Source organism: Intestinirhabdus alba, from assembly GCF_009711095.1.
GTDB classification, from domain to species: domain Bacteria; phylum Pseudomonadota; class Gammaproteobacteria; order Enterobacterales; family Enterobacteriaceae; genus Intestinirhabdus; species Intestinirhabdus alba.
Genome location: NZ_WMJZ01000012.1, coordinates 56,476 through 114,146, shown reverse-complemented (window position 1 = coordinate 114,146; position 57,671 = coordinate 56,476). Strand labels below are relative to the sequence as shown.

Genomic DNA, 57,671 nt, shown 5'->3' with positions numbered 1-57,671 from the left:
CTGGGTGGCGTTGGCCGGGAGATCCCACGGCGGCATGGTGACGTTGTTATAAAGGTTGCCGATAATCAGCGGCCGGTCCGGATCGCCGTTGATAAAATCGACGATCACCTCATGTCCGATACGCGGAATATAGATCCCGCCGAAGTTGTTCCCCGCCCAGGCCTGGCTAACGCGCAGCCAGCAGGAGTCCGATTCGCGGTTTTTACCATAGCGATCCCACAGGAAGCGGACCTTTACCCGACCATACTCATCGGTCCACACCTCTTCGCCCGGCGGTCCGACGACGATAGCGGGCTGCGGGCCGCTGGTCTTCGGCTTCTCTACGGTGACCGGATGGCGGTAAATCTTAGTGGTGGGCTGCACGGTAAAGTCGCAGCGGTAGCGAAACTCATCCTGGGAGGTAATTTGATCGACCTCTTCCACCAGCAGATGGCTGCGCAGCACCATATATTCGCGGTTGGCCTTATCTACCGGATAATTCACCAGCTCAAAGACGCAGCCGCAGGCGATACCGCGCAGCTCCCCGTAGCCTTCGCAGCGGGAGCCGTGCGCCCCGCGCTCCTCCATACGCACCCGCGCCAGATGCTCACCAATATTCGTCTGCTCGTAGTCGCCGGGCCAGGCGAAGATTTCCATCTGGTTAAAGCTGGTCTTACGCGGCTTGCTGTCCAGCGCCATAATGTCGGCGCGCGATTTGGTAAAATCGTAGTCGTTCGTCACCCACTTTCCGGAGACAATGGTCTCCTGCAGATGAAACTGGCTAACGTACTCCTCGTCCATCTTCGGCCGGTCGGAGGCATACTGAATCACGTGGTACGCCTCGCTGGGAAAGCGCTTATGCGCCCCGACGTTATCCACCAGAATCAGCCGGTGGCTTTTACCGGTATGTTCAAAGAACCAGTAAATTCCCCACTCTTCCATCAGGCGTTCGATAAAATCGAAGTCCGTTTCGCCATACTGCACCTGGAAATCCAGCTGTGGGTAGCTGGCGGACAGGCGCTTCTCAAACGGGAAGTTATAGTCGCCTAACACCTCATCGATAATATCCACCACGGTCTTCTGCTGGAATATTTTGTAATCCGCGGTCAGTTCGGCCAGATGCAGCCACGGGCGGATAACAATTTCATACAGCGCCTGGTTGCCGTCGCGCCCCACATAGCGGGCGCGCTGCACGATGCCGGAAATTTCACGGGTGCCCTTGCCGATGCCGATCGTCTCCGCCAGACCGTTGCCGTCAAGCTCGATCGTGACGGTCATCTCTTTGCCGATAAGCGCCTTAAGATCGACGTTGGACGCCGACTGCCAGGGGATCAGCGAGTTAGCCGGCGTTTTGGCGGTAATCGTCCAGGTGTAGAGTGAAGAGAGCGCCTCTTCACCATCCAGCTTTGAGATTACCAGCGCAGGTTCGCCAAGCAGCGTTGGCATCGCCGGGCTGCTTAATTCAATAGTACGTGACATATCACCACCTGGTACGTTACAAATTTTTTAACATGGCGCGTCGGGCGATGTAGCCTCAGCGCGCCGTAACGGGATCCTTTGCGAATCCAGTATTCTTTTGTGTCGGCTCTGCCGCCAGATCCAGATCCCCGGCTCCTGCTGCAGGCAGTCGGGCCAGTTTTTCCACGGCATTGCCTCAACACCATCATGATTTCTGATATAAAAATCTGCCTGTGAACCCTCCCTGAGCAGTGCCTGAGAACGATTTTTAAAACGCCAGGCCGGCGTCAGAGCAAAGGATTCCCAGAACGGGGAATAGGCTCTGCTTAACGCCTTAAGCCATTGCCGCAGCGGCTTGCCGTCCAGTTCCGCCGCGTCGCTTTTCTGCACTTTGTTCAGAATTCGCGCCGCCCAGAAGGTCACGGGAAAGTCGCCGCGCATATTTTTTTTCAGCCACGGATAAGAGACCGCGCCGCAAATCGCCACCAGCGAGGCTTCACCCTCTTCGCTGCGCAGCACCGCCAGCGCCCCGACGCAGGTATACCGCCCCCGGAGCGCGGCTGGCGAGATGGCGAAGCACCACGGGTACTGCTCCGGCAGCGCCTCGTCCGGTAGCGGAGAGCCGATAACCGGCAGCACGTGGCGGGTAATTAACGCGCGCACTTCGCGCTGCCTTTTACCTGACCTGCGAAACAGGCCTGCACGCGCTTTATCGGCAAGTAAATACAGGCGTATAGACATACATTCCTCTGGCGTCTGGTTGCCGCTCTTTAATCATCGCCAGGGCAGCGGAAACGACGTAAAAGCTCCGCTACAGGCCGGTCCTTATAGTTCAACCCGGATATTTCAATATTCGCCCGCCGCGCATCGAGCAGATAGACCAGCTGCGCCTCGCCGGACGACGTGGCGATAATATCGCTGGCGCTGTCCAGCCAGCGGAAGAGCGCCCACGGCCCGGTGAACATCATTGTCGACGCGCCGGCTGCCACCCGCGGCGAGGCGGTTAATGTCACCCTGGAGCTGATTCGCGACATCGGCCAGGTCACCGACACGGGTGCCACCGGCCAGTGGGCATAGCTCACCCGGGTGCTGTCAAAATTGAGGTTCAGCTGGGTAATCGACGAATCCAGATGCGGAAACGTGATGTCAAAAGTCAGCGCCACCTTTCTGCCGCCCTCGCCGCGGAAAAAGGCTTCGCGGATCTCCGCCGCCTGCTCAAACATCGCCAGCGAGCCGTTGTCGTCTTCCACCGCCCCCTTATAGCGCCAGGGGCGCGACGAGGTGTCGACTTTGTCGGCCAGATGCTTTTTGAAGTAGTCGTCCGCCAGGCCGTCGACGGCAAAAAAGCGTTCAAAGTCAGACATCTTCGCCTCGCGCCGGCTTTTGACGAAGGGATAGCGCCCCGCCAGCGTGGCGCGACAGACCCGTCCGATATGCTCCTCGATGCCTTCGTTGCTTTTGGCGATGGCCGATCGGCTCGCCCGGCGGTAGGCCCCTTCCAGCAGCGGCCCGACAAGGTTCGGCAGCGGATCGGGCCACGCCAGCGATTCGGCACCGATCTTCTGGGCGGTGCTGGAGAGCGCCATCGGCGTGCCGTTTTTCAGGCCGTCGTCATAAATCACAAACAGCGTGTATTGCTCGTTCAACGCGCCCAGCAGCTTGCTCAGCTCGGTGCCTCCTACCGCCGGATGCTCCACCACCGACTCCCGGCTGCCGGTCACGAACTCGCGCAGCGGGGCAAAATGGTTGTCCAGCCGTTCGCGCAGCAGCCTGCGCTCCATTTCGGCGTAGGCGAGGCTTACCTTCGCCGCCGCGTTGAGGATCTGCCCCTTATCGCGCATATTGTCGAGCAGCAGCGACTGTCCATCTTTGCCGATCAGGGTGGTTTCGGCCGCCGCGCGGACCAGCAGGTTGGCCAGCGGCGAATCGGTGGCGCTCAGGGTACGCAGCATATAGATATCCTCCGCCACCCCGGCGCTGCCGTAGTCCAGCTGCAGCACGTTGGTCTTAATGCGGATATGGCTCAGGAAGGTCCGCCAGTGCCGGGCGTACTCGTCCAGATAGAGGCCGAGGATCTGCTGCTGCACCGGGTTGACCAGCACCACGTCGCCTTTACCGCTGACCTGCGGACGCAGCGCTTCCGCGGCGCGCCCCTGCCCCACTTTTCCCAGCACCCAGGCGTCCTCACGCTCCAGCAGCATCAGCCCCGGTGCCATTTTTTTTTTAAACACCTCGTAGTAGCCGGCGCGGGTGAACAGGCCGGGAATGGCGGTCTCTTCCGCCTCCTCCGCGAGGGTGAACAGCTCGCTGCTGCGGGTTTTCGCCATCACGTTGAGGGTCAGATCGGCCGGCACATCGTGCGCCACCGAATCTTTGATCCGCTGATACAGACGGCTGGCCAGATCCTCCCGCTCCAGCATAGCGCGGGCATATTTCACCAGATCCTCATCCATCTTCTGTCCGTAGCGCCGCCACTGCGGCGAAGCGAACAGGTTGGTCAGATGGGCGACGAAGATCCGCTCCTCTTCGTAGGGCTGAAGCTTGCCGCTTTCTGCCCACAGCCGGGTGGTGCTGTCGATGGCGTACTGGCGATCCAGCTCGCCCTGACCGAACACCTGCAGATAGTGCTTCAGCTGGCGGTAAATTTGCTCCGTCCTGCCGCCGTCGATGGCCGTCTGCAGCGCCTGGGCGGCCTGTTGTTCAATCTGCGGCAGCAGCAGCCGCTGCAGGAAGAACTGATACAGCGAATCAGAGGCGGCCAGCACATCGTCACCGGTATACAGGCCATAGCGCCACTCCAGCTGCGGATTGAAGATATCCAGGTTCCCATATTCCGGCAGGTATTGCGAAAGGGTCAGCAGGCGCGGCAGCAGATTCTGGTTGGCGGTTTTAACCAGCCGGTTCACCTCGCTCCCCAGCGAAACCACCTTGTGGTCCACCGCGTCCAGATAGCCGCTGTTGTTACGATAGCTGTGCCAGAAACCGTTGAGCAGCACGCAGGTCAGCAGGATGCAGAACGTATGGCCCAGCAGGCGCTGCAGGCGATATTTCGATACGTTGGCCAGGTTATAGCGCGCCAGGTCGCGATCTTTGACGATGACCTCGCTGAACAGCTGCTTAAGAAAATATTGCCGCCCGTAGGAGACGTCGTTAATCAGGAAGTCGCGCTCGGCGGGCTGTTCAATGAGCGACGCCGTCACCGTCGGCGACTCCTGCTCAACGTAGTTAAACCACTTGCGGATAATGGTCTGGTTGTTCAACAGGCTGAAGTCCACCGGCTGATGGCTGCTGGAGAAGTAGATCCCGCGCAGCTGGGTATAGCTCTGCGATTCGTCGTAGCGGGAGGCGAAGAAGATGTTATGCACCACCTCCGCCACCAGCCCGGACAGCAGGTGAAAGTCCTGGGGCAGGGCGTACATCTTTTTGCGATCCCGGTTGTCGTACTCCTCCTGCTGGCGCACGATCATGTCCCGCTCAATGCGATCCTCCAGCAGAGCGAACTCTTCGCGGATCCGATCGTGCAGCTCCAGCGGCGAGGCGCTTCCGCCCTCTCCGTAGGGGAAAGTAACGCCCCAGACCTGCTCCCGCTCCTGTTCGGTGAGGATCCTGAAATATTCGGCAAAGCCCGGCAGCTGATCGAGACGGGTGACCAGCACGTAGACCGGAAAACGCACTCCCAGCGTCTGGCGCAGATCCTCCACCCGCTGGCGCAGGCTGGCGGCCAGCTCGAACAGCTCGGCCTTGCTGCGCCCCATCACGTCGGCGGCGGAAAAGGCGACCACCGCGCCGTTGATAGCCTTCGTCGGGCGATATTTTTTCAGCGCCTTCAGCAGGGCGCGCCACTCGCCGGGATGGGCCTCCGGCTCGCTGATATATTTACCGGCGGTGTCGACGTAGATCGCATCGTTGGCAAACCAGCACTCACAGTTTTTGGTCTGCTGCGCCGGTTTCCCGACCCGATCGAGCTGCTCCGGCACCGGAAAATGCTGTCCGGAGGCGAGGATCGCCGAGGTTTTACCGGCGTCCGCGGTGCCGAGGATTATGTACCAGGGCAGCAGATCCAGCGGCTTACGCGCCAGGATCGCCCGCTGAAAAAAGGAGAGCCGCTTACGCGATCGGTTAACGTAGTCCACCGCGTTGCGGATCGCCGCCGCCACTTCGGAGGCGTCGTCTTCGGCCGGACGATCCTTCCGGCGGGCGAATTTATCCAGCAGCTGCGGATTATCTTTCAGCGCCAGAATCAGCAGCCACAGGCCGTACAGCAGGGCAATGACCAGTATTGCGCCGATAACCGCCAGCCTGACGCCAACCGGCAACAGCGGATAGGTCTCGCCGATCAGCAGAAACGGCCCCAGCACCCAGATCGCCACGCACAGGGTGGCGGTAAGCATGATAAAGAGCGGCCAGCGCAGCCAGAGGCTGACCAGGCAGAACAGGGCCAGCACAATAAAAATAACCCGCGACTCCACGCTCAACAGCGGGCGCGATTCACCAAAGCCAAAGAACGGTCCCAGCAGCCAGATAGCGGCAATCAACAGCCCTATACAGCACACAATCAGCAGCGTTTTCAGAAATCGCGCCGCAAAGATTCTATTCAAATAAGACATTGTCGCTCTCGTTAATAGGTGACAAAAAACTCTACGCGGCGATTCTTCGCCCGTCCCTCAGGAGTGGCATCAGATGCCAGCGGCTGGGTGTTGCCCACCCCTTCGATCCTTACTTTGCTTTCCGGAATACCGGCAGCGATGAAATAGCGGGCCACCTCGGCGGCGCGCTTTTCCGACAGCACAATGTTATTCGGCAGCCCTTTGCGGGAGATCGGCGTGGCGTCGGTGTGGCCGACGATCAAAATATCGCCGTTCACGCGACGCACTTCGTGGGCCACGCGCTCGATGACCTTCACCATCTCCGGCTGCACGACGATCGATCCGGACTGGAACAGCGAATCACCTCTCAGCACCACTTTGCTCTCTTTCTGGGTTTCATCGACGCTGAGCAGCTGTTGCTGGATCTCTTTACGCAGCAGAATGGCCAGCCGCAGGCGAACTTTGATCTGCGGCGTAGAAATCTTGATGTTCTGCAGCGCATAAATGGCGCTGGTAACGCCTTCGCTGCGCGCCAGCAGCGAGTACTTGCACCAGATCCAGGCCGATACCACCAGCACCCCCGCGCAGATGGCGGTCAGGCGCACCGGAATAATCAGCCGCTCGCGCCGGGCGGGGCCGTGGGGCTGCAGCCCGTGCGGCGACAGCGCCGGCTGGGTGGTATTGCGCGTGCTCTGGATCAGCGTCAGCAGGCGCTGGCGGATTTTCGTCAGCTGGCGATCGCCATCTTCAATAATGCTGTAGCGCCCTTCGAACCCCAGACCAAGGATGCGCAGCAGCACCTCCAGCACGTCGGCAAACTCGTTGGGATTCATGGAAAGCCGGCCAATCAGCAGGAAGAATTTATTACCGCCGTCGTTATCGCCTTCAAAGTGGTTCAGCAGGTTGCTCTGGGACCAGCCCGCCTTCAGCCCCCACGGGGTGGCGTGGGCCGCCTCATCCAGGGCGGTGCACAGGCAGTAGCGCACGATGGCCATTTTTTTCCACGGGATATTCACTTCATCGCAGACGACGCTAAACAGGTTGATCTGCCCCTTGAGGGTATTTTTCAATAGCTCAACGTGGGCGATATCCTCAATCTGCTCCGGCATATCGCTCAGGGCCCGCAGCAGCGGCTGGGCCGCCTCCAGCAGCGGATTTTCGGCCGCGCTGACCTTCTGTATGCGCTGCTGCGCGCTCTCGGTCTTCAGCGCCCCCGGCTGGCGAAACGGCTTCGCCCCCATATCCGGCCCGGCGCTCTGCGGCCCGGCCCGGGGCGCTTCAGGCTCCACGATCCAGTCGCCCTGCTCGTCCAGAAGAAACTTGCCTAATGCCTGGGGTGAGGTCTCTTCATCAGGCGCGGCGGCCTGCGGATTAACGTCGTCTTTCATCAGGTCCTGATTCCCCAAAGTTCCATTTTCAGGCCCGGAAACTCACCGGCAACGTGCATTGCCAGTGCGCCGGTCATTGAGATTTTGTCCCAGAACGGGCCGTTTTTAAGCAGCTCGAAGTAGACATAGCCCGTGCTGTACGGGATCTGACGAGGCGGCACCGGCAGCCCCTGCAGCACCAGCCCCGGCAGGTGCGAACGCACCAGCTCGTGCAGCTGCTGGGGGGCGCTGATTTTCGACTGCGCCTGAAACTGCTGCAGCAGCACGTCCATCGGCAGCTGGGCGTGAACGGCCAGCACCAGGCTGGAGAAGGTGCGCAGCTCGTTGGGCAGCACCGTGGCCGACCAGACGCCGTTGCCCTTTTCGTGCAGCGCGATAAGCTGCCCGGCGCGCACCAGAATCTGGTTAAGCAGGTCGTGCACGTCGTCCACCAGCGGGCGGATCGAGGTATACAGGCTGGCGTGATCGTAGCCCGGCGCGCTCTTCGGTCGGCGGGTCGTGGTGCGGACAAAGGTCGACAGCTCGCCGGCCAGCTTCGCCAGCTCCTCGTACAGCACGATCGGCGGCAGCTCGGGGATATGCCGCAGATGATCGAGGATCGGCTCATATTTGTTGAAGATCTGCAGCAGCAGGTAGTCCACCACCTCGGCGCTGGCGCTGGCCTTGCCATCCGAAGTAGAGAGGCGATCCGCCAGCATTCCGGCGCGCATTTTGACCAGCCCGTTAAGGTGGGTCAGCCACTCGCTGAGCAGCGGATTCGCGGCGTAGCCGGTGACCGGTGGAATATAGTCCTCCGTGTGCAGCAGCACGCTGCCGTCCGGCTGGATCGCCTTCACCCGCGTCAGCGCCAGACCGATCCATGACTCGGTCATTTCCGTCTCCGAAACCAGCCGCAGCCGCAGCTTAGCCAGCTGAACCGGCTTCGGCCCCTGGCGAATGGCGTTGGTGTCGCACAGCTCCGACTCCTCGGCGCAAAAGCGCGCCAGCGAACTGGCGTCGTGTTTGTTGAAAATAGTTTCGTCGCTGTTATCCAGACGCAGCGGCACGGCCAGGTAGAGGGTCTTACCGAGATGCTCCGGCAAAATGGTCAGCGGCTCCGGCAGATCGGCGTGATCGGGCACGTCAAAGGGCGTGCCGTCCGGCAGAACGCCCCTGGCGGTGCGCAGCACCAGCTTGCCGTAAGAAAGCGCCTCCCGGTCAATTTCATACTGGGCGAACCCCCAGAAGAACGGGCTAAGGGTGGCGGCGCGCTTGTGTGCGTAGTATTCAAAATAGCGTTCTTGCTGCTGAAAAAGCTGCGGGCGAAGGAATAACCCCTCACTCCAGACGACCTTATTCGTTTTCACGGTTTAGTCCACTTTTTTAATTGTAATTGCTGTTTTTTGGAACCAGGCGTTTAACTCAGGAGCATCGTTGCTAAAAATACGCTGCCACCACGCTCTCTTTTTCTTCGGGAAAGTCCAGTTCATCATCCAGACGGAATCGTTAAGGTTACGGTAGGCACCAATAAAGCCGAGCGTGCCGATTTCACCGTCCGGCCGGATTAATACGCTGCGCTGTTCGCCAGGCTGCAATATGGCCTCATAGATTTTGGAGGCGGCGGCCTGCAGCGGTTTGCTGTTGTCATTAATGATTTCAAAAAAATCAGCGTTATTAAAAACGTCCGGCTCTTTGACGTTATAGATAAAAACATATAATGGCGCTGGCTCGCCCTGCTCGTTCGGATTAACGTCCGAATCGGCGAACAGATTGATTTTTATCTCTCCGGGCGCGGGTTTGTACTCGCCGGGGCTGCTGCAGGAAAACAAAAATCCGGCCAGCAGAAAAACGAGCAAACTTTTCAGCACCCGCGGATAATATTGACGTATTCCTCTTTTGCTAAACATAGTCCTACCTGATTATTGTTGTGATCTGAAGAGATATACCCACCATCGTTCAGGCTGCCCGCGCGGTGGTTCTGCTGCATGATGCCGGGCATAAACGTTTATCGCGTTCGAACGGGGAGCGCCGTCCTGTCCGGCGACGCTCCCCAGGCTTAAGCCGACACGATTAGCTGCGCAGGTTGGCCTTAACGTCGTAGCTGGTGGAGATAACGCCAGACTTCGCGCCTTCGGCGTTCTGCATGACGTAGTCCTGGGTCACTTTCGTGAAGGCGAAGGTGACTCTTTCGCGAGGACGGGTTTCATCTTCGCTGGAGCCGCCGGTTTCCACGCGGGTAATAATGACGTCGGTGAACTTCAGCACCAGATATTCCAGCGGATCGCCACCGGCCTTACGAACAACAAACTGAATATCCTTAATATGTTTACCGGACAGGCAGTAGCTCAGCAGGTTGGTGCTGGCTTTATCCACATAGTGCTCAAAGCAGAAATCTTCCACCGTGGCTTTACCCGAACCGCCGCCGGAGCCGCTGTGCATATTCGAGTGCTGAATGCTGGCCCAATGCCAGGAGAGCACCTCGATTTCGTTTTTATGGGTGGCATCCAGGGATTCACCTTCGATGCCGTCAATTTTAATAAACATATCCTGAGCCATACTTTTTCCTTCTCGTTGCTCTGATTAAAAAGCGTTACAGCGGGTGTAACGATAAAATTAAGGTCAATAACATTCTCTTATGAATATTGATTCACCTGTTACAACCCTGACCGGTTCAGGTCGCCTTGCGGCGCGGTTATATAACCGATAACGACGGCGCTAATTGCCGCTTTACGGTTATAGTCCGTGCCTGTGCGGCCTGAAACAGGCCGGGTCGCGCCCTAAAATAAGGCGCAGCCGTGCCCTAAAAGAATAATGATTAAACTATTCTTTTATTCTCTATTGCCGGATTCAGAAATAAAGGGTTAATTCATTATCTGATTAGGCAACATCCTTCAGCGACGGTAATTTCGCGACCATGCGCAGAGAAACCGTTAAGCCCTCCAGCTGGAAATGGGGACGCAGGAAGAACTTGGCCTGGTAATAGCCTGGATTGCCTTCCACATCCTCCACCACCACCTCGGCGGCGGCCAGCGGGCGGCGGGCCTTGGTTTCCTGAGACGAGTTCGCCGGATCGCCGTCAACATAGTTCATGACCCAGTTGTTCAGCCAGCGCTGCATATCTTCGCGCTCTTTGAAGGAGCCGATCTTGTCGCGCACGATGCACTTCAGATAGTGCGCAAAGCGCGAGCAGGCGAACAGATAGGGCAGACGCGCGGAGAGGTTGGCGTTCGCCGTCGCGTCCGGATCGTAATATTCGGTCGGCTTCTGCAGCGACTGCGCGCCAATAAACGCCGCATAGTCGGTATTCTTACGGTGTACCAGCGGGATAAAACCATTCTTCGCCAGCTCCGCTTCACGGCGGTCGGAAATAGCGATCTCGGTCGGACACTTCATGTCCACGCCGCCGTCGTCGGTGGGGAAGGTGTGGCAGGGAAGATTTTCCACCACTCCACCGCTCTCCACCCCGCGAATCATGGTGCACCAGCCGTAGTGCTTAAAGGAGCGGTTAATATTGACCGCCATCGCGTAGGCGGCGTTGGCCCAGACGTACTTGCTGTGATCCGACCCGTCGGTAGTCTCTTCAAAGTTGAAGTCGTCCACCGGATTGGTTTTAATGCCGTACGGCAGGCGGGCAAGGAAGCGCGGCATCGCCAGGCCAATGTAGCGGGAATCCTCCGACTGGCGCAGCGAGTTCCAGGCCGCATACTCCAGGTTCTGGGTGAAGATCTTGGTCAGATCGCGCGGGTTAGCCAGCTCCTGCCAGGACTCCATCTGCATCACCGAAGGCGCAGCGCCGGTAATAAACGGCATGTGGGCGGAGGCGGCGACCCGGCCGATGGAGGAGAGCAGGTCCACGTCCGGCGGCGTATGGTCGAAGTGGTAGTCCGCCACCAGGCAGCCGTATGGCTCGCCGCCGAGCTGGCCGTACTCCTCCTCGTAGATCTGCTTGAACAGCGGGCTCTGATCCCAGGCGATCCCCTTGTAGCGCCGCAGGTTGCGCCGCAGATCGTCCTTCGAGATGTCCATAAAGCGCAGCTTCAGCTTCTCATCGGTTTCGGTGTTATAGACCAGATAGTGCAGGCCGCGCCATGCGCTTTCCAGGCGCTGAAACTCCTCGTGATGCAGGATCAGGTTGATCTGCTCGGAGAGCTTCAGGTCGATCTCGGCAATGATGGCCGCGATGTTTTTATAGGCGTCATCGGCCATGGTGATCGAGGTGGTTAACGCCTGCTCGGCCAGGGTTTTCACCGCCAGCTCGACCGCCGTCTTCGCCTGCTCGGACTTGGGGCGGAACTCGCGGGTCAGCAGCGCGCTAAAGTCGCTCTGGGTGGTAGTTTGCGTTGCCGCGTGTTTTGTTGTTTCTGCTTGAGTTGCCATAGTTCTCTCTCTACATCACTTTTGGGGCGCGGTGTCGTTAGCCTGCTTCGGCTTCGGCGCGGAGGCCAGCGTATTCAGCAGCGCCTTATCGTTAAGCACCTTCATCACCAGGCTTTCCGCACCGGCCTTGCCGTCCATGTAGGTCTGCAGGTTGGCCAGCTGGGTACGCGCCTCCAGCAGCTGCGCCAGCGAATCGACCTTACGGGCCACCGCATCCGGCGCGAAGTCGTCCATGCTTTCAAAGGTCATGTCGACCATCAGCTGCCCCTCACCCGTTAAGGTGTTAGGCACCGCAAAGGCGACGCGCGGGCGCATCGCCTTCATGCGCTCGTCAAAGTTATCGATGTCGATGCTGAGGAATTTTCTGTCGGCAACCGGCGGCAGCGGCTCCAGCGGTTTTCCTGACAGGTCGGCGAGAACGCCCATGACGAACGGCAGCTCAATTTTCTTTTCGCTGCCATAAATCTCCACGTCGTACTCAATCTGTACGCGCGGCGCACGGTTGCGCGCAATAAACTTTTGCGCAGAATTATTGATACTCATAGCGATTAATACTCTTAATAAGCTTTATGGATAAAATGGTATTTGCTCTGTCTAACACTCAAATAATCAGCCAGCTTGCCCCCTTTTATTTATAAACAAGATCAACCCCTGCGACTGTGTGTACTCGCCCTGCGGTTACGGCTGAGTTTCCTTTTGCATAATAGCTTGCGGTAAATCGGTGGCTGACGGCGTCGCCAGCCGCCGGAATCACGTAATCCTGCCCGGACGTCGGCTCATCAATAATCGTCCGGTCATTATTCTCTTTGCGGATGCGGATCTGCACGCCGCGGCTGTACCCGCTGCCGCCGTCGTTGCGTAAATTACCCGTATCGCCGTCGGCGGCGGAGGCGCTGCTGTTAAAAAACAGCGTCACCGTCCGGCTGGCCGGGCAGTCGGTCAGGGTCACCGTGAACGGCACGCTGCCCGCTTCGCTGCCGTCCTGGCTGAGCGAAGCGGTGGAAATTTTCGGCAGCGTCACCGTCTCGATGCTGCTGGCGTTATTCACCATCACCAGACAGGTCTCGTCATTGTAGGTGCCGATAAAATTCACCGGAATCGAGCAGTCGGTGACGCAGGCCTGCACGCCCGATAGCAGCTGGCTCGTTAACAGGGCGCAGAGTAAAGTGCGGCGCAGCGCGCTGACGTTAATTAATGACATAACACCCCCACGCGGCTAATCGCGCCCATTGAATGCAATATTTTTTGCGCGATGGCGGCGTCCGCATAAATGGTGCACAGCCGCTCATTGCGGGAATTTTTAATATATAAATTCTCTTTTGCCGCCTGCCAGCCGCGAATAAAGGCCATCCCCCCCTGGCCAACCAGACCGAGGCTACTCCCCCGCTCGTTGACGATGCTGGTGCCGATGGGCGGCGTTTGCCCCTTCTCATCTTTCACCATCAGGACCACCGGCGCGCCGACGATAGTTTTGACGTTCACCTTCACCGCCGCGCCCGTGCGCGGGATCACGGTGCTTTCGCTTTCCAGCACGTCAACCGTCTGCGGCAGCCCCTCGGTTTCAACCCCGACCCGGTTTTCCCGATAGGCCACCAGCGATGGCACAATGGCAAAGCCGTTGCCGTCGATCCGCGCGCCATAGCCATTAAACAATTTCGCCCCTTTCGCTCCCGGAGCCTCCACCAGCGCAAACGGCTGGTCGCCAAGGCGCGGCCCGGCGGTCAACCCGCCGCCGTGCGCCACCACGCTGCCGTTGGCCGACAGGGAGAGCTGGCGCGTATGGTTGCCCAGCGCGAGGGTCGAGCCAAACTGCCCGAACGGGGTGTTATAGTTCACGTTGCCGGTAAAGTCGGACCGCGTCTGGCGCTTTTTCGCCTTATTGACCGTGGAGCCAATACCGTAGCTCAGTTCCCCCTGCTCGCCCTGGCTGCCGTAAGCGCTGGCCTGGGCCGTCACCCCGCCGTCGCTATCGCGGGAAACGGACGAATAGAGATTGTTAAACAGCGACTTATCGGTAACGCTGCCGTTGCCCAGCGGCACGCTAATGGAGGCCATCACGCTGTCCGCATAGTTGCCGTCGTTGTTATCGGCGCGCGAAAGGGCGAGCGACCAGGAAAAGTAGCGCTCAGTTTTGTTGTACGACAGCGTGTACTGACGAACGGCGGCGCGCTTGTCCCAGTAGGTGTAAAAGCTGCCGGTCAGGGTCAGGCGGGCACCGTTCCACAGGGGCTGCGCAACGTTAAGCGTCAGGCGCTGCCGGGCGCGGTAATCCACAATACTGCGATCGGTTCTGGTGCCGTAGCGGGCCATCGCCGCGTCCCGCAGGCTGTAAAAGCCCGAAGAGGAGTAGCGGTATGCCGCCAGGGTGACGTCCGTCGCGGTGCGCTGAAGATGTTTGCTGAAGCTGACGTTAAGGCTGTTGCCCGACGCGCTGCGCCCGTTGTCCAGCCGGCTGCGGGCGTGGGTAATATCCACCGCCACGCCGCCTAACGGCGTATTAAAGGCATTGCCAATGCCCAGCGCGCTGTAGTGGTCGGCCAGCTGCCCGCCGCCGTACAGCGTGAACAAGTTGCCAACGCCGCGCTGATAGAATGCCTGGGCCATGCCCGGCGCTTCCCGCAGAGTTTTATCCTGCAGCTTGCCGACGGTAACGCTAAAACGCGCGACGTCTTTGCGCAGCAGCATCGGCGGCGCAGAAAACGGCACCACCTGCGTACGCTTACGCCCGTCCGCCTCGGTCACGGTCACCAGCAGATCCCCGCCGTAGCCCATGCCGCCGATATCGCTCAGCTCAAAGGCTCCCGGCGGAACGGTGGTTTCATAAAGCATCTGCCCGCGCTGGGTTACCTGCACTTTGGCGTTGGTTTCGGCAATGCCCCGCACCAGCGGCGCGTAGTGCCGCAGCTCGTCCGGCAGCATACGGTCGTCCGACTGCAGCTGAATGCCGCGCACGGTCAGGCTGTCGAAGAGATCGCCGCTGGTGGCGGCGTCGCCCAGGGTCAGCTGGCTTTTCAGCGCCGGCACGTCGCGCTGCAGATAAAAATATTGCGACTGGGTATGGCTCGAACTCTCGCTGCTCCAGGTGGTGTTGAACCGCTTGCGCAAACGCCACTCATACCAGTTCAGCCCGGCGGTAACGCCCAGGTTGCCGCTGCCGGAGTTGCCCTTACCGCCGCCGCCGGACGTGTTCCGGGCGTAAACGTTGGCGTTATAGTCGAGTATGCCTGCCGTCACCCCGGCGTCCCAGCTGTTGGGATCGGTATAGCCGCGCGGACGGTGCACCAGATAGGCCTGGGGTACCTGCAGGTCGAGATGGAAATCCCCGGTCTGATAATACGCCACGGCCCCCTGCACCCACTTCTCGATGGGCGCGCAGCGCGGACCGCCCTGCGGGTCGCTGTTTTTATCGTCCGCAACGGCCGCCCCGACGGGGTTGTCGGTAATTTTGATCCCCAGCGTCGCCAGCTCCTCCCGGGTAAAGCAGGGCTGGGCGCTTAACCCCTCCGGCGGCATCCGGAACAGCACCTTATGCTGGCCCAGGCTCTGGTTATTCACGGAAACCTGAATCACAAACTCTCCGGCCGGCGCGGGATTGCCCTCAAAAAAACGGGAAATGTCAACGTTCTGACCGTGAACAAAGGCGCTGTTGAACTTTATCGCTCCGGGCCCGCTGCGGCCTTCCACAGAGGCGGCGGGACTGCCGGCATTGCTCTGGGCGAATGCCGCGACGCCGCCCCCCAGCGAAGCGATCAGCAAATAACGAACGGCACACGCCAGCGCCGATGGGCGCAACGCCCGCCGTGTATAGTGTTGCATTTCCGTTGGTCTCATTACCCTGTATTCCCTGTAGTAATGCGTTTCTCAGGTCCCGGACTGAATAGAGAGCGGCAGCGGCCTACTCCAGCCGTTTGCTTATCGCCAGGCCGCTCCCCGCCGTTGGCGAAAGCTGATATTCATTAACGCCGCCGTAGTCATTAATCAGGCGAAAGGTCACGCTGCTGAGGGTGGCCGGCGTACGGGCCTTGTTTTCAGGCAGAAACGTCTCGCTGGAAAAGGGCGGGATCATTTTTGCGACCAGCGGATATTTTTGCGTGCCGGCGGTGATATAGGCCGAATCGAAGGAGAAATAGTAGGGCGTCGGGTTCGTCACCTTTACACCTTTGCCCGCCCCGGCGCGCTCCCAGCGCAGATCGTCAACCCGCTCGGCGCTGCTGCTCTTCAGGAGGGATGTCGGGCGATAGAAAATTTTAATGCGCGTTCTGAAGGCCAGCTCAAGCCGATCGGATTGCTGCACTTCCTCATTCACCGGCGGAATTTCTAATAGGTTAAACCAGAATACCGACTCGCGATCCTGCGGCAGGCTCATGCCGTTATAGATCAGGCGCACGCTCTGCCCTTTACCCGGCTCCACGCGGAATACCGGCGGCGTCACGGTAAACGGCACGTTTATATTACTCAGGTTGTCATCTTTACTACCGTCATCGACCCATACCTGCGCCACAATCGGCGTGTTGCCTTTATTATTGGTTCTGACCGTCTGGTCGCTCTGGGTGCCGGGAAAAACAATCCGGGTGCCAGAAATTGTCATGGCCCCAAAAACGCTCCGGGAGAGCAAGAGCAGAAAAATAAAAGCGATGGTGAATTTTGCCAATAAAGCTCGTTGGTATGCCATAACACAGCCCTGCGCGATCGACTCAAAATATATTTAAAGGGGCGAGCGTTCGCCCCGGAATTAAAGCAAAAAAATAAAACCTTTACGGATAGGCGAGGGTATATTTCGCCGTCGCTGCGACCTTCCCGAGGGTGGTTACGCCAGTGGAGTAGTAGCCGCCGTAGTAGCGCATGGTCGCTGTGCCGGTACTGGATACGTCAAACATCGCACCGGTATCCCCCAGCTTCAGCTGGGTTGCCGCGTCAGCGTTGTACAGGCGAATCTCCACGTTGTTCGCCTTCTTATCGTTAGCGCCGGAGGGAGTGTAGTTGTTTGTCAGGTTGTTGGTCACGCTGTTCACGCCGGTACTGCCGACGGCCTCAAAGTGCGCACCCACCTTAGTGATAGCGCTTGGGCAATTTTCTACTTTCAGATCAAAGCCCTTGGAACCCGCCTCGATATTGGCAGCGTTCAGGGTCTGAACGGAAACCTTCGGCAATGGTACCGTTTGAGTCTCATAGCCGGTCGTAATCGTGCAGGTCTCCGCAATCAGCTCGCCGGTAAATCTCACTTCCCCCTTACTTGCGGCGAAGCCGGTGGTGGAAACGGCGGCCAGCGCCATTGCACACAGCGTCATATTGATATTACGCATGATATTTTCCTATATAACAGTTTTAAATAATCATTAACGACAGATATATCGTTCCTTATGGGTACTACTTCCTTCACTTATTTCGACGGCGGCTCCTCTGGTTGCATCATAATTTCGATATCATTGTTATCTGTCAGGCCAATATGCATCGCGCCGGCTTGCTGCTGAACCCTTCCCGCGGCGGTGCGTTTTAACACCGCGTTACCAATTTTTGGCAAAATGTTTTTCTCAATAAAACGAATCAGCATCCGCGCCCCGGTTTCCGCTACCGGGCATCGCTCAACTACGTGCTGAATAAGCGCATCGCTAAAGCTCAGGGTAATGTCATAATTTGCCTTCGCCCTGTCGGCAATTCGCTGCAGATGAATCTTCACAATATTCTGCAGAGAATCGCTGGCCAGCGGTAAATAGGGCACCACCGTCACCCGGCCTAAAAACGCCGCCGGGAAAACCTTCAGCAGCGCCGGCTGTAATAACGTCAACAGCCCCTCTTCATCCGGCATCGTCTGCGGATCGGCGCAGACGCTGCTGATAATGTCGCTGCCGGTATTGCTGGTGAGCAAAATAATGGTGTTGCGGAAATCGATCTGCCGCCCTTCGCCATCCTCCATCGCCCCCTTGTCAAACACCTGGAAGAACAGCTCGTGTACGTCAGGGTGCGCTTTTTCAATTTCATCCAGCAGGATCACGCTGTAGGGCTTACGCCGTACCGCCTCGGTTAAGACGCCGCCCTCTCCGTAGCCCACATAGCCCGGCGGGGCACCTTTCAGCGAGGAGACCGTGTGCGCCTCCTGGTATTCGCTCATGTTGATGGTGATCAGGTTCTGCTCGCCGCCGTACAGCTGGCTGGCGATGGCCAGCGCCGTTTCGGTCTTCCCGACGCCGGAGGGGCCGACCAGCATAAAGACGCCGAACGGCTTCTGCGGATCGGCCAGCCCCGCCCGCGCCGTCTGAATGCTCTGGCTCAGGCAGGTCAGCGCGTGCTGCTGGCCGATGACCCGCTCGGCCAGGCGCTGGGGCAGCTCCATTACCGCGCTGACGTCATCCTTCAGCACCTGACCGACCGGTATGCCGGTCCAGCTGGCCACGATCGCCGCCACCACCGCGGCGTTGACCTCGGCCTGCACCAGCGGCAGCTCTCCGCGGACAGCGCTCAGGTCGGCCTCCAGCTCGTTCAGCCGCGCCTGCAGGTCGGCGGCCTGCCCGGCTTCAGCCTTCTCCGCCGCCTGCTCTGCCGCCAGCAGCTGGCTACGGGTTTCCATAATATCGGCCACCAGAGCGCACTCCCGGGTCCAGCGCTGCTCCAGGCGCTCCGCCTCTTCGGTATGCCCGGCGATGGCCTCCTCAATGGCCTCCGCGCGCCGGCCATCCTCTTTGCCAAAGCGAACGGCCTTTTCCAGCAGCGACAGCTCGGCCTGCGCCGATCGGCTGCCGAACTTGTGCGCCATCAGCTCCGACGGCGGCGTATGCTGCGCCACGGCCACTCTGGCGCAGGCGGTATCCAGCAGGCTGATCGCCTTATCGGGCAGCTGGCGGGCCGGAATATAGCGATGGGACAGGCGCACCGCGGCGCGGATCGCCTCATCCATAATCCAGACGCCGTGATGCTTCTCCAGCACCGGCAGCAGGCCGCGCAGCATGGCGATCGCCAGCTCCTCGGAAGGTTCTTCCACCTGCAGCACCTGGAAACGGCGGGTGAGCGCCGGATCTTTTTCAATATGGCGCTTAAACTCGCTCCAGGTGGTCGCGCCGATGGTGCGCAGCTGCCCGCGCGCCAGCATCGGCTTCATCAGGTTCGCGGCGTCTCCCGTCCCGGCGTTGCCGCCCGCCCCGACCAGCGTATGCACCTCGTCGATAAACAGGATCACCGGCTCGGCGGAGCCAACCGCCTCCTCCAGCACCGCCTTCAGGCGGGCCTCAAATTCCCCCTTCATGCTGGCCCCGGCGGAGAGCGCCACCACGTCAAGGGTCAGCAGGCGCACCGACTTCAGCGAAGGCGGCACCTCGCCCGCGGCGATAGCCAGTGCCAGACCCTCGACGACCGCCGTTTTTCCGACTCCGGCTTCCCCCGTCAGCAGCGGATTGTTCTGGCGACGGCGCAGCAGAATATCCACCATGGTATTGATCTCTTTATCGCGCCCCAGCACCGGGTCAATTTTCCCCTCGCGGGCCAGCGCGGTAAGGTCGGTGGTGTACTGCGCCAGGCCGCCGCTCTGGCCGCCGCCCATCGCCATGCTGGCCTCGCCGGGCACCCCCGCGTCGCCGGATAGGGTCGCCTCGCCCGCCAGCGCGTCCTGCTCGCCGGAGTCGCGAATGATATAGCCCAGATCCTTACTCAAATGCTCCAGCGGAATTTTTTCAAATACCGGCGAGATGGCGAACAGCGCCCGGCGCAGCTCCATGGTCGTCAGCAGGGCGATCAGCAGATGCCCGCTGCGAATGCAGCTCTGGTGGCACTCCAGGCTGGCAAACACCCAGGAGCGCTCGATCGCCAGCTCGATATGATAAGAGAAATCAGAGATGGCGCTGGCCCCCGCGGGCAGGCGCGTTAACGCCTGGGCAAAGTCGCGCTCCAGCCGCTCCGCATCCAGCTCAAAATGGCGGATAATATGGCGGATATCGCTATCCTGCTGCTGGTAGATCTGATTCAACCAGTGCACCAGCTCAACGTAGGGGTTACCGCGTAGCTTGCATAAGGTCGTCGCGCTCTCCACGCTTTTAAACAAGCTGGGATTGAGCTTACCGAAAAGATTTGTCCTGGTTATTGCCACAATATACGGCCCTGTCTCGATTAACAGTTAACATTCATTTTTGTTTTCCCGGAGTTTTACGGCACGCCATAATAAACAACCGGGAGATGATTTTGCTGCATAGTAAATAAGACAAAGGAAAATAAAAACCCTTCTTACAGGCCGCCATAGGTTTTAAGATTCTGGCTCGATAATCATTCTTAAAGTTTCAGAAACAATAAACACCGCGATCACAAAGGACGCTTTTACTTTTAAAATCAGACCAGCCACAGCTAATAAAAAATGCGCAGAGCGACACATCTGGGACATTTCTCATAAAACGCTCAGTGTTGCAAAAAGATATTTCTTTGCATAAAAACTCAGCCAGGATGCGAATAAGTGGAACATAATTTTCTGGATTATTACAATCGGGAGCTGACCTTTCTCAGAGAAATGGCGCAGGAATTTGCTGAACAGCATCCTAAGATCGCCGGACGCCTGGGGATGAACGGCATTGAGATCGCCGATCCCTACGTTGAGCGCCTGATTGAGGCATTTTGCTTCCTGTCGGCGAGAACACAGCTCAAGCTCGATGCGGAATTTCCCCGCTTCACCCAGCGCCTGCTGGATATTATCTATCCCAACTATAACGCCCCCACGCCCTCGATGGGCGTGGCGCAGCTCAGGCCCAATCTGAGCGAGGGGGATTTAACCCACGGCTTTACTATTCCCAAGCAGAGCGCTTTCTACAGCCGTATTCTTCCCGGCGAGATGACCCGCTGCGAGTTTCGCAATAATCAGGACGTGACCCTCTGGCCGCTGGAGATTGCCGAGGTCAGGCTCACCTCGGTGCCGCCGGATATTCCCAACCTGGAGTATTACCGCATCAAACACCACCAGCTCAAGGGGGCGCTGCGCATCCGGCTGCGGCTGCAGGGCGACCTGACCTTTTCGCAACTGGAGGGGCTGGACGAACTGCCGGTCTATATTCAGGGCGACGAGCGCATCGTTTCCCATACGTTTGAGCTTCTGCACGGCAGCCATATCGCGGCGGTGGTGCGCAGCGAAGAGAACAACCAGCCGCAGTACCACGTCATCAGCAGCCGGCCGCTGAAGTTTGAGGGCCTCGCGCCGGATCAAAGTTTGCTCCCTTTGCAGTGGAATATGTTCCATGGTCACACCCTCATCCAGGAGTATATTGCCTGCAGGGAGCGTTTTTATTTCTTCTCCATCACCCAGCTTGCCGCCGCGCTCCGCAATAATAATAGCCGCGAGGTTGAGATTATTATTCTGCTGGACAAACTGCCGCAGGATCTGATCGCCCACCTCGACGCCTCGCACTTTTTATTATTCTGCACCCCGGTAATTAATCTTTTTCCTAAACGGGTGGATCGCATCGAGGTTAACCGGGCGCTGAATAATTTCCACATCGTGCCGGATCGCAGCCGTCCTGTAGATTATGAAATATTCAGCGTCAATAAAGTCTATGGCCTGCAGGCGGAAACCAGCGAGGAGCTGGCGTTTAATGCGCTGTATCAGACCCGACACAGCGACACCGGCAATTTTGGCCGCTACTTTTCCGTTCAGCGCGAAGCGCGTACCAAAGATACCACCCATCGCAAATACGATACCCGCACGCCCTACCTGGGCACGGAAATTTTTATCTCGCTGGTGGACCAACAGGAGGCCCCCTACGGAGAGCATATTCGCTATCTGCTGGTGGATGCGATGGTGACCAACCGCGATCTGCCGCGCCTGCTGAGCAGCACCGGCAGCTTCGATCTCACCATGTCCGACTCGGTGCCCATTCACGGGGCGCGGTTCGTCAGCTCGCCCAGCGCCCCGCGCTCCCCCTTCGCCATCGGCGAGTCCGCCTGGCGGCTGATCCGCCAGCTGAGCTTTAACTATCTGCCGCTCTCCGATATGGATCACGCCCAGGGCGGCGAGTCGCTGCGCAATATGCTGCGCCTGTTCACCACCGCCGCCGACCTGGAGTCGATGGCGCAGATCGACAGCCTGATCGGCTGTAAAACCCGGCCGGTGGTACGCCGCCTGGCGGAAGACGGCCTGCTGGTTTACGGTCGCGGCGTCAACTGCACGCTGACGGTGGATGAAGAGGGCTTTTCCGGCGTCAGCCCCTACCTCTTTGGACTGATTATGGAGAATTACCTGGCCCGCCACGCCGCCATCAACGTGTTTACCGAAACGGAGCTGCATTCGATGCAGCGCGGCCCCATCGCGCGCTGGAAGGCGCGCCCCGGCGGACGAGGCGCGCTATGACGACGCCCACGACCGGCCAGACCGGGCTACCGCCGGGTCTTGACGTCTGGTACGACGTCAATGCGCCCTGGGAGGCGGGGTTTATCAGTATCATGCGCGCCATCGCCGCCCAGACCCCCGCGCTGCCGCCGCCGGGCAAGGCGGTGCGCCCCTCCCAGGAGCGCTTTCGCCTGGGCCAGGTGGCGAGCACGACCTTCTCCCCGCGCGAAATTGCCGCCATCAGCCGGCAGGACGACAAAATTAAGCTGCGGCTGTTTGGCCTGGGTATCTGGGGTCCCCAGGGGGCGATGCCCCTGCACTACTCGGAATGGGCCTATTCGCGCGATAAGCATCATGACCACACGCTGATCGACTTTGTCGACATCTTTCACCACCGCGCGCTGAGCCTGTTCTACCGGGCATGGTTTTTATCCCAGGACACCGCCTCGCTGGATCGTAAAGACGATGAGCGGTTCTCGTTCTACATCGGCAGCCTGGTCGGCCTCGATCCGGCGGAGCTGGAGCCCGTGCCGCTGCCGATGCATACCCGGCTGGCCTCCTCCGCGCATCTGATCCGCGAAGCGCGAAACCCGGACGGCCTGCTGGGCGCGCTGCGCTACTACTTCGACGTGCAGGTGCAGATGACGGAGTTTGAGCTGCAGTGGATCGTGCTGGAGGGTCAGGACCAGACGGCGCTGGGCGATGACCGCTATGCCGCTCTGCTCGGCGATGGTGCCATCCTCGGCTCCACGGTACTTGACCGCCAGCACCGCTTTAAGCTGCTGATAGGGCCGCTCACCCTCGATCAGTATCTGCTGTTCAGCCCGTGGGGCAGCGATATGCCGGTGCTGCGCGAGCTGGTGCGCAGCTTTATCGGCTTTGAGTACGCCTGGGAGGTGCAGCTGATGCTGGCCGCCGACCAGGTGCCCAGGGCGACCCTGGACGGCGGCCATCGGCTGGGCTACGCCAGCTGGCTGGAGCGGGAGGCTTTCGACGCTCCCGTGTTCGGGATGAGCTTCGAGCCGGAGATGTATCAATCCGGTATCTCTGCGGGATAAAGGTGCAGACAGATGGATGAAATAATGAACGCAATAACTGAACCGCCCAGGCTGACCTGTTCGGACTACTACCAGCACGTGATGCAGGCGCTGCCGGGCGACTTCCCCTGCGGAGAGTCTCTCGACTACGACCCGGCATTTATTATGCTGCAGTCCCGACTGCAGCCGAAGCTGGGGGTGGAGTACGGCAGCTTCGTCGAGGCCGCAGAGCCGGTCAACTGGACGGAAACCGAGCGCGAATGCCTGGCGCTGCTGCAAAAAAGCAAAGACGTCAGGCTGATCGTCATATTAATGCGCTGTCGGCTGCGCAAGGTGGGCCTGCCCGCGCTGGCTGAGGGGACGGAGGCGCTGCTCACCCTGCTGCAGACCTGGCCGGACGACCTCTACCCGCAGCTGCTGGACGAAGGCGAATTCGCGCCGATGCTGCGCGCCAACGCCTTCGCCGAGCTGGAGGATATTGACGGCCTGCTGGCGGACCTGCGCAACCAGCCGCTGCCGAAGGCGGCCGGGCTGCAGATAACGATAAAAGAGTTTGAAAAGGCCCATCAGATCCCCAGGGAGGAGGGGGCGCTGTCGGAGGCTGCGGTCGCCGCGCTGATCCAGGAGTGGCATCTTAACGCCCTCGACGGCATTCAGCCGCTGCTGCAGGCGCATCAGCATCTGCAGGCCATTGTTGCCCTGCTGAACGCGACGCTGGGCGAAGAGGCCCCCGAGCTGGCGGCGTTTGGGCGAATTCTCGGCATGTTCTCATGTGAATTTAGCGCCGGGGTGCCTACGCCCCCCGCCCAACGGCCGACGCCCGCCCCGCAGAGCGAAGAGGCGCCGCCGCTCCCTGTCGCCGCTCCCGTGGCCAGGCCGATTGCGCCCCCGTCCCCCACGGCACGGAATCAGGGCATTAACGGCCGGACCGACGCCCAGCAGCGCCTGCAGGAGGTACGCAGCTGGTTTATGGCCGCCGAACCGGGCAGCCCGCTGATCCCGCTGCTGCAGTACGCCGAGCGGAGCATCGGCAAAAGTTTCGCCGACCTGCTTAAGATGTACCCCCCCGAAATCGTAGCCCTACTGAACCAGGAGAAAGAATAGATGCTGCCAAGGATCTGTATCGTTATGCTGCTGGCGCTGGTCACAGCGTCAGACGCGCTGGCCGTTTGTACTCTTGCCCGCGGCAGGCCGACCATACTCACCATTAGCGGCAAGCTGATGACAATTTCCGCCGACGCGCCTGCCAGCACTTCGGTCCCCTTTGCTGAATTCAACAGCCCGCTGCTGGGCCAGGCTGTGGGCTATGACCACTGCCTGGCCGGCTCCGAGTACGGCAAGCGCGTCATAAACCTGACGGGGCAGGACAGCGCCACCCGCATCTACCAGACCGATATTCCGGGGATCGGTATTAAGCTGCTCTACAGCAACGGCTCGGCGTTCGGCAACTTTCCCTCTACCAGCTACCTGAGGATCAGCTCAGGCGATAACGAGGCGACCTTCGACTATCCCCCGCAGTCTTACTTCCGGATCCAGTTTTTCAAAACCCGCGATCGGCTGAACCTGAGCCAGCCTTTGACGGGCGATCGGGTGCTGTCGGCCGGCGATATTGCCTACAACTACGTGCTGTCGGCGAACCCGTCCAACTATGCAATGAAGCTGTCGATTGGCGAAATGAGAATTATCAGCACCCCGGCGTGCACCGCCGACGGGGCCAAAACGGTCAACTTCAATGACGTCACCCCCTCCCTGCTCAAAAACGGGGTGGAGCGCGATCTGGACTTCGCCATTACCTGCCAAAGCGACTACGGCAGCTATTCGGCCAGCGCCTCAATAACCACCCGGACCCCCTCCGCCGACGCCAGCTATATCCAGGTACTGGACGCCAACGGCAGCAAGGAGCGGCTTGGGATCCGCATCACCGACGGCGGCGGCAAGGCGATGAAGATCAACGGCACGACGACGGAACAGAAGAGCAGCGTCACCAGCTATGGCTCCGCCCAGTTTCACTGGAAAGCGACGCTGATTCCGATCGGTCAGGCCGCGCCGGCGGGCGGTGCCTTCAGCGCCAGCGCGGAAATTGTTTTCACTATTCAATAATGACGACGCTAACCCAACGGGGATTTATGGACAACCCTGCAACGATTTTTATCACTATCGCCAGCTACCGCGATCCTCAGCTGGTGCCCACGCTGCGGGATATGCTGCAGCACGCCGCCTGTCCGCAGAATCTGCACATTGCCGTCTGCTGGCAGGATCACGAGGATCTGAGCCTTTTCGCGATGGCGGGCTTTACCCCGATGGGCGAAAAAACCGTAGCCGATCGCAGCGTTCACCTGTTTCGCTACCGCCACGCCCATATTAAGGTCATCAGCGTCCACTATTTCGCCAGCCAGGGGGCCTGCTGGGCGCGTAGCCAGGCGGAGGCGCTGTATGACAATGAACGCTACTTCCTGCAGATAGACTCCCACTGTCGCTTTGTTGCCGGGTGGGATCGCGAGATGATCGCCATGCTGGAGCAGCTGCGGACCCGCAGCAGCAGGCCGCTGATTACCGCCTATCCTCCGGCGTTCGTGCCCGGCGAAAACGAAGAGGCCAGTAAAAAGCGCTACGTCAGCCGTCTGATTTTTCGCGAGTTCGATGACCAGCGCCTGCCCATGCTCACCTCCACGTCCTTTGAGTCGTCGGAGCCGGTGCCGGGGAGCTATCTCGCCGGCGGCTTCATCTTCACCGACGGCGACTTTGTGCAGCGGGTGCCTAACGATCCGCAGATCTTTTTCGCCGGCGAGGAGATCGCTATGGCCGTGCGGGCCTTTACCCACGGCTATGACGTTTTTCATCCCCATAAGCCGCTGCTCTGGCACTACTACCAGCGCCAGGGGCAGAACAAGATCTGGGGCGACCATACCAACGAAGCCAACAGCCAGGGTCTCGTCGAGAAGGCGTGGTGGCAGCGGGATAATCAGTCTAAGGCCCGCGTCCGGGCGCTGCTGGGTATCGGCGCGGAGCCGGAGGGCGGCCTTGCGCCCTGGAGCCTCGGCGACCGGCGCAGCCTGCGGGAGTTTGAGTACCGGGCGGGCATTCATCTGCAAAACAGCACCGTTCTGCCCGAAGTTATCGGCCCCGATAAGATCAATTTCTTCGCCCCGCCCGCCGACGAGGCGGCGTGGCTGGAGCGCCACCGCGCGCACCACAGAAAGGTCATAACCCTGAGCGAGTCGGACTATCTCCACCGCGAAGACGAAACGGATACGCTGCACGTCAGCGTTTATAACCAGCAAAACATCCTGATGCATAAATTCACCCTTAAGCACGACGAGCTGGCGGCGCTCCCCGCCAGCCAGAGCGAGGAGGGGCGCGCGCTGACGATCGAATTTAAAACCGCCAGCGCCAGCGCCCCGGCGACGATTCGGCTATGCCCGTGGTCATCAACTGCCGGCTGGGGCGACGTCCGGGAGAGCGCATGGTGAAAAGCGAAAACTATCTCTGTAGGCTGGTGGGAATCGACACGCTGCTCTCCTTTGACGGCGTGGTGCCCTGCGTTGAGGATTTTCAGCTGAAGCTGGTGACCCTGATTGAGCAACTGCACAAGGCGCTGCTGGCGGAAAACGAAGCGCCGGCGGCGAGCGAAGCGCTGTGCCGGGCGCTGTGCTGCTATTTTGACCGACGCCTCATCGAGGGCGGTAACCTCTCCTGGCAGCGCTATTCGCTGGTGCACTATTTCTACGGCCACACCGAAGACGAGGGGGATATGGTTGCCCAGCTGGAGGCGCTGCTGCGCGACGACAGCGACACCCTGTTCCGCTACGCCTGGAAGCTACTGATTCTGTTTATCCAGCTTGCGGGACAGACGCCGCCGCTGGTCGCCCTGCGCGCGACCCACCGCAGCCGCTATCTTTCCCGCCCCCGCCCGCCGCAGATGCATTCGCAGAAACTGCCCGCGGTCGGGAGTTCGCCGGACGGCTCGCCGCGACTGATGATCTTTATCCTCGGCCCCTTTGCGGGCAAATGGTTCAGGCAGTCCGATCTCTCCTCCAGCCACAGCAGCGGGATCGTCTGGGCGGTGGTCGAACACGCCGCCTCGCTCGCCAAACGGCTGGAGTATCTGCATAAAAATTATCCCGGGATGAGCACCCTGGGGTTCTTTCCGCTGCTGGTCGACGGGATGGAGAGCAGCGGCGTGCTGATTGAGCAGCTAACCGCCTGGCAGTACGCCCTCTCCGCTACCCAGCTGCCGGAACGCCTGCCCTGTCTGCTGGGGCTGTATAGTCGCCTGAGCCAGGAGCGTGCCTCACACGATCCCGATCGGGCCATATGGACCGGCGGCCTGCTGACGACTTCACACGCTTCTCTGCCGCTGGAGGCGCAGCTGGTGGGCCTGACGGACGCGCTTGACGCCGCCGAGGTCGACGCCGACAGCGATCTGTACGCCATACAGCGCCACGCGCTGGGCAGCACGCTGTTAGCCTGGCTGGCGGAAAACCGGATTGTCAACGTGCTGGAGGCGCTCTTCGCTCACGGTCAGCTCAGCCTGGCGGGCGTGATGCTGGCCGATCACGGTTCGGGATTTACCCGTCACGGGGCGTGGTCGATATGGCTGGCGGAGAAATATGGCATCCTGCCGGGGCTTTCCGCCGCCATCGCCATGCCGGCGCTGCCCGCCATTACGCTACCGCCGGAGCCGGAAACGCCCCCCGCTCCCCACCGCGAAGCGCCGCTTCCGGCGTCGGTTCGCTGGCGGTGGCCAGCGGTTATTGCCCTGCTGGCGCTCTGCCTCGCGCTGGCCGCCGCGCTCTGGCATACCGGCTTCTGGAACACGCCGGACGAGGGAGCGCCCGCCGCCGCGTTTGACCGGCAGGCGGGGCTTTCGCCGTCGCTGTTCACCCTTTCGGAAGCCACCCCCTTCTTTGCCAAAGGCAGCGCGGCGCTGCTGCCGGAGAGCGAAAAGGCGCTGCGGGCGCTGCTGCCGGAGATAGAGAGCCGACCGCAGCAGATGTTCCTGATCGTTGGCCACGCCGACAGCAGCGGCAGCGCCGCCGTAAATATGACGTTGTCCATCGAACGCGCCCGCGCCATCCGCGACTGGCTGGTGCAGCATACGGGCGTACCCGCCAGCCGGTTCCTTATCGAAGGCGCAGGTAACAGTCGGCCGATAGCCAGCAACGAAACCCGGGAGGGACGCGCGCTCAACCGCCGCGTTGAGATCGTTCCTTTATCCACGCAAGTCAATCAGAATTAAGAGAGTGTTGTTTATGAGTAAAAAACCGGTGACCTATCCCCTGAACGAAGGCCATTTCGTCACGATCGATCCGCAGGAGGATCAGTCCATCAATATTCTGCGCTTTCGGGACGAAGACGATAATCCGTACAACATCCTGATTAACCGCGCGACGCTGGAGGAGGATCAGACCGTTGAAGCGTACTGCGAACAGCAGTGGGAGAGGATGAAAAAATATGTTCCCGGCTTTGAGCTGGAAGGAAAAAATCTGCAGCATGAAATCGGCCCCTCAAAGCTGCCGGTGCTGCAAACGGCCAATAAATTCCTTGAGGAGGGGGCGCTGGTCCGCCAGGTGACCTCTATCGTGACGCTGCCCTGGCACCCTCACGTCAACCCCCACTCGCGCAAGCTGCTGGTGTTTACCCTCGCGGTGAATGACGACTTTACCGAATCCCAGCGCAAACACTATGTGCGCATCATTAACAGCTTTGTTCCCGTTGAAGCGCCGCTCAGCGACGAAAGCTGACGCCGCCCCCTCCCCACGATAAAAGGAGCCAGAATCCCGACCGGGGATTCTGGCTGCCACTCAGCGCCCTACCACCCGCAGCGGCTCAATATCGCTCTCTTTTTTAATCACCAGCGCATCGTCGCCGCGCAGGCAGGTTCCACCGTAGCTGCCGCCGACGGTAAAGGTGCAGACCTGAATATATTTTCCGTCGACGTTGGGCAGACACCAGAGCTGCTGGTAGATATTTTTCTGGTCGGCAAATTTGCCGCTGGTCTTATCCAGCAGCTCCTCCTGATGGCTGACCAGATCGATATTGCTGCCGCAGCGTCCGGCGATAGGCTTCACCGCATAGCCGGTCTGCATCAGCTCATCATTGACCGTGAAGTCGGTGTCGAGCAGATAGCGATGGTGCGGGAACAACGACCAGAGGATCGGCAGAATCGCCTTATTGCCGGGGATCACCGTCCACAGCGGCTCGAACACCAGCACCTCCGGACGCAGCAGCACGTCGATCAGCCGCACTTCGTCCCGGGGATGGCCGGTGCGGATCGGCACGGCGGCGTATTCGGTTTCGCTGACCTCGCGCACCTGCTCAATCGCCGTTTCCCAGGCCCAGGTTTTCCAGACGCAGTTCACCGGCCGGCCGTCGCCGTCGATCAGCTGCCCGGCGGCGTCCCAGCGCAGTTCATCCAGCCCGCGGACGATTTTGCTGTGAAAGCCGGCCTGGCGCAGCGCCTGCTGCATAAACCTGGCGTGGTAGCTCTCTTCCGCATCGTTATCCTGCATGATGTGAACGAAGGGCCGCGCGCGGCTGTGCTTCCAGGCCCCCGCCAGATCGTTAAGCAGCCCCTCCGCCGGGTTGCGCCCCACCCCGACGCCGCCGCGATCCGCCCAGCGATCCAGGATCGGCCCGGCCTCGGTGTGGCAGGAGGCGGAATCGGCGTTGTACTCGTACACCTTCAGCCCCCGCTCGTCCATGCAGAAGTCCATCCGCCCGGTGATCATATCGTGGCGGCGGCGCTGCCAGGAGAGGCGCAGGCGCGGCCAGAGGATCTTCGGAATATCAAACAGCGCCAGCAGGCCGTCGTCTTTCAGCACCTTGTCGGTGGCGTGCAGGTACATCAGATGCAGCTCGTTGGTGGCTTTGATAAGCTCCTGCTCCGCGCTTTCGCTGAGGGTGAAATACTGGTGCGGGTCCTGGTTAATGATGTGGCCGTTCGCCTGGGCGTAGGCCTTCTGCAGCGGGTGCCGCTCGTCCAGCCAGCGCCCGGTGAACTGCCCTTTATCCTTCAGCCGCGCGCCGCGGATGCGCAGCGCTTCGCCGGACACCTCCGGCTGCGGCAGGCTGTGGCGGGCGTCGTCGGTCTGGATCATCCAGCCGAGGATGGTGGTGTCGTCAAAGGTATCATGCAGGGTATAGCGGCCGTTCTCCACCGTCATCGCCAGCTCGCGGGTCCACTGCTGGCCGGGGGGGAGCGGCGAGTGGATGACGTTCTGTTCGGCGATGCGGATCTTATTGTCCAGCAGTTGGGTGACGATGGCCACGTGGCCAGTGTCGTTAAATTCGCCGCCCTGCTGCCAGACCAGCAGCGCCCCGACCACCGGCGCGCGCGGGGAGCCGTTGGCAAACGCCTGCAGCGGCAGGATATTGTCATTCACCACCTCGCGCAGAAAGCGCAGCGAGAAGATCTCCCACGCCATGCCGACGTCGGTAAACACCATGCCATAGTTAAGAAACAGGAAGCGGCGGGCGAACTCCACGCACTGCCACTTGTGCCCCATATACTCGTCGTCAATGTAGCTGCGAAAGGCGGCATCATCGGCGTCCTGCGGGTCGAGGGAGCTGTAATCTGAAGAGTAGATGGCAACGCCGCCGGGGGCGTAACCCAATAATGTCCCGAACGGGGCATCCTGACCGATCGTGCTTGTACTCATGCGCCTTGCCTCAAAATCCTGTCCTCCGGGCAGGCTGGCGTTAGATTTATCGCTCTGATGGCCCACCCAATAACATTCACCGTATAAAGGTTTTCTTATCATACACCGCCCGGCGGCCAGCGGCGGTGAAAATTAGCGCGGCGTTAAGGCTGACTCACCGCCCGACGCCCGTTTTATCACCGCGCGCTGAAGATAAGCGTCAGGAAACGTCGTCAGCGGTGCCGGATGACGGCGCGGATCGCGTCCTGTCCGACGGGCTTCCGGCAGGTAAGGTGAACCCGTGCTGGCGGATAATCGCGCCGGCCCGGGACGAGAGCAGAAACTCAGCCAGCGGTCGGCCGCCCTCGCTCAGGCAGGCAAGGCCGTACTCCACGGTGGGGTTATACGGCTCCGGGATCGCCACCACCCGCAGCGCGTCGATCTGCCGCAGGCGGGGAGCATAGCTGGCGTAGCCGATAAAGAGATCGGCGTGGCCGTTAGCGATAAGCCACTCGGCGGCGAGGCTGCCCGCCGGCAGCGGCAGCGAGGTCCTGCCGCCCACCAGGCTTTTCGCCCGGCGCTTCAGGCGCTCGCCGTGCGCCCCCATCCGGGAAAACAGCTGCCAGGCATAGTCGCCGGAGGGATCGCAGCCCGGCGTCGAGATGCCGACCCGCAGATCCGGACGGGTCAGCAGCGTCAGCCAGTCGTCCGCTTCGCCGACGGCGTCCGCCCGCACGGTCAGGCAGAGGCGGTTGGCGGCAAAGGGGGCGACAAACAGCGCCCGCCCGTCGTTAAGCAGCGCCTGCGGGTGCGCCATATTGGCCGAGGCGAAGAGATCGCCCGGCTCACCGGCGGCGAGCCGCTCGCGCAACAGCCCCGCCGGGCCGAAGCGGCAGACGACATCGCGGTGCTGAAAGGCGGCCATCAGCGGCTGCCAGACGGCACGCAGACTGCCTGCCGCCAGAACGTTTACTGGCTTCACAGGTGGTGCTCCTTACTCATTTTGTCAGCGTCGCGGGAGGTCCACACGAACGGTTAAGGGACACAGCCTAAATAGCCGCGCCGGATATCGCAACCCCTGTTATTTACTGAGCAGCTTGAAGCGCAGACATCCGGAAAATCCTCCCCGATGCCTTAGCTCTGTAACAGCGGCCAAAAACAGAGCGCTATTTTGCGTCGTTATTGTTTGTCGCTATTGGTTAATGCAATTAATTCAATATATATTGGCAGAGATAATTATTATCACTACGCAATTAATAAAATATCGCGCTGTTTCACAAACTACCCATATAAAATAAAACCCACCGGTAAAATGTTTTATACCCTAAATAATTCGAGTTGCAGGACAAAACGCAGCGCGTTTTGAACCGCCCCTGGGCTGGCCCCGAAGGGGTGAGGCCTTCAGGCCGAATCACGCGGCGACACGGTGACAAATTCGTCAGGAACGAATTTGAACAGCCGCTGGCTGCCTCTGGTGAGAGCCAGGGATGTCTCTCATTAATCCCCGGGAGCTTACTGTAGTAAGTGACTGGGGTGAGCGACAAATCTGCCTGGAGCAGATTTGAACGCCGCTGGCGGCGGCCCGTCAGGGCGAGTCTCATGGATGAGACGAGTAACCCGAAGCCAACTAACATGCAGCCTGAAGTATGACGGGTATATACTGAAACTCCGCCGGTTCAGTACGGAAACGGGTAATTAAATATCCCGACAGATATATATTAATAAAAATATATCGTCTGAAGATAAATACGCAGCAGGCCCGACGGTAATGTATCACCCTGGACGATGCGTCTCTGGTGGCCTTCCGTTATGATGAACGCGGCAGGCTGGCGGAGGGGGAGGAACACCAGGCGCGGCGCTGGCACTATGACGCCGCAGGGCGGCTGACGGCGGCGGAGTCGCCCTCCTCCTACAGCGAAGGCCACGTGCAGAAGACAGAGGCGTTTGATTACGACCCGTTCAACCGGCGGACCAGCAAGTGCCGCAACGGCGAGCTGACGGAGTTTATCTGGCAGGGAAACCGGCTGGTGGCGCAGACGCGGGGGAGTGGCAGAGTTTTATTTACGAGCCGGGCAGCCGCTGGCGCTGGTGGAGGGGCATAAGTGGCGGCTTCCTTACGGGCATAAATCAACGGTGTACTGGTATCAGACGGACCACCCGGGTACGCCGCACAGCCTGACGGACGTCAATGGCAGGTGGATATATGCCTGTGAATATGACGCCTCGGCCGGATGAGTGACGAATAATTTTTAAGCGATTATGATAGGAGCAAGGCACTGCTGAAGTTCCGCAACCCGCTGTGTTTTCAGGGACAGGACGAGGAGTCGAGGCTCTTTTACAATCTGAACCGGTACTACGACCCGACGCCAGGGCGTATATCACACTGGACCCGACAGGGCTGACGGGCGGGCGGAATCAGTATGCGTATGTGAAAAACATACCCGTCGGCGTGAATAAGAACATGGATTGTAAAGGAGAAAATATTCTCCTGACAAATATAACTGGAAATAATTTATGAAATTAACCGTTGAGTTACATGGCATAGATCCCGTTAAGGGAGAATGGTTCAGCATATCGAAACATGAGTCCGATCGTTATAATCATGATATTTTACTGCTGATTATTAACAAAGTCCTGGATGAAGGTGCTAAATATAGCAGAAATGGTCTTGAAGGATTAAGAGCTTTTCATGTTGAATTGTCAGTAGCTATTATTTCTGATGAAAATGGCTTCAGACCTGCATTCGACATTGATGTGCGTACAATAAGCAGGCTTAGCGCGGCAGGTGCCTCATTTGATTTCGACCCATATATATAAATAGCCTGCCGTGAAAACATAAATGTAAGACATTTGGCTGAATTCTAATATATCCCCGTCATACTTCAAGTTGCAGGACAAAACGCAGCGCGTTTTGAACCGCCCCTGGGCTGGCCCCGCGGCAGGTGAGCGACAAATTCGTAAGCAATAAATTTACCCGACGGCAGGTTCCCTTCGGCGAGGGGCAGGGATACCCCTCATTCATTCCCGGGGGCATAGCAAACGCTGTGACCGGGGTGAGTAACAAATCTGTCCCGGGCAGATTTGAACGCCACGCGGCGGCGGCCCTTCAGGACAAATCTCATGGATGAGACAAGTAACCAGAAGCCAACGCACATGCAGCCTGAAGTATGACGGGTATAAAAGCCGGGGGCAGACAGTACCCCCTCCCGGCCTTTTATTATTTTTACCTCGCCAGGCTAGTACGGCCAGCAGAAAGCGCAGGGCAAGGTGCTGGCACAGGACGTTCTGGTAATGGCTCAGGCCACAAATCCAGGCTTAACGCCCTTTACGGGACCGGCTATTTTGCAAAGCGATTTACTCCACGCCCTGGTAGTCGGTACGGTAGAAGCGCTGATACCAGTCGTTGGCGACCCTGCGCATATCAATATCCCGGAACTTTTCCGGATAGAGCTTCTTCGCCATCCACAGCTCGCCAATGCCCATCGCCTCCGGCATCGGGTAACCCCAGGCCTTAGCATAATCAGGCATCAGATAGACGCGCTGGTTTTTCACCGCGTCAATCACCTGCCACCGCGGATCGTTGCGGATCTGCTCCACCACCTTCGGATAGCGGTCCTGGACAAAAATCACCTGCGGGTTCCAGGCGATCACCTGCTCCATCGCCACCGGCTTAAAGCCTTTCACCGTCGCCGCCGCCACGTTCAGCGCCCCGGCGTGCGCCATCATCAGCCCGGTATATTTGCCGGAGCCGTAGGTGGTCAGATCCGGATTAGCCATATAGGCGCGCACCCGCTTCGCTTCAGGAAGCGCCTGCAGACGGTCGCTGACTATTTTACGGCCGCGATCCGTCGCCTCAATCAGCGCCTTCGCCGCCTGCGGCTTATTGACGATGTCGCCGATAAGCGTAATGCCTTCGCGCAGCCCGCGATCGTAAGCCGCCTCCTCATTCACCATGGTCGGGTTAATTTTGGCCTGCTCTCCCGCCGCGTCGTGGCGCAGGGAGATCGCCACCACCGGGATGCCAAGATCGCTGATTTTGTCGATCATTTCCCGCGGCGCATAGTTGGTGACAAACACTACCTGCGGATGCAGCGCCACCAGCTTTTCCGGATCGACGTGGGTTAAATCACCCAGCGCCGCCTTCTGCGCCAGCTCCGGTGCCAGCCGCGCGTAGCCTTCGCCGAGCTGCTGCTTCCAGTTGGCCATTACGCCGACGATTTTATCGGTGGCGTTCATCTGCACCAGCAGGTTCAGCGTCTGATGCTGCAGCACCACCACGCGATCGACGGTGTCCGGAACGGTAACCTGGCGGCCTATCTGATCGGTGAAGGTGCGATCGGCCAGGGCCGTGAAAGGCAGGGAAAAAAGAAGCGCCAGCAGGGAAAGCTGGCGCAGGGATGTCAACATGAGCGTCTCCTCGCAATCGATATACCCGTCATACTTCAAGTTGCATGTGCGTTGGCTTTATTCGGCCCAGGGGCCTCACCCTGAAGGGCCGCCGCCAGCGGCGTTCAAATCAGCTAAGCCGATTTGTCCTCGCTCACCCCAGTCACTTACTCTAGTAAGCTCCTGGGGATTAATGAGAGACATCCCTGTCTCTCACCAGAGGCAGCCTGCGGCTGTTCAAATTCGTTCCTGACGAATTTGTCACTGCGTCGCCGCGTGATTCGGCCTGAGGGCCTCACCCCTTCGGGGCCAGCCTGGGGGCTGTTCAAAACGCGCTGCGTTTTGTCCTGCAACTCGAATTATTTAGGGTATATACACTCTATTATATAACGATTGTCGGGGCGCTTAACAGCGGGATCAGGCGCTGGTGACGTCGTACTCCATACGGCGCAGGGCGTCCAGCGTGATTCTGGCCTCCTCTTCGTCGATAATGCTCATGGCAAAACCGACGTGTACCAGCACCCACTGCCCCACCAGCTCCGCCGGATAGCCTTCGCAAATCAGAGCGATATTCACCTCGCGCCTGATGCCGCACACTTCGACCTGCGCCAGCTGATGAATATCCTCACCGACGGCCAGCACCTGGCCGGGGACTCCAATACACATAGTTAACCACCTGGAATGAGAAGCGGGTTACTCCACTTCAATACTTTTAACCTTCAGGGAATCGCCGGCGTCCACCCGCAGGCTGACGCCCTGGCAGCGCGGGCAGGGCGCGTCGTGGCGCTCTATTTCAACCGCCTCGCCGCAGTCCCAGCACCAGGCCTGCGCCGGCCGATAGCCGATATGCAGCGTACTGCCTTCGGCTATCGTCCCCCGGCAGACGATGTCGAAACTGAAGCGCACGGCGCTCTCCTCCACGCAGGAGAGCGCGCCAATCTCCAGCCATACGCCGGTGACGCGCGTTACCCCATGCTGCTCCGCCTGCTGCAGCACGATCTCCACCGCGCTCTGGCACAGGGAGAGCTCATGCATGCTCGCCGCTCCGGCGGCCGAACAGCAGGGCCCGGCGACCGGCCTGCTGGGGCGAGTCGGGATCGCTGACCGGCAGCGACAGCAGCATCCGCGCGCAGTCGTCCGCCAGCCGCACGCCCTCCTCCGCCGACAGGCCGCGCTCAAGGGGCGACATCAGCGAACAGGAGAGATACTGCGAAACGCCGTCCAGCTCGCCGACGGTAAAGGTCATATCGCCGTAGGGCAGGCGCAGGCCGAGCTTGTCGCTGACCTTGCGCTGCGGCCAGATCTGATCCGGGCCGGGGAAGATCAGCGCGCTCAACATCCACGGCGTAATCACGCAGCCGGTCCACTGGCCTTCAAACGGCGTCAGGTCGGTGACATAAACCGGCATGGACGGATGCAGAAACGACAGATCGTGCATCGCGCGGCGGGCGATCTCCTCAAAGGCTGCCTGCACCCGCGCCTGCGGAGAGGTGGAAAAGCCGATGATCTCGTCAGCCATGCGTCGGCTCCTTAGGCGTCGCCTCGACGCCTGACTCGCGCAGCGCGGCTAACACCTGCTCCAGCGCCGGCTCAATCATCGCCTCCACCGTCGGCGTCAGGCCGATGTGCGGCTCCAGGGATTGCGGGATCACGCCAACCAGCGTCAGCTTCTTCGGAAACTCGTCGGTGAAGCGCAGGGCCGACAGCACGTCGGCCAGGCCAAGCTGGTGGGGCGAGATCTTATTGGTGAACAGCGCCGGCACCTCGTCGTCGCGCAGGACCATCAGGGTGCCCGGCTCGCGCTTCTTCGACACAATGGCGTCGGCGATGATCAGATGATCCCGGTTCGCCATGTCGCCGAGCAGCTCCATGCCCGCGGTGCCGCCGTCGAGGATCTCGACGTACTCCGGCAGCGCGTAGCGCTGCCCTAACGCCTCAACGATACGCACCCCGATAGCCTCATCGGTCAGCAGGATATTGCCGACCCCTAAAACTAATATCCGCATCAGAGGACCTTCACCGAGACCACTTCACTGCCGTCGGCGTCCACCACGTGCACCGCGCAGGACATGCACGGATCGAAGGAGTGAATGGTGCGCACCACCTCCAGCGGCTTGTGCGGATCGGCGATGGGCGTTCCCACCAGCGACTGCTCGTACGGGCCAACCTCGTCGTTGAAGTTGCGCGGGCCGGAGTTCCAGGTGGAGGGCACCACCGCCTGGTAGTTGCTGATAATCCCGTCTTTGATCACCATCCAGTGGGAGAGCATACCGCGCGGGGCCTCCAGGAAGCCGACGCCCTTAAACTCGCCCGTCGCCGGGATCTCCGGCTTCACGAAGGTGGTGAAATCGCCCTTGCCGATGTTTTCAATCAGCGCGGCGTACTGATGCTGCAGGATATTCTGCAGCTCGCAGCAGTGTACGGTGCGCCCGATGATGCGGCCGAGAGTGGAGTGCAGCTGCGCCACCTCCAGGGTCTTGCCGGTCAGCTTCTGGTAGATAGCGATAATTTCATTCAGCTTCGCGTGGGTCGCCTCGCGCCCTGCCGCCAGCTTGCACAGCATATTGGCCAGCGGGCCAACCTCCACGGTTTTACCGTAGAAGGTCGGGGCTTTCACCCACGAATATTTACCGTCGTCCGACCAGCCGGTGTACTCAGGAACGGTCGTGCCTTCCCACGGTGCCTGGGGCGCTTCGTCCTTGTACCAGGCGTGCTTCGCGCTCTCCTGAATGCCCTTGATCAGGAACTCGTCGGAGTGAGAGTTGATTGGCCGGTAGCTCGCCAGATCGGCGTTACTGATATAGCCGCCGGGGAACAGGAAGCTGCCGTTTTTGCCGTCGGTCGGATACTCCGGCGCGCACAGGTAGTTTACCGCCCCTTTGCCGCGCTCCAGCCACTCCGGATAGTACGCCGCGATCACCGCCGTATCGACTTTATAGACCTGCTCAACGAAGTCGCTCAGCTTGTCGATGAAGGACTTAATGTACATCAGGCGCTCAAGGTTCAGCACGCCCACGCCGTCGAGGTTGATCGGGTTCGCCACCCCGCCCACCGCCAGGTTCTGGATGTGCGGGGTTTTACCCCCCAGCAGCGCCACCACGCGGTTAGCGTCGCGCTGGCACTCCAGCGCCTGCAGGTAGTGGGCCACGGCGATCAGGTTGACCTCCGGCGGCAGCTGCATCGCCGGGTGACCCCAGTAGCCGTTGGCGAAAATTCCCAGCTGGCCGCTGTCCACCAGCGCCTTGATCTTGTTCTGAACCTTCGTGAACTCTTCCGCGCTGTTCAGATGCCAGCTGGAAACGCCGCTCAGCATCGCCGACGCCTTCGCCGGATCGGCCTTCAGGGCGGAGGTGATGTCCACCCAGTCCAGCGCCGAGAGCTGGTAGAAGTGGACGATATGGTCATGGGTGGTGTGCGCCGCCAGGATAATGTTACGAATATACTGGGCGTTAACGGGAACGTCGATGTTCAGCGCGCTTTCCGCCGCGCGCACCGAAGAGAGCGCGTGGGTGGTGGTGCAGACGCCGCAAATACGCTGGACGATCATCCAGGCATCGCGCGGGTCGCGGTTCTTGACGATCTCTTCCATACCGCGCCACATGGTTCCGGATGCCCATGCTTTTGAAACGACGCCGTTTTCAATTTCGCAGTCAATGCGTAAATGCCCCTCAATACGGGTCACCGGATCAATAGTAATTCTCTGGCTCATGCTTTGCTCGCCTCATGACGATTATGATCGTTGTGTTTTAAAGGAGGAAGGATCGGCAGTAGACGAATGAGTACGATGTATGCGCAGATCTCAATAGCCACAAATCCAATAGAAATCAACAGCTCTTCCCAGGTGGGGAAGTAGTGGTAGCCGCCGCCGGGGTTGAAGGCCACCAGCGAATAGGACAGACGCCAGGTCGCACAGCCCAGCAGCGCGCTGAGCGCCGACAGGTAGAGCATACGCGAATCATTGCGCAGCCTTGCGCTTCTCAGCATCACCAGCGGAAAGAGCATCAGAACCGCTTCAACCCAGAACATCACGGCGTACAGATCCCCGCTAAAGGCGTACGACAGCTTGTGGTGATAAATGAGTTCGCCAAAGCGCAGCACGACGAAAATCGCCAGCAGCACGCTGATGGTGTTGGTCAGCTTCACGAACAGGTTTTTCTCGTCCGGGCCGTTGCCGCGCAGGCCGCTCTGCACCAGCGAACCTTCAAAGATGACGATCGAGAAGCCCATAATAAAGGCGGTAAGCACCGAGAACAGCGGCAGCATCTCATAGCTCTGCCACAGCGGATGGACCTTGTTGCCCGCCGAGATCATCAACGACCCCATAGAGGACTGGTGCATGGTCGGCAGCAGCGCGCCCAGCGCAATGATGAAAAACATCACCTTGTTCAGGCGCTTAAGAGAAACCTTCCAGCCCAGACGCTCAAGCACGGCGGGCAGGAACTCCAGCGCCATAACGCCGATGTAGATGGTCATACAGACCGCCGTCTCGAACAGCACCGAGTTCACGTTAAAGTGGCCCGGAATGTAAAAGTACGGCAGGTTCCAGTAACGACCGACGTCGATGGTGATGGACAGGCCGCCGAGCGAGTAGCCAAACAGGCTGGCCAGCAGCGCCGGACGCACCAGCGGATGGTACTGCCCCCGATTGAAAACGTACACCGCCCACGCCAGCGCCCAGCCGCCGCAGGCGAAGCCGGTGCCGATCAGCAGATCGAAGGCGATCCACACGCCCCACGGGAAGCCGCCGTTCAGATCGGAGACGGACCCCAGGCCGAACACCAGACGCTTCACGATAAGCAGCAGGCACAGGACAATGAGCGGCCCAAAAATCATCACTGGTTTACTGATGATTTTGCCGCCCAGCGGTTTTGGATCATGACTCACGATCGTCTCCTCCGTCGTGATGGTCGTTTTTGGTATTACGACGAACCAGCACGGTTAAGCCCGCCAGCACTGCCAGTGGGAGCATCATGCCTTTATACAGGGTGTGTTGAACATGTTCGGAGCGCGCGCCGGTCGACAGATCGTCCAGCTTCGGCAGCCCCAGCTCCTCATAAGGAACCCCGGTCAGTACCAGCACCTGCGTACCGCCGCCCTCTTTTTCGCCGTACAGGTGCGGATAGTATTTCGGCACCGTGTGCAGCCAAGTATCTTTCGCCTCCAGGGTCTGTCGCGGGTAGTGGTACTCGCTGCCGGGCCGCAGCGCCAGGCGCTTTTTCGCCTCGGCTAACAGCGCTTCGCGAGTGCCAAAGATCACCGCCCCGGCCGGGCAAACCTCAACGCAGCCGGGAAGACCGCCCTTATCCAGACGCTCAACGCCCTTCTGGTTGCACAGCTCACATTTGTGAATGGCACCAAAGGGGTTGTCATAGTCGTACTTCGGCACGTTGTACGGGCAGGCGACCATACAGTAGCGGCAGCCGGTGCAGACGTCTTTGTCGTAGTGGACGACGCCGGTTTTTGGGTTTTTCCTCAGCGCGGAGACCGGGCAGACGGAGACGCAGTTGGGATCGACGCAGTGCATACACTGTTTTTTAATGTACGCATAGCCGTTCTCCTGCTGGTCTTTATTCGCGCCCGTGCCGCTGTGCCACACCTGAATGATGTTATTGGTGTACGGCGACAGCTTGTCGTTGTTTGACCAGGTCTGCTCCCCTTTCGGGTTGCGCGCCGGAAAGTTGATATCCTGACACTTTGTCACGCAGGCCTGACAGCCGACGCACAGCGTCGAGTCATACAGCATCCCTAACGCGCCGGGGATCGGCGGACGGTTTTCCGCCGCCGCATGGCTGACGGTCGGCGCAGCGCCCAGCAGCAGCGCCCCGCCGGAGGCGGCTTTAATAAAATTACGTCTGTTCACGGTTATTCTCCCCGTGAGTCAGCGTCATCTTTCTTCTGCTGACGCCCCAGTTCACGCACCGCCATCACGCTGACGCCGGCCACAAGTCCCACCACGCCGCCGAGCAGCCCGACGGCACCCGCGGAAACGTGGCCGCCCTCTTTGATATTCACGTCAGGCTTTTCGGAGCGCGGAGTCTGGTTTTCCACGTGAGCCAGCTGGTGGATCCCCTTATGGAAACCGACGCCCTCTTCGTTACAGCCGTAGCAGGGATGGCCAATAGCCACCGGCCACACGCCGCCGACGTCGCAGAACTGCAGCGTCGAGCAGTTGCCGTACGTTTCCGGCCCTTTGCAGCCAAGGTGGTAAAGGCACCAGCCCTCGCGGTGGCCTTCATCGCCGAACTCTTTGGCGAAACGGCCGGCGTCAAAGTGCGGACGACGTTCACAGTGTTCGTGGATCAGGCGACCGTAGGCGAAGGCGGGACGATTTTTCGCATCCAGCTTCGGCGGTTTACCGAAGGTGATGATATGCGCCACTGTGGCGAGGAAGTTATGCGGGTTAGGCGGGCAGCCCGGAATATTGATAACGGTTTTGCCCGGCAGTACCTCCTGCAGGCCCACCGCGCCGGTCGGGTTCACGCCCGCCGCCGCGACGCCACCCCAGGCGGAGCAGGAGCCGATAGCGATAATTGCCGCTGCGCCTTCCGCCGCTTTGCGGATATGATCCACAATCGGCTCTCCGGCGACCATACAGTAAATACCGTTATCTTTTAGCGGGATAGAGCCATCGACCACCAGCACATACTGCCCTTTGTACTTCTCAAGAGCGTGATGCTTGTTCTCTTCGACCTGATGGCCGAAGGCGGCGGAAAGCACCTCGTGATATTCCAGAGAGATGGTCTCCAGAACCAGGTTTTCTACCGTCGGGTGAGTCGAGCGCAGCAGCGATTCGGTACAGCCCGTGCACTCCTGAGCGCCTATCCAGACAACCGGAGGACGCTGCGGATTAGCAACCGATTCAGCCATTGCGGCAGCGGCTTTGCCGCTGAGGCCCATGGTGGCAGCGAGTGCTGCACAAAGCTTCATGAAATCACGGCGATTAACGCCGTGAGAAGTGATGAGAGTATTATCTCCAGTCATTTTATAGTTATTCCGTTGCGAAGACCTGGCGTTCATTCTGCACTACTTACAAATGGGTTACTGCGAGCAGCGCGCCATTTACCACATTCTTATTATGGTTATGTGTGACATAATACTGCGAAGGGGCGATAAAACGAAGGATTAAGTCAATGGTGTAATTAATTAAAGCAAAATAATACCACTTTAGGCTAAATGACTCAATCATCCACAGCCCCACGACGGCGCGCCGTTCAGCGAAAAAGACGGCCGTGACGCTGCGGGTTCAGACCGGGCGAAAAGACAAAGATCGCTTCATTCCGACGCCGCGCCGTTTCAGCCTGCCGCGCGCCGGGCTGCCAGATCCGACAGCCTACCCCTGGCCTTCCAGCCGATAGCCCGCCATGAAGAACCGGACGGCGACGGCGGACTGATTCTCGCGAAAAAAGTCGATAACCATCTCTTTATCAAGGCCGTAGCGGCGGGTAAGAATGCCCGCCTCCCAGGCGCTGAGCTGGCGATCGCCGGTTTTTTCAAACATCCGCTGCGAGAAGCCCAGCACAAAACCGCGCTTATAGTCGGCGCAGAAATGCGCCACATTACGGGCGCTGTCGGGCCGCGCCGCGTTGAGTCCGGCCATCAGGCCTTTGCCAAAATGGTTGTTCATAATCCCTCCCGTCGATATATAAAATGTTATATATCGACTTTTTCCCGTAAAGGCCAGAGGGATGCGCCCCTTTTTTAGCGATTCAGAAGGCAGCCCACGCTTCGCCCGTGGTCGCGGCGGGCTTCTCCTGAGGAGCCGCGGCTTCCAGCGGGNTGGCTTAGCCTGAGGCTCCACTGCTTTTAGCGAACCGGGAGCGGACGCTTCCTGCCCAAGGCGGAAGCGCTGCACGGAGCGCTGCAGCTCCGTCGTCTGCCGCTCCAGCGCGGCGGCGGCGGCGGAAACCTGCTCCACCAGCGCGGCGTTCTGCTGGGTGACGCCGTCCATCTGCGCGATGGCGATACCCACCTGTGAAATGCCTTTGCTTTGTTCTTCCGAGGCCTCGGCAATCTGCTTCATGATGGTGGTGACCTCGGTGACCCCGCGCAGAATCGCCTCCATCGTCGCGCCGGTCTCATGCACCAGCTCCGCCCCCAGAGTCACCCGGCTCACCGATTCGGCGATCAGCGTTTCGATCTCCTTCGCCGCCTCAGCGCTACGGCTGGCCAGGTTGCGCACCTCGCCGGCCACCACCGCAAACCCGCGACCCTGTTCGCCCGCCCTGGCCGCCTCCACCGCGGCGTTCAGCGCCAGAATATTGGTCTGAAATGCGATGCTGTTAATCACCGTAGTGATTTCAGCGATCTGCCGGGAGCTGGCCGAGATATCCTCCATGGTATTGACGACGCGGGAGACCAGCGCTCCGCCTTTTCCCGCCGTTTCCGACGCCACGTCGGCAAGCTGGCTGGCCTGGCGCGCGTGGTCGGCGTTCAGCTTCACCGTGGAGGTCAGCTGCTCCATGCTGGCGGCCGTCTCTTCCAGCGCCGCCGCCTGCTCCTCCGTGCGCGAGGAGAGATCGTTATTGCCGCCGGAAATCTCCGTTGCCCCGCGCCAGATGCTGTCGCTGCCCTGGCGAATCGCGCCCACCGCCTCCCGCAGGCTCTCCTGCATGGCACGCAGCAGCGGCACCAGCTGGCCGACGCAGTTGCGGCCGGTATCCTCAAGAGGTTGGCTGAGATCGCCCTGCGCAATCTGGCGGAACTGCTGGCGAATACGCGCCAGCGGTTTTACCACAATCGCCGCCAGGTAGCGGTCGGTAAAGAGCAGAATCAGCAGCCCCAGAATAACGGCGGTGATAATCAGGATACGGATCATTGAGGTTTTACCGTCCACCATCATCCGGGTGCTGTCCAGCATCGTTCCGGCTGTGCGGTTAAAGCGCTCAACGCTGGCTCCAAAGGCCCGGCTCAGGGCAGGCGTTACGTTATGGGCGTGGTCGAGATAAGCGTCGGCCGTCCCCTGCTGCGCAAGGTTCATTTGTGGAATAACGCCCTGGTCGAGCAGCGCCTGCCAGCTGGTCAGCACCGCGTTGGCAATTTCCGCATCCATCGGGCCGGGAGAGAGTGTTTTCATCTCCTCCAGCCTCTGACGCATATTATCCAGCGCCTGCTTTACGGGGGCAAAGTCAGGTTCTCCCCCGCTGTTTTTGACTTCCAAAACGCGACTCAGCCGGGTAACAAAGCGAAAATACTGATCGTTGCCCTGGCTGATGACCGTCATCTGGTGAACGAGATGGCGGTCAACCTCGTTGCCAGCGGAAACTCTCGACAGCGAATGGACGCTGTAAAGCCCCACGCCCGTCCAGAGCGCGCAAAAAAGTCCCAGTATCGTCAGCAGAACCAGGCGGATAGTGTAGTTCTTCAGTAATCGCATAAGTCATCCTTACTTTTGTAAATTATGAGAAGTCCTATGCGGTTATCGGCAAAAAAAGGAAAAGATATACGCTAATTATTTTTTTATCCGCCATAACAAAAAACTGCCCATTTTCCTTTGAAACAGGCCGCGTTGACCTGCCGGTTTTCCCCGCCCCGACGCGCCGCTGGCGGCCATTTTTTTCTCCCGATGTGACCTGGCGAACGGGAAAATAACGCCCGTCGCGTTAAAATAGAAACGTTGTTTTATTCTTACCATCAGGCCCTAAAGGAGATCCCATGACCTGGTTAGCCAACCCCGAACGCTATTCGCAAATGCTGTACCGCTATTGCGGCAAAAGCGGATTGCGTCTGCCCGCGCTGTCGCTGGGCCTGTGGCACAGCTTCGGCCACGGCCACGCGCTGGATTCACAGCGTACGCTGCTGCGTAAAGCGTTTGATCTGGGCATCACCCACTTTGACTTAGCCAATAACTACGGGCCGCCACCGGGCAGCGCGGAAGAGAATTTTGGCCGCCTGCTGCGCGAGGAGTTCGCCGCTTATCGCGATGAGCTGATTATCTCCACCAAGGCCGGTTATGACATGTGGCCCGGCCCGTACGGCTCCGGCGGCTCGCGCAAGTACCTTCTTGCCAGCCTTGACCAGAGCCTGAAGCGGATGGGGCTGGACTATGTCGACATCTTCTACTCCCACCGCGTGGATGAGCATACCCCGATGGAAGAGACGGCCTCCGCTCTCGCCCAGGCGGTGCAAAGCGGGCGGGCGCTCTACGTCGGCATCTCCTCTTATTCGCCAGAGCGGACGCAAAAAATGGCGGAGCTGCTGCGCGAATGGAAAATTCCGCTGCTGATCCACCAGCCCTCCTACAACCTGCTGAACCGCTGGGTGGATAACAGCGGCCTGCTGGATACACTGGTCGCCAACGGCACGGGCTGTATCGCCTTCACGCCGCTGGCCCAGGGGCTGCTGACCGGGAAGTACTTAAACGGCATTCCGGACGGTTCGCGGATGCAGCGCGAAGGGAAAAAAGCGCGCGGCCTGACGGAAAATATGCTCACCGAGGCCAATATCGCCAGCCTGCGCCTGCTCAACGAGATGGCGCAGCGGCGCGGCCAGACAATGGCCCAGATGGCGCTGAGCTGGCTGCTGAAGGACGAGCGGGTCACCTCCGCGCTGATCGGTGCCAGCCGGCCGGAGCAGTTGGAGGAGAACGTCCTGGCGCTGAATAACCTGACCTTCAGCGATGAAGAACTGGCGCAGATCGATCGGCACATCGCCGACGGCGGGCTGAATCTGTGGCAGGCGTCGTCGGATAAATAACCACGCCCGCGCGGCAAAAGTAAGTAAGTTCGCCCCGGCAGGTCAGCGTGACGGCCTGCCGGACGCCGCACGCCAGGGATTGTTCTGGTTTCCTGCCCGCCGCCGCAGCTGCGACTATCCTTAAAGGATGTTCAACCTGTAGGGAGCAGCATAATGACGCAGTTAAAAGACCCCACCACGCAGTATTACACCGGCGAATATCCGCAGCAGAAGCAGCCCGCGCCCGGCGTGCAGGCAAAAATGACGCCGGTTCCCGACTGTGGCGAAAAAAGCTACGTTGGCAGCGGTCGCCTTAAAGATCGTAAGGCGCTGGTGACAGGAGGCGACTCGGGGATCGGGCGCGCTGCCGCCATCGCTTACGCGCGTGAAGGTGCCGACGTGGCGATCAACTACCTCCCGGCGGAAGAAGAAGATGCGCAGCAGGTCAAGGCGCTGATCGAAGAGTGCGGCCGCAAGGCGGTGCTGCTGCCGGGCGATCTGAGCAGCGAGCAGTTTGCCCGTTCGCTGGTGCATAAAGCCCATGAGGCGCTGGGCGGCCTGGATATCCTCACCCTGGTGGCAGGGAAACAAACGGCGATCCCGGAGATTAAGGATCTGACCAGCGAACAGTTCCAGCAGACCTTTACCGTGAACGTTTTCGCCCTCTTCTGGATAACTCAGGAGGCGATCCCGCTGCTGCCGAAAGGGGCCAGCATCGTTACCACCTCATCCATTCAGGCGTACCAGCCAAGCCCGCATCTGCTGGACTATGCCGCCACCAAGGCAGCGATCCTTAACTACAGCCGCGGCCTGGCAAAACAGGTGGCGGAGAAAGGGATCCGGGTTAACGTCGTCGCGCCCGGCCCGATCTGGACCGCGCTGCAGATTAGCGGCGGCCAGACCCAGGATAAGATCCCGCAGTTCGGCCAACAGACGCCGCTGAAGCGCGCCGGACAGCCGGCGGAGCTGGCACCGGTGTATGTCTATCTGGCCAGCCAGGAGTCAAGCTATGTGACCGCGGAGGTGCACGGCGTATGCGGCGGGGAGCACTTAGGCTAAGGCTCAGGACAGACAAAAGGCACCCGGGGGTGCCTTTTTTACAGGGCAGGCGGCTCTACTTCGCTTTCGCCACCTCTTCACCGACCAGTCCAATCTTCAGATAGCCCGCCTGGTGCAGGGTGTCCATTACCTTCATCAGGGTTTCGTAATTCACGGTTTTATCCGCGCGGAAGAAGATAGTAGTCTCTTTTTTGCCTTCGGTCAGGGCGTTCAGCCCGGCGATCAGGGTTTCGTCGGTGACCGGATCGTTGCCGATAAACATGCTGTTATCCGCCTTCACCGACAGATAGACCGGTTTTTCCGGACGCGGCTGCGGCGTGCTGGTGGAGGCCGGCAGGTTCACCTTGACGTCGACCGTCGCCAGCGGCGCTGCCACCATAAAGATGATCAGCAGCACCAGCATCACGTCGATAAACGGCGTCACGTTGATATCGTGCATTTCACCGCTGTCGTCGAGGTTTTCGTTAAGATGCATGGCCATAGCGATTATCCTACGCGCAGCTTCTGAGCGGGGCGGACCGGGCGCGCGGAGCCGCTGGCTTCCAGGTCAAGGTCGCGGCTTTGCAGCAGCAGCACCTGGGCCGCCGCGTCGCCAAGCATGGCCTTCACGCTGGCGATCTGCCGGGCGAAAATATTGTAGATGACCACCGCCGGAATTGCGGCGATCAGGCCGATGGCGGTAGCCAGCAGCGCTTCCGCGATGCCCGGTGCCACGACGGCGAGATTGGTGGTTTGCGTTTGCGCGATGCCGATAAAGCTGTTCATGATGCCCCAGACCGTGCCAAACAGCCCGACGAAGGGGGAGATAGCTCCGATGGTCGCCAGATAGCCGTTGCCACGTCCCAGATGGCGGCCGACGGCGGCAACCCGACGCTCCAGGCGGAAGCCGGTGCGCTCTTTGATGCCTTCGTTGTCTTCACTGCCCTGGGACAGCTCCAGCTCGTTCCGCGCTTCGTTTACCAGCATCAGGCTCAGGCTATTGGCACCAAAGGCGGCGGAGATATCGCCTGCCTGATTCAGAGAGCGGACCTCGGCCAGCTGCTGCTGCTCGCGCTTCAGCCGACGCTTTTGCGCAAAGAACTCGACGCTCTTGCCAAAGAAGATAGCCCAGGTGACGACCGACGCCAAAAGCAGACCAATCATCACGCACTTCACCACGATGTCGGCGTGCTGATACATACCCCAGACGGAGAGATCCGTCTGCATCAAATTATTACCCACTGTGTATCTCCAGGACGCAAATCACAAAACCCGAGCATAATAATATCAAAACGACGCCGAATTGATAGTCGTTCTCATTAGTATTTACATACTGCCGTATCTTTATGGCCTTTTCCTTGCGCTTACGCAGTAAAAAGTCTACATCACGCACTTTGCCAAAATTTTATGCTTTTTGCCCCCGACACAGCGCCTGCGCCCGCGCTTCCATGTTAGTTTAGACATCCAGACGTATAAAAGCAGGTAACCGATATGGCGGATAAACAACTTGAGACCCGGCTGGTGAACGCAGGACGCTGTAAAAAGTACACCCTTGGCGCGGTGAATAGTGTGATTCAGCGCGCCTCCTCACTGGTATTTGAGACGGTGGAAGCGAAAAAACACGCCACGCGCAACCGCGCCAACGGCGAATTGTTCTACGGACGGCGCGGAACCTTGACCCATTTTTCCCTGCAGGAGGCGATGTGCGAACTGGAGGGCGGAGCCGGCTGCGCGCTCTTTCCCTGCGGCGCGGCTGCCGTCGCCAACACCATTCTGGCCTTTGTTAAACAGGGCGATCGCGTGCTGATGACCAACACCGCCTATGAACCAAGCCAGGACTTTTGCACGAAGGTCCTTGCCCGGCTCGGCGTTACCACCGGCTGGTTCGATCCGCTGGCAGGGGCGGATATTGTCAGGCACCTGCGGCCCAACACCCGCGTGGTGTTCCTCGAATCGCCCGGCTCTCTCACCATGGAGGTGCACGACGTCCCGGCCATTGTCGCCGCCGTGCGCAGCGTCGCGCCGGAGGCCGTTATCATGATCGATAACACCTGGGCCGCCGGCGTGCTGTTTAAAGCGCTGGATTTCGGTATTGATATTTCGATTCAGGCGGGCACCAAATACTTAATCGGCCACTCCGACGCAATGGTCGGCACCGCCGTCGCCAACGCCCGCTGCTGGGAGCAGCTGCGTGAAAACGCCTATCTGATGGGACAAATGCTCGACGCCGATACCGCCTATCTGACCAGCCGCGGGCTGCGCACCCTCGGCCTGCGCCTGCGCCAGCATCATGAGAGCAGCCTGAAGGTGGCCGAATGGCTTAACGACCACCCGCTGGTCGCCCGCGTCAACCACCCCGCCCTGCCCGGCAGCAAAGGCCATGAATTCTGGAAGCGAGACTTTACCGGCAGCAGCGGCCTGTTCTCCTTTGTCCTGCATCAACGGCTCACGGATGAACAGCTGTCGGCCCTGCTTGACCACTTCAGCCTGTTCAGCATGGCTTACTCCTGGGGCGGCTATGAATCGCTGATCCTCGCCAGCCAGCCGGAGCAGATCGCCGAAATCCGCCCGGAGGGCAAACCGGACTTCAGCGGCACGCTGATCCGTTTACACATTGGTTTGGAGAATGTTGACGATCTTATCGCCGATTTAGACGCAGGATTTGCACGGCTGGGTTAAAATTAACGCAAACGGACACATATGCAGACACTTCTTGCGGAGTTGTCTGCATTTGTTGCGTCCGGGATCAAGGCATCTCCGGGTATTCAGGAGTACAATTATCCCCATCAAACGTCAGGCTGCCGGCGCGCGCTCCCCGGCCCGGGCGATTGAAGATTCAGACATACTCAGGCGTAAAGCTGTTCCACAGGAAATTTCATGGCCGTCATTCAAGATATTATCGCCGCACTCTGGCAGCACGATTTTGCCGCGCTGGCGAACCCACACGTTGTCAGCGTCGTCTATTTTGTGATGTTCGCCACGCTATTTTTAGAAAACGGCCTGCTGCCCGCGTCATTCTTACCCGGCGACAGCCTGCTGCTGCTGGCGGGAGCGCTGGTGGCCCAGGGCGTAATGAGCTTTGTGCCCACCCTGCTGATCCTGACCACCGCCGCCAGCCTGGGCTGCTGGCTGAGCTATATTCAGGGACGCTGGCTGGGGAATACCCGGACGGTGAAGGGCTGGCTGGCCCAGCTGCCGGCGAAATATCATCAGCGCGCGACCTACATGTTTGACCGCCACGGCCTGCTGGCGCTGCTCGCCGGACGTTTTCTGGCCTTTGTACGCACCCTGTTGCCCACCATGGCGGGGATCTCCGGCCTCTCAGGCCGCCGCTTTCAGTTATTCAACTGGCTGAGCGGCCTGCTGTGGGTTGGCGTGGTGACCAGCTTTGGCTACGCCCTGAGCATGATCCCCTTCGTGAAGCGCCATGAAGATCAGGTGATGACCTTTCTGATGATCCTGCCGATTGCCCTGCTCGCCGCCGGGCTGCTGGGTACGCTGTTCGTGGTTATTAAAAAGAAGTGCTGCAGCGCCTGACCGGGCGTCGCGGGTTAACTTCCCGGCAGGGTGCGTATTCGTGCCGCATCTTCGCCCGGCGTAACGCCAAAATAGCGCTTGAACTCGCGGCTGAACTGTGAGGCGCTCTCATAGCCCACCCGCATCGCCGCCGCGCTGGCCTTCATTCCGTCATGAACCATCAGCATCCGCGCCTTGTGCAGCCGGTAGCGCTTCAGGTACTGCAGCGGCGAGGTGCTGGTCACCGCCTTAAAGTTATGATGAAACGCCGAGACGCTCATATTGGCCTCCGCCGCCAGCTGCTCAACGTTGAGATTTTCCGTGTACTTGTTCTCGATCCGCTTTAGCACCCGGCCGATCAGGCTGAAGTGGGACTGGCGGCTCACCAGCGCCAGCAGCGCCCCGCCCCGCGGCCCGATCAGCACGTAATAGAGGATTTCACGGATAATCTGTTTCCCCAGAATTCGCGCGTCCAGCGGCCGCGCCATAACGTCCAGCAGGCGCTCCGCCGCGCAGAGGATCTCATCCGACAGGGTGGCGGAATTGATGCCGCTGGCCGCCACCGAAGGCTGAAAACGATCGTCTTCGCCAATCTCCATCAGCAGCTCCTGCAGCTGCAGCAGATCGACGTTCAGACGCAGCCCGGCCAGCGGCACCTCCGGCGTGGCGAAGGTTTCACATTCGAAGGGCAGCGGCACCGTCAACAGCAGGTACTCGCTGGCGTCATAGCGGAAAACGCGCTCGTTGATATAACCGATCTTATGCCCGGAAAAGAGAAATATGATGCCAGGCTGGTACATTACCGGCGTGCGTGGCCCTGGCTCTACGCCGTACAGCAGGCGCACGCCAGGCAGGGATTCACCGCTATGATTTACGCTATTTTTCAGCTGGTTAATTTTCTCCGCCAGCAGCAGGCAGGTCTCGTCACGATTCATTGCACGCTAATTCACCCTCAGTTTATGTCCTGCTGATTGTGCGCAAGTTTGTCCATTTTCTCCAGCGCTCTGGAGAAATGGGCAAGGCATTGGCAGAAATGAGCATTGAGCGATGAACGACAGACGCCCACAATATTGACCATCAGGCGGCAGCCTCAGGCCAGCCCTCTTCTATGACCCACATAAGGGAACGAGCAATGAACAATTTTAATCTGCATACCCCCACCCGTATTCTCTTTGGCAAAGGCGCTATCGCCGACCTGCGCCAACAGCTCCCGCAGGACGCCCGGGTGCTCATTACCTGGGGCGGCGGCAGCGTGAAAAAAACCGGCGTACTGGACCAGGTCTACCGCGCCCTGGAAGGGATGGACGTGCGTGAATTCGGCGGCATTGAGCCAAACCCCTCCTATGAAACGCTGATGAAGGCGGTAAAAATCGCCCGCGACGAGCGCATCACCTTCCTGCTGGCGGTAGGCGGCGGCTCAGTGCTCGACGGCACCAAATTTATCGCCGCCGCGGCCCGCTACGCGGACGGCGTCGATCCGTGGCATATCCTGCAAACCGGCGGCAGCGATATTAGCAGCGCGATCCCGATGGGCTCGGTGCTGACCCTGCCGGCAACCGGTTCGGAATCCAACAAGGGCGCGGTCATCTCCCGTAAAACGACCGGCGACAAACAGCCGTTCCACTCTGAGCACGTGCAGCCGGTATTCGCGGTGCTGGACCCGGTTTACACCTACACGCTGCCGCCACGCCAGGTGGCTAACGGCGTGGTCGACGCCTTTGTGCATACCGTTGAGCAGTACGTCACCTATCCGGTGAACGGTAAAATTCAGGACCGCTTTGCCGAAGGCATTCTGCTGACTCTGATTGAAGAGGGTCCGAAAGCGCTGCAGGAGCCGGAAAACTATGACGTGCGCGCCAACGTTATGTGGGCTGCGACCCAGGCGCTGAACGGCCTGATCGGCGCTGGCGTCCCGCAGGACTGGGCGACCCATATGCTGGGCCACGAGCTGACGGCAATGCACGGGCTGGATCACGCTCAGACGCTGGCCGTGGTGCTGCCGGCGCTGTGGAATGAAAAACGCGACGTTAAGCGCGACAAGCTACTGCAGTACGCAGAGCGCGTATGGAACATCACCGAGGGTTCCGACGACGCGCGCATCGACGCGGCGATTGCGACCACCCGCCGCTTCTTCGAGCAGATGGGCGTCCCGACCCGCCTGTCCGACTACGGGCTGGACGGCAGCAGCATCCCGGCGCTGCTGGAAAAGCTGAAGGAGCACGGCTTAACGCAGCTGGGTGAACGCCAGGACATTACGCTGGAGACCAGCCGCCGGATCTACGAGGCGGCGCGCTAAGCTTTTTTCACCTCTCGCTTTCGTTTTCAGCCATTTCGGCCAGACTTAATTCACACCACTTCGCCGGAGCCCGCTCCGGTGAAATCCATCCAGGGGGAAAATCTGATGACGAATCCAACCATCATCAAGCTTGCCGACGGCAATCTGATGCCGCAGCTGGGGCTGGGCGTCTGGAAGGCAAGCAACGAAGAGGCCGCCGCCGCCGTTCATAAAGCGCTGGAGGTGGGCTACCGCTCTATTGATACCGCAACCGCCTATAAGAATGAGGAAGGGGTCGGCAGGGCGTTAAAAAGCGCGGGCCTTCCCAGGGAGGAGCTGTTTGTTACCACCAAGCTGTGGAACGACGACCAGAAGCGCCCGCGCGAAGCGCTGCTGGAGAGTCTTGAAAAACTGCAGCTCGATTACCTTGACCTTTATCTGATGCACTGGCCCGTCCCGGCTGGCGATCGCTATGTCGAAGCCTGGCAGGGCATGATCGATCTGCAGCAAGCGGGGCTGATTAAGAGCATCGGGGTGTGCAACTTCCAGATCGATCATCTCCAGCGCCTGGCTGATGAAACCGGCGTGATGCCGACCATCAACCAGATTGAGCTTCACCCGCTGATGCAGCAGCGTCAGCTGCACGCCTGGAACGCGACGCACAAGATCCAGACCGAATCCTGGAGCCCGCTGGCCCAGGGCGGAGAAGGTGTGTTCGACCAGAAAATCATTCGCCAGCTGGCGGATAAATACGGTAAATCCCCGGCGCAGGTCGTTATTCGCTGGCACCTGGACTGCGGCCTGGTCACAATCCCCAAATCCGTCACCCCGTCGCGCATCGAAGAGAACTTTAACGTCTGGGATTTTCGCCTTGATAAAGAGGAGCTGGGCGAAATCGCTAAGCTCGATCGGGGGATGCGCCTCGGCCCCGATCCGGATCGGTTTGGCGGCTGATTCTCCTTCAGCCCCACTTTCCGGTTGGGCTCAGGTTGATGGTAAAGAGGGAAAAACGTGGTTTTTCCCTCTTTGTGGTGAGCAGCCGAAAATCAATGAATTGATTTTCCTTGTTTATTTTTGTGGTGATTATGGCCGAACGAGTTCGGCCTGGGGTTTGTCATCAGTCTCAGCCCAACTTTCCGGTTGAGCTTGGCTATCTGGAAACTTTAAGAAAAATTAAGTAACTAATTAAATGTATATTTCCCGTGTCCATGAGCGCAGCATTAACCCCTATAAATGTATGATTATTCATGCAAATAATTAGTTAAAAATATGTTCATAACTTTATAGGCGAGTAACTGTGGCAGAGAAAAAAACACCAGGCGTCAAATGGCTCCCGCTAATTGTTATTGTTTTGATTGCCGTTGGTTTGTGGCACTTAGCCCCGCCGTCGGGGCTAAGCGTACCCGCCTGGCATTCAGCGATTATTTTTGTTGCAACCATCGCGTCGATTGTCGCGAAAGTATTGCCTATCGGCGCAGTGGGGCTGATAGGCATCACCGTTTTTGCTCTGACGTATGCGGCAGGAGACAAAACCGCCACCGGGGCCATCACCACCGCGCTGAGCGAACTCAATAGCTCGTTGATTTGGCTGATCGTCGTGGCGTTTATGATTGCCCGCGGTTTTATCAAAACCGGTCTTGGGCGGCGTATTGCGCTACAGATGATCCGCCTGTTAGGTAAACGCACGCTGGGTCTGGCCTATGGTCTGGCGTTCGCCGACCTGATCCTCTCCCCCGCCATGCCCAGCAATACCGCACGCTGCGGCGGCGTCATCTATCCGATTGCCGACTCGCTGGCGCGTAGCTTTGACTCACGTCCGGAAGATGAGTCGCGCAGCAAAATCGGTACATTTCTGATTACCTGCATCGGTAACGTCAATGACGTGACGGCGGCGCTCTTTATGACAGGCTATACCGGCAACCTGCTGGCGGTGAAGCTGGCGGCTAACGCCGGGGTCACACTCAACTGGGGCAGCTGGTTTCTGGCCGCCCTGCTCCCCTGCCTGGTGTCACTGCTGCTCGTCCCGGTGCTGGTATACTGGCTGACCCGCCCGACAATCAAACGAACGCCGGACGCCCCGGCTCTGGCGCGAAAAGAGCTGGCCGGGATGGGCAAGATGACGCGCGGCGAGTGGCTGATGCTGCTGACCGTCGGCGTTCTGCTGGTGCTGTGGATTTTTGGCGATGCGCTTGGCGTCGATGCGACGACCGCGTCTTTCGTCGGCCTGTCGATTCTACTGCTGAGCGGCGTTCTCAACTGGGAAGATGTTAAAAGCGAGAAAGGAGCCTGGGATACCCTGATTTGGTTTGCCGCCCTGCTGATGATGGCGAACCAGCTGAAAAAACTGGGCTTTACCTCCTGGTTTGGCAACGTCATCGGTGACAGCATCGGCAGCACCATGCACGGCACAAGCTGGATTATCGTTCTGCTGTTGCTCAACGCCGCCTATTTTTATACCCACTACTTTTTCGCCAGCGGCAACGCGCAAATCGCCGCCCTGTACGCGGTGTTCCTGGGCGTCGGCCTGCAGCTGCATATTCCCGCCGCGCCAATGGCGTTAATGCTGGCGTTCACCAGCAGCCTGTATTGTTCTCTGACACAGTACACCCACGCGCGCGGCCCTATTCTGTTCGGTGCCGGCTACGTGCCTACCGGCGTCTGGTGGCGGACGGGCTTTATCATTAGCCTGGTTAACCAGGCCATCTTTTTGACGATAGGCCTGGCATGGTGGAAGGTATTGGGGCTGTACTAACCGGTCACATATCGTGAAATGACCGCTGACTGCTGCTAAATCACGCCGGGGAACGCCCTCTGCCGCACGATCCGAAGAGGGCGTTCAACGGCCGGTATGATGACGTAGCGGTCCGCCCGCCGACTATTTATCTTCCCGCGCCGGACTTCGTCAGCGCCCTGCCGCGTTTTTTATTAGCGACCGGCGTCTGCCGCTGGTGCGCCGCCGGGCTGTGCTTCGTTAGCGCCGGGCGGCTATGACGGTTCTGTCGGCGGGCGGCCAGCATCTCTTCCGGCGTCGGGGCGGGAACCAGGCACTCGCGACGGCCGCCGATCAGATGTTTTTTCCCCATCTCTTCCAGCGCCTGGCGGATCAGCGGCCAGTTGGCCGGATCGTGATAGCGCAGCAGCGCCTTATGCAGGCGGCGCTGTTTGTCGCCCCGCGGCACCACCACCTCTTCGCTCTTATAATCAACCTTACCCAGCGGATTTTTGCCGGTGTAATACATGGTGGTCGAGTGGGCCAGCGGCGAAGGGTAGAAATTCTGCACCTGATCCAGACGGAAGCGGTGACGCTTCAGCCACAGCGCCAGGTTAACCATATCTTCGTCCCGGGTTCCGGGGTGAGCGGAGATAAAGTACGGGATCAAATACTGCTCTTTGCCCGCCTGCTTAGAGTAGGTGTCAAACAGGGTTTTGAAACGATCGTAGCTGCCCATGCCCGGCTTCATCATCTTTGACAGCGGCCCCGCTTCGGTGTGCTCCGGCGCAATCTTCAGATAGCCGCCCACGTGCCAGGTGGCCAGCTCTTTGATATAGCGCGGATCTTCCACCGCCAGGTCGTAGCGTACCCCGGAGGCGATCAGGATCTTTTTAATGCCCTTCAGCTCCCGGGCGCGACGATAGAGGTTGATCGTCGGCTCATGGTTGGTGTTCATGTGCGAACAGATATCCGGATAGACGCACGACAGACGGCGGCAGGTCTGCTCCGCCCGCGGCGAGCGGCAGCGCAGCATATACATATTCGCCGTCGGGCCGCCGAGATCGGAGATCACCCCGGTAAAGCCCGGCACCGTATCGCGGATCGCCTCGATCTCGTTGATGATTGAATCTTCCGAGCGGCTTTGAATAATGCGTCCTTCGTGTTCGGTGATCGAGCAGAAGGCGCAGCCGCCAAAGCATCCGCGCATGATATTAACGGAGAAGCGGATCATCTCCCAGGCCGGAATACGGCTGTTGCCATAGGCCGGATGCGGCACGCGCCTGTAGGGCAGCGCGAAGACGCTGTCCATCTCTTCCGTGGAGAGCGGAATAGCCGGCGGATTAATCCAGACGTAGCGGTCGCCGTGCTTTTGCATCAGCGCCCTGGCGCAGCCGGGGTTGGTCTCATGATGCAGAATTCGCGAAGCGTGGGCATAGAGCACCTTGTCGGCCTTCACCTTCTCAAAGGAGGGCAGCAGCACATAGGTCTTTTCCCATGGCTTCGGGCGCGGCGGCTGGACGGTAATTGCCCTGGCCTCGCGCCTGTTCGACGCCGCCGGCCCGCCGTCGGCACACGCCAAATCGTCGCCGTACGGATGCGGAATCGGATCGATTTTACCAGGCGTATCCAGCCGCGTTGAGTCCACGCCGCTCCAGCCCGGCAGGGCCTCTTTTACCATAATCGCCGTATTACGCACGTCGCGAATGCGATCGATGCTCTCGCCCATTGCCAGGCGATGGGCCACCTCCACCAGCGGCCGCTCGCCGTTGCCGAACATCAGCATATCGGCCTTCGAGTCCACCAGCACCGAGCGGCGTACGGTATCCGACCAGTAGTCATAGTGCGCGGTACGGCGCAGGCTGGCCTCTATGCCGCCGAGGATCACCGGCACATCCTTCCACGCCTCCTTACAGCGCTGGGTATAAACCAGCGTGGCGCGATCCGGGCGCTTACCCGCCACGTTGTCGGGAGTATAGGCGTCGTCATGGCGCAGGCGGCGATCGGCGGTGTAGCGGTTGATCATCGAATCCATATTGCCGGCGGTTACGCCGAAGAACAGATTCGGCTTACCCAGCCGCATAAAGTCCTGTTTGCTGTTCCAGTCCGGCTGGGCGATGATGCCCACGCGGAAGCCCTGCGCCTCCAGTACGCGGCCGCAAATCGCCATGCCAAAGCTGGGGTGATCGACGTACGCATCGCCGGTCACCAGAATAATGTCGCAGCTATCCCAGCCAAGCTCATCCATTTCATCGCGTGACATCGGCAAAAAAGGCGCGGGGCCAAAGCAGGCCGCCCAGTACTGAGGCCAGGAGAAGAGATCGCGGTCTGGCTGAATCG

General features: G+C 59.7%; 45 protein-coding genes and 3 pseudogenes (2 of these 48 only partly in view). 17 read left to right on the top strand and 31 right to left on the bottom strand.

Features of this window, described 5'->3' with window-relative positions; all coding sequences use genetic code 11:
- The 14 genes from GJV78_RS10690 to tssH all read right to left on the bottom strand — a co-directional run.
- Positions 1-1,425, bottom strand: partial view of a type VI secretion system Vgr family protein gene (locus GJV78_RS10690; RefSeq protein ID WP_155108350.1) — the 5' portion only. It extends 942 nt beyond the left edge of the window; 1,425 of the gene's 2,367 nt are visible here — the first part of the coding sequence; it begins with the start codon at positions 1,423-1,425; its stop codon lies off the left edge, out of view.
- Positions 1,426-1,485: 60 nt separating this feature from the next.
- The gene (locus tag GJV78_RS10685; RefSeq protein WP_155108325.1) at positions 1,486-2,178 is read right to left on the bottom strand and encodes a T6SS protein Cts1T; all 693 of its coding nucleotides are present in this window, start codon (positions 2,176-2,178) and stop codon (positions 1,486-1,488) included.
- Between the two features lie 29 nt (positions 2,179-2,207).
- On the bottom strand, positions 2,208-6,044 hold the full coding sequence (gene tssM / locus GJV78_RS10680) for a type VI secretion system membrane subunit TssM (protein ID WP_155108324.1): 3,837 nt from the start codon (positions 6,042-6,044) through the stop codon (positions 2,208-2,210).
- Between the two features lie 11 nt (positions 6,045-6,055).
- Complete coding sequence (tssL, locus tag GJV78_RS10675; protein WP_155108323.1) at positions 6,056-7,411, bottom strand: type VI secretion system protein TssL, long form; 1,356 nt, start codon at positions 7,409-7,411, stop codon at positions 6,056-6,058.
- On the bottom strand, positions 7,411-8,757 hold the full coding sequence (tssK, locus tag GJV78_RS10670; protein WP_167519511.1) for a type VI secretion system baseplate subunit TssK: 1,347 nt from the start codon (positions 8,755-8,757) through the stop codon (positions 7,411-7,413). Before tssK ends, tssL begins: the two co-directional genes overlap by 1 nt.
- A 3-nt stretch (positions 8,758-8,760) precedes the next feature.
- Positions 8,761-9,297: a type VI secretion system lipoprotein TssJ gene (gene tssJ / locus GJV78_RS10665; protein ID WP_155108322.1), complete on the bottom strand. Its 537-nt coding sequence runs from the start codon at positions 9,295-9,297 to the stop codon at positions 8,761-8,763.
- Between the two features lie 163 nt (positions 9,298-9,460).
- Positions 9,461-9,946: an Hcp family type VI secretion system effector gene (locus GJV78_RS10660; protein WP_155108321.1), complete on the bottom strand. Its 486-nt coding sequence runs from the start codon at positions 9,944-9,946 to the stop codon at positions 9,461-9,463.
- A gap of 321 nt (positions 9,947-10,267) precedes the next feature.
- Positions 10,268-11,767, bottom strand: a complete 1,500-nt coding sequence (tssC, locus tag GJV78_RS10655; protein WP_155108320.1) for a type VI secretion system contractile sheath large subunit — start codon at positions 11,765-11,767, stop codon at positions 10,268-10,270.
- 15 nt (positions 11,768-11,782) lie between these two features.
- Entirely contained in the window at positions 11,783-12,310 is a 528-nt protein-coding gene (gene tssB / locus GJV78_RS10650) for a type VI secretion system contractile sheath small subunit (RefSeq protein WP_155108319.1), read from the bottom strand.
- An 85-nt stretch (positions 12,311-12,395) separates the two neighbouring features.
- Positions 12,396-12,968 carry a fimbrial protein gene (locus GJV78_RS10645; protein ID WP_155108318.1) on the bottom strand — a complete coding sequence of 191 codons (573 nt, stop codon included), beginning with the start codon at positions 12,966-12,968 and terminating at the stop codon, positions 12,396-12,398.
- A complete protein-coding gene (locus GJV78_RS10640) occupies positions 12,959-15,583 on the bottom strand; it encodes a fimbria/pilus outer membrane usher protein (protein ID WP_230979116.1) in 2,625 nt (874 codons plus the stop codon). The genes GJV78_RS10645 and GJV78_RS10640 overlap by 10 nt, the downstream gene beginning before the upstream one ends.
- A gap of 79 nt (positions 15,584-15,662) precedes the next feature.
- Entirely contained in the window at positions 15,663-16,439 is a 777-nt protein-coding gene (locus GJV78_RS10635) for a fimbria/pilus periplasmic chaperone (RefSeq protein ID WP_155108316.1), read from the bottom strand.
- 82 nt (positions 16,440-16,521) lie between these two features.
- Positions 16,522-17,070: a fimbrial protein gene (locus GJV78_RS10630; RefSeq protein WP_155108315.1), complete on the bottom strand. Its 549-nt coding sequence runs from the start codon at positions 17,068-17,070 to the stop codon at positions 16,522-16,524.
- A 77-nt stretch (positions 17,071-17,147) separates the two neighbouring features.
- Positions 17,148-19,841 carry a type VI secretion system ATPase TssH gene (gene tssH / locus GJV78_RS10625; protein WP_167519510.1) on the bottom strand — a complete coding sequence of 898 codons (2,694 nt, stop codon included), beginning with the start codon at positions 19,839-19,841 and terminating at the stop codon, positions 17,148-17,150.
- A gap of 357 nt (positions 19,842-20,198) precedes the next feature.
- Here tssH and tssF point away from each other — a divergent pair, with 357 nt between their 5' ends.
- The 7 genes from tssF to GJV78_RS10590 are packed head-to-tail and all read left to right on the top strand — an operon-like array spanning position 20,199 to position 28,839.
- Entirely contained in the window at positions 20,199-22,079 is a 1,881-nt protein-coding gene (gene tssF / locus GJV78_RS10620; protein ID WP_167519509.1) for a type VI secretion system baseplate subunit TssF, read from the top strand.
- The gene (gene tssG / locus GJV78_RS10615) at positions 22,076-23,116 is read left to right on the top strand and encodes a type VI secretion system baseplate subunit TssG (RefSeq protein ID WP_155108313.1); all 1,041 of its coding nucleotides are present in this window, start codon (positions 22,076-22,078) and stop codon (positions 23,114-23,116) included. Before tssF ends, tssG begins: the two co-directional genes overlap by 4 nt.
- Positions 23,117-23,149: 33 nt before the next feature.
- Entirely contained in the window at positions 23,150-24,199 is a 1,050-nt protein-coding gene (locus tag GJV78_RS10610) for a type VI secretion system protein TssA (RefSeq protein ID WP_407929050.1), read from the top strand.
- On the top strand, positions 24,200-25,195 hold the full coding sequence (locus GJV78_RS10605; protein ID WP_209439247.1) for a fimbrial protein: 996 nt from the start codon (positions 24,200-24,202) through the stop codon (positions 25,193-25,195).
- A 26-nt stretch (positions 25,196-25,221) separates the two neighbouring features.
- Positions 25,222-26,565, top strand: a complete 1,344-nt coding sequence (locus GJV78_RS10600) for a GlcNAc-transferase family protein (RefSeq protein ID WP_155108311.1) — start codon at positions 25,222-25,224, stop codon at positions 26,563-26,565.
- On the top strand, positions 26,559-28,334 hold the full coding sequence (locus GJV78_RS10595) for an OmpA family protein (protein ID WP_155108310.1): 1,776 nt from the start codon (positions 26,559-26,561) through the stop codon (positions 28,332-28,334). Before GJV78_RS10600 ends, GJV78_RS10595 begins: the two co-directional genes overlap by 7 nt.
- Positions 28,335-28,347: 13 nt before the next feature.
- Positions 28,348-28,839, top strand: a complete 492-nt coding sequence (locus GJV78_RS10590; protein WP_155108309.1) for a DcrB-related protein — start codon at positions 28,348-28,350, stop codon at positions 28,837-28,839.
- A 60-nt stretch (positions 28,840-28,899) separates the two neighbouring features.
- Here GJV78_RS10590 and gss read toward each other — a convergent pair whose 3' ends face one another.
- Together gss and GJV78_RS10580 are read right to left on the bottom strand one after the other, a co-directional pair.
- The gene (gene gss, locus GJV78_RS10585) at positions 28,900-30,756 is read right to left on the bottom strand and encodes a bifunctional glutathionylspermidine amidase/synthase (RefSeq protein WP_155108308.1); all 1,857 of its coding nucleotides are present in this window, start codon (positions 30,754-30,756) and stop codon (positions 28,900-28,902) included.
- A 199-nt stretch (positions 30,757-30,955) separates the two neighbouring features.
- A complete protein-coding gene (locus GJV78_RS10580) occupies positions 30,956-31,717 on the bottom strand; it encodes a substrate-binding domain-containing protein (protein WP_330998799.1) in 762 nt (253 codons plus the stop codon).
- An 814-nt stretch (positions 31,718-32,531) separates the two neighbouring features.
- Between GJV78_RS10580 and GJV78_RS10575 the strand changes: the two genes are divergently transcribed.
- From GJV78_RS10575 to GJV78_RS10565, 3 genes and pseudogenes are all read left to right on the top strand, one after another.
- Positions 32,532-32,837 (top strand): RHS repeat protein, encoded by a 306-nt coding sequence (locus GJV78_RS10575; protein ID WP_167519508.1) that lies wholly within the window; start codon positions 32,532-32,534, stop codon positions 32,835-32,837.
- A gap of 204 nt (positions 32,838-33,041) precedes the next feature.
- Positions 33,042-33,172 (top strand): annotated as a pseudogene (locus tag GJV78_RS24130) (RHS repeat-associated core domain-containing protein); the annotation flags it as partial.
- Between the two features lie 77 nt (positions 33,173-33,249).
- Positions 33,250-33,552, top strand: a complete 303-nt coding sequence (locus GJV78_RS10565; protein WP_155108305.1) for a YbbD family protein — start codon at positions 33,250-33,252, stop codon at positions 33,550-33,552.
- A gap of 537 nt (positions 33,553-34,089) precedes the next feature.
- Here the strand turns inward: GJV78_RS10565 and GJV78_RS10560 are convergent.
- The 11 genes and pseudogenes from GJV78_RS10560 to GJV78_RS10510 all read right to left on the bottom strand — a co-directional run.
- The gene (locus tag GJV78_RS10560; RefSeq protein WP_155108304.1) at positions 34,090-35,142 is read right to left on the bottom strand and encodes an ABC transporter substrate-binding protein; all 1,053 of its coding nucleotides are present in this window, start codon (positions 35,140-35,142) and stop codon (positions 34,090-34,092) included.
- 396 nt (positions 35,143-35,538) lie between these two features.
- Positions 35,539-35,787, bottom strand: coding sequence for a hydrogenase maturation factor HybG (hybG, locus tag GJV78_RS10555; protein ID WP_155108303.1), 249 nt, complete (start codon positions 35,785-35,787; stop codon positions 35,539-35,541).
- Between the two features lie 27 nt (positions 35,788-35,814).
- Positions 35,815-36,156: a hydrogenase maturation nickel metallochaperone HypA gene (hypA, locus tag GJV78_RS10550; RefSeq protein WP_155108302.1), complete on the bottom strand. Its 342-nt coding sequence runs from the start codon at positions 36,154-36,156 to the stop codon at positions 35,815-35,817.
- Positions 36,149-36,640, bottom strand: a complete 492-nt coding sequence (hybE, locus tag GJV78_RS10545; RefSeq protein WP_155108301.1) for a hydrogenase-2 assembly chaperone — start codon at positions 36,638-36,640, stop codon at positions 36,149-36,151. The genes hypA and hybE overlap by 8 nt, the downstream gene beginning before the upstream one ends.
- Positions 36,633-37,127, bottom strand: a complete 495-nt coding sequence (locus tag GJV78_RS10540; protein ID WP_155108300.1) for a HyaD/HybD family hydrogenase maturation endopeptidase — start codon at positions 37,125-37,127, stop codon at positions 36,633-36,635. The genes hybE and GJV78_RS10540 overlap by 8 nt, the downstream gene beginning before the upstream one ends.
- A complete protein-coding gene (gene hybC, locus GJV78_RS10535; protein WP_155108299.1) occupies positions 37,127-38,830 on the bottom strand; it encodes a hydrogenase 2 large subunit in 1,704 nt (567 codons plus the stop codon). Before hybC ends, GJV78_RS10540 begins: the two co-directional genes overlap by 1 nt.
- Positions 38,827-40,005, bottom strand: a complete 1,179-nt coding sequence (gene hybB, locus GJV78_RS10530) for a Ni/Fe-hydrogenase cytochrome b subunit (RefSeq protein ID WP_167519506.1) — start codon at positions 40,003-40,005, stop codon at positions 38,827-38,829. Before hybB ends, hybC begins: the two co-directional genes overlap by 4 nt.
- A complete protein-coding gene (gene hybA / locus GJV78_RS10525; RefSeq protein WP_167519505.1) occupies positions 39,995-40,981 on the bottom strand; it encodes a hydrogenase 2 operon protein HybA in 987 nt (328 codons plus the stop codon). The genes hybB and hybA overlap by 11 nt, the downstream gene beginning before the upstream one ends.
- Positions 40,982-40,983: 2 nt before the next feature.
- A complete protein-coding gene (gene hybO, locus GJV78_RS10520) occupies positions 40,984-42,102 on the bottom strand; it encodes a hydrogenase 2 small subunit (RefSeq protein WP_155108298.1) in 1,119 nt (372 codons plus the stop codon).
- 349 nt (positions 42,103-42,451) lie between these two features.
- Positions 42,452-42,733 (bottom strand): annotated as a pseudogene (locus tag GJV78_RS24125) (DUF2623 family protein); the annotation flags it as partial.
- 201 nt (positions 42,734-42,934) lie between these two features.
- Positions 42,935-44,494 (bottom strand): annotated as a pseudogene (locus GJV78_RS10510) (methyl-accepting chemotaxis protein); the annotation flags it as partial.
- A gap of 278 nt (positions 44,495-44,772) precedes the next feature.
- Between GJV78_RS10510 and GJV78_RS10505 the strand changes: the two are divergent.
- Together GJV78_RS10505 and GJV78_RS10500 are read left to right on the top strand one after the other, a co-directional pair.
- Positions 44,773-45,813: an aldo/keto reductase gene (locus GJV78_RS10505; protein ID WP_155108296.1), complete on the top strand. Its 1,041-nt coding sequence runs from the start codon at positions 44,773-44,775 to the stop codon at positions 45,811-45,813.
- 153 nt (positions 45,814-45,966) lie between these two features.
- Positions 45,967-46,851 (top strand): SDR family oxidoreductase, encoded by an 885-nt coding sequence (locus GJV78_RS10500; protein WP_155108295.1) that lies wholly within the window; start codon positions 45,967-45,969, stop codon positions 46,849-46,851.
- 55 nt (positions 46,852-46,906) lie between these two features.
- Here GJV78_RS10500 and exbD read toward each other — a convergent pair whose 3' ends face one another.
- Complete coding sequence (exbD, locus tag GJV78_RS10495; RefSeq protein ID WP_155108294.1) at positions 46,907-47,332, bottom strand: TonB system transport protein ExbD; 426 nt, start codon at positions 47,330-47,332, stop codon at positions 46,907-46,909.
- Between the two features lie 5 nt (positions 47,333-47,337).
- On the bottom strand, positions 47,338-48,072 hold the full coding sequence (exbB, locus tag GJV78_RS10490) for a tol-pal system-associated acyl-CoA thioesterase (RefSeq protein ID WP_167519504.1): 735 nt from the start codon (positions 48,070-48,072) through the stop codon (positions 47,338-47,340).
- Between the two features lie 249 nt (positions 48,073-48,321).
- Between exbB and metC the strand changes: the two genes are divergently transcribed.
- On the top strand, positions 48,322-49,509 hold the full coding sequence (gene metC / locus GJV78_RS10485; RefSeq protein WP_155108293.1) for a cystathionine beta-lyase: 1,188 nt from the start codon (positions 48,322-48,324) through the stop codon (positions 49,507-49,509).
- A 198-nt stretch (positions 49,510-49,707) separates the two neighbouring features.
- A complete protein-coding gene (gene yghB / locus GJV78_RS10480; protein ID WP_155108292.1) occupies positions 49,708-50,367 on the top strand; it encodes a DedA family general envelope maintenance protein YghB in 660 nt (219 codons plus the stop codon).
- Between the two features lie 14 nt (positions 50,368-50,381).
- On the opposite strand, the gene GJV78_RS10475 is transcribed toward yghB, so the two are convergent.
- Positions 50,382-51,281, bottom strand: coding sequence for an AraC family transcriptional regulator (locus tag GJV78_RS10475; RefSeq protein ID WP_155108291.1), 900 nt, complete (start codon positions 51,279-51,281; stop codon positions 50,382-50,384).
- Between the two features lie 197 nt (positions 51,282-51,478).
- Here GJV78_RS10475 and yqhD point away from each other — a divergent pair, with 197 nt between their 5' ends.
- From yqhD to GJV78_RS10460, 3 genes are all read left to right on the top strand, one after another.
- The gene (gene yqhD, locus GJV78_RS10470; RefSeq protein ID WP_155108290.1) at positions 51,479-52,642 is read left to right on the top strand and encodes an alcohol dehydrogenase; all 1,164 of its coding nucleotides are present in this window, start codon (positions 51,479-51,481) and stop codon (positions 52,640-52,642) included.
- Between the two features lie 105 nt (positions 52,643-52,747).
- On the top strand, positions 52,748-53,575 hold the full coding sequence (gene dkgA / locus GJV78_RS10465) for a 2,5-didehydrogluconate reductase DkgA (protein WP_155108289.1): 828 nt from the start codon (positions 52,748-52,750) through the stop codon (positions 53,573-53,575).
- 343 nt (positions 53,576-53,918) lie between these two features.
- Positions 53,919-55,373 carry a DASS family sodium-coupled anion symporter gene (locus tag GJV78_RS10460; RefSeq protein WP_167519503.1) on the top strand — a complete coding sequence of 485 codons (1,455 nt, stop codon included), beginning with the start codon at positions 53,919-53,921 and terminating at the stop codon, positions 55,371-55,373.
- Between the two features lie 127 nt (positions 55,374-55,500).
- Here GJV78_RS10460 and GJV78_RS10455 read toward each other — a convergent pair whose 3' ends face one another.
- Positions 55,501-57,671, bottom strand: the 3' portion of a protein-coding gene (locus GJV78_RS10455) for a YgiQ family radical SAM protein (protein WP_155108288.1). The gene runs 16 nt beyond the window's last position; the window shows 2,171 of its 2,187 coding nt (coding positions 17-2,187); its start codon lies beyond the right edge, outside the window; it ends in the stop codon at positions 55,501-55,503.

Coding starts and splice junctions, on each gene's coding strand:
- GJV78_RS10505 (WP_155108296.1), top strand. CDS start 44,773: ATGACCTGGTTAGCCAACCCCGAACGCTATTCGCAAATGCTGTACCGC.
- tssC (WP_155108320.1), bottom strand. CDS start 11,767: ATGGCAACTCAAGCAGAAACAACAAAACACGCGGCAACGCAAACTACC.
- yqhD (WP_155108290.1), top strand. CDS start 51,479: ATGAACAATTTTAATCTGCATACCCCCACCCGTATTCTCTTTGGCAAA.
- dkgA (WP_155108289.1), top strand. CDS start 52,748: ATGACGAATCCAACCATCATCAAGCTTGCCGACGGCAATCTGATGCCG.
- hypA (WP_155108302.1), bottom strand. CDS start 36,156: ATGCATGAGCTCTCCCTGTGCCAGAGCGCGGTGGAGATCGTGCTGCAG.
- GJV78_RS10645 (WP_155108318.1), bottom strand. CDS start 12,968: ATGTCATTAATTAACGTCAGCGCGCTGCGCCGCACTTTACTCTGCGCC.
- gss (WP_155108308.1), bottom strand. CDS start 30,756: ATGAGTACAAGCACGATCGGTCAGGATGCCCCGTTCGGGACATTATTG.
- tssM (WP_155108324.1), bottom strand. CDS start 6,044: ATGTCTTATTTGAATAGAATCTTTGCGGCGCGATTTCTGAAAACGCTG.
- tssL (WP_155108323.1), bottom strand. CDS start 7,411: ATGAAAGACGACGTTAATCCGCAGGCCGCCGCGCCTGATGAAGAGACC.
- hybO (WP_155108298.1), bottom strand. CDS start 42,102: ATGACTGGAGATAATACTCTCATCACTTCTCACGGCGTTAATCGCCGT.
- exbD (WP_155108294.1), bottom strand. CDS start 47,332: ATGGCCATGCATCTTAACGAAAACCTCGACGACAGCGGTGAAATGCAC.
- tssG (WP_155108313.1), top strand. CDS start 22,076: ATGACGACGCCCACGACCGGCCAGACCGGGCTACCGCCGGGTCTTGAC.
- GJV78_RS10540 (WP_155108300.1), bottom strand. CDS start 37,127: ATGCGGATATTAGTTTTAGGGGTCGGCAATATCCTGCTGACCGATGAG.
- GJV78_RS10660 (WP_155108321.1), bottom strand. CDS start 9,946: ATGGCTCAGGATATGTTTATTAAAATTGACGGCATCGAAGGTGAATCC.
- tssB (WP_155108319.1), bottom strand. CDS start 12,310: ATGAGTATCAATAATTCTGCGCAAAAGTTTATTGCGCGCAACCGTGCG.
- GJV78_RS10500 (WP_155108295.1), top strand. CDS start 45,967: ATGACGCAGTTAAAAGACCCCACCACGCAGTATTACACCGGCGAATAT.
- GJV78_RS10595 (WP_155108310.1), top strand. CDS start 26,559: ATGGTGAAAAGCGAAAACTATCTCTGTAGGCTGGTGGGAATCGACACG.
- GJV78_RS10640 (WP_230979116.1), bottom strand. CDS start 15,583: ATGCAACACTATACACGGCGGGCGTTGCGCCCATCGGCGCTGGCGTGT.
- hybC (WP_155108299.1), bottom strand. CDS start 38,830: ATGAGCCAGAGAATTACTATTGATCCGGTGACCCGTATTGAGGGGCAT.
- GJV78_RS10635 (WP_155108316.1), bottom strand. CDS start 16,439: ATGGCATACCAACGAGCTTTATTGGCAAAATTCACCATCGCTTTTATT.
- GJV78_RS10565 (WP_155108305.1), top strand. CDS start 33,250: ATGAAATTAACCGTTGAGTTACATGGCATAGATCCCGTTAAGGGAGAA.
- GJV78_RS10600 (WP_155108311.1), top strand. CDS start 25,222: ATGGACAACCCTGCAACGATTTTTATCACTATCGCCAGCTACCGCGAT.
- GJV78_RS10475 (WP_155108291.1), bottom strand. CDS start 51,281: ATGAATCGTGACGAGACCTGCCTGCTGCTGGCGGAGAAAATTAACCAG.
- GJV78_RS10590 (WP_155108309.1), top strand. CDS start 28,348: ATGAGTAAAAAACCGGTGACCTATCCCCTGAACGAAGGCCATTTCGTC.
- hybG (WP_155108303.1), bottom strand. CDS start 35,787: ATGTGTATTGGAGTCCCCGGCCAGGTGCTGGCCGTCGGTGAGGATATT.
- hybE (WP_155108301.1), bottom strand. CDS start 36,640: ATGGCTGACGAGATCATCGGCTTTTCCACCTCTCCGCAGGCGCGGGTG.
- GJV78_RS10685 (WP_155108325.1), bottom strand. CDS start 2,178: ATGTCTATACGCCTGTATTTACTTGCCGATAAAGCGCGTGCAGGCCTG.
- yghB (WP_155108292.1), top strand. CDS start 49,708: ATGGCCGTCATTCAAGATATTATCGCCGCACTCTGGCAGCACGATTTT.
- GJV78_RS10605 (WP_209439247.1), top strand. CDS start 24,200: ATGCTGCCAAGGATCTGTATCGTTATGCTGCTGGCGCTGGTCACAGCG.
- tssJ (WP_155108322.1), bottom strand. CDS start 9,297: ATGTTTAGCAAAAGAGGAATACGTCAATATTATCCGCGGGTGCTGAAA.
- metC (WP_155108293.1), top strand. CDS start 48,322: ATGGCGGATAAACAACTTGAGACCCGGCTGGTGAACGCAGGACGCTGT.
- GJV78_RS10560 (WP_155108304.1), bottom strand. CDS start 35,142: ATGTTGACATCCCTGCGCCAGCTTTCCCTGCTGGCGCTTCTTTTTTCC.
- GJV78_RS10630 (WP_155108315.1), bottom strand. CDS start 17,070: ATGCGTAATATCAATATGACGCTGTGTGCAATGGCGCTGGCCGCCGTT.